The sequence below is a fragment of the Pirellulales bacterium genome (assembly GCA_035939775.1).
Lineage (GTDB): Bacteria > Planctomycetota > Planctomycetia > Pirellulales > DATAWG01 > DASZFO01.
Window position 1 is genome coordinate 1 of the sequence record DASZFO010000345.1, and the last position, 45,198, is coordinate 45,198.

Sequence of the window (45,198 nt, forward strand, 5' to 3'; positions counted from 1 at the left end):
TATCGCGCTTCTCGGCTTGACGATCTGGGGGCTGCACAAGAATCTCGCGGTCGGCTCTCTGGGGGCGTCGTTCTTCGTGATCCTCGCGCCGACATCGAGCTTCGTGCCGATTCGCGATGCCGCGTTCGACCATCGCATGTATCTGCCGCTCGCCGCAATCGCGGCCATCGTGGTCATTGGCGGATTCGCGATCTGGGACCGGCTCGTGCTCCGCTGGTCGCCGACGGAAGGCGAATCAACCATGCGGCGATGGGCCGTGCCGATATGCTTGCTCGTGGCGGCGCTTGTCGGCCTGGGGTGGGGTACGCTTCGGCGGAACGAAGATTACAGCACCGGCGCTGCCATTTGGCGGGACGTGCTGGAAAAGAATCCCGACAACGCCCGAGCCCATAACAATCTGGCCGTGCAGTTATTGGACCAGGGCAAGATCGACGAAGCGATGGAGCACTGCAAGCGGGCGCTGGAATTGGAGCGCGACTATGCCGATGCGGAAAGCAATCTCGGCTTGGCGCTCACCAAGCAGCACAAATTCGAAGAAGCGCTGCCCCATTACCGCCGCGCGCTGGAACTCAAGCCGGAACATAAGTACGCGCTTGACCTCCTGGCCGCCGCGTTGACCGAGCAAGGCAAATACTCCGAGGCCGTCGACCTTTACGATCGGCTCCTGAAAATCGATCCCGAGAACGCGAAAACGCATTTCGATCTGGCCAATTGCCTTCGCAAGAGCGGCCAGGCCGACGCCGCGATCGAGCAATTCAAGATTGCGCTCGCCGTCGAGCCCGACTATCCCGAAGCGCACAATAATCTGGCCGGCGTCTTGGCGCGACAGGGAAAGTATAACGAAGCGATCGTTCATTTCAACAAGGCGCTCGAACTCAAGCCCGACCATGCCGACGCGCACTACAACCTCGGCATGATCTTCTACAGCCGCGGGCAAATCGCCGAGGCGGAACGGCATTGGCGCGAGGCGAGCCGGCTCGAGCCGAAGCAAGTAGACTACCTTCGCGCGCTGGCCTGGGCACTCGCGACCAGTGATGACGCCGCGACTCGCAACGGCGCGGAGGCGGTGGACTTAGCGAAGCGGGCGGTCAAGCTGTCCGAGAAACCCGATCCAGCGGTGATTGGCACTCTGGCCGCGGCATATGCCGAAACGGGGCAATTCCCAAGAGCTGTCGAATCGGCCAAACAAGCGCTCGATATCGCCTCCAAACAAGAAAAAGGGGATTTGGCCACCGAACTGCGCGAGCGTGTCAAGCTCTACGAATCCGGCAAGCCGTATCACGAGGCTCGAGGCCGACGCTAGCAGCGTCGGCCACGACTTGCCGCGCGATGCTGGCCACTCGGCCTTCCGGCGCTTCGCCCGGATTGCTAGAATCCCCCGCTTTATCGTCGGCCATGGAGGGCTTTTGATGCGGGCATTGGCGTGGGGGCTGCTCGGCTTCGCGGTGACCTGTTGCGGCTGCGCCGCGTGGCGCAGTGCGCATCCAGAGCTGCCGGATCGCGCCAACATCCGGCTCGATCAACTTGTGATCCACAGCAATTTCGAGATTCCCAGCCAGCATCGCTTGCTGCAGGAGGTCAACGCCCTGCGGATGGACGTGAGCGGGAAGTTGGGGGTCCCCACATCCGACGAGCCGATCCATGTCTATTTGTTTGAAGACGGCGAGCGATATAGTGCATTCATACATAGCCGGTTTCCGCAATTTCCCGAGCGGCGGGCCTTCTTCGTCGAGACTGATACCAGGCTGAGCGTTTACGCGCATTGGGGCGAAAACGTCGCCGTCGATTTGCGCCACGAAGTGACCCACGGCTACCTGCACTCGATGCTGCCGAATCTGCCCCTCTGGCTCGACGAGGGGCTGGCCGAATTCTTCGAGGTGCCGCGCGGCCAGCACGGTTATCATCGCATCAATATCGACGACTTGATGTCTGGCTCCGCGGCCGGCCGATGGCATCCCGATATCCGTCGCCTGGAAGCCCTAAAATCGGTTGCCGAGATGAGCCGCACTGAATATGCCGAGTCCTGGGCCTGGGTCCATTTGCTGTTGGAAACCGATCCACCGCGGCAAGAGCTGCTCCATAATTACCTCGCCCGCCTTCGCCGCGACGCCGTTGCCGAACTCCTTTCGCTTCATCTTCAGCAAGCCCATCTCGACGACCCGCAAATGCTGTTGGATCACGTCCGCGAGTTGGCGGCCAAACCCGTGAATTGAAAAGACTTGACGTGCGCTGGCGATCCGGTCGGAGCCGTAGGGTGCATCAAGGCTCGGCGCAGACGCAGCGGAACCTGTCGCGGACTTAGAGCGCTCCCTGGTGCGTCTGCGCGGACTCGGCGCACCCTACTTTTTGTCATTCGACGCTCGTCGGTCCTAAATCGGCGGCTCCGTCTGGATTCTTTCGTTGCACGAGTATCTGGTCAATCCGCTGGCCGTCCATGTGGACTACTTCGAGGTGGAGGTCGTTCCAATCGGTGGAATCGCCGACCGACGGGATGCGGCCGAGTTGATCGAGAATCAGCCCGGAGATCGTGCTGAAGCCGCGCGACTCCGATCCCTCGGCATTGCGAATCTTGAGCCGCTCGATCAGATCGCTCACGCTCACCATGCCGTCGACGAGCCAGGTGTTCGCGGCCCGCTCGACGAACAGGTCGGTCTTTTCGCGGCGATGCTCGTCGCGGATTTCGCCGACCAGCTCTTCGAGCACGTCTTCGAGTGTGACCATCCCCTCGGTGCCGCCGTATTCATCGAGCACGACCGCCAGTTGATTGTGCTTCTCTTGAAACAGCTCAAGCAGCCGATCGAGCGGCATCGTCTCGGGCACGAACAGGGCCGGGTGCAATAGCCTTCGCAATTCGATCGGCCGGCCAAGATATTGCTGAAGAAATATGTCCTTGATGTGGACGAACCCGACGATGTGGTCGAGATCGCGCTCATAGACCGGCAGCCGCGAGAAGCCGGCCATGGCGACGGCTCCCATCACCTCGTCGGCCGGCGTGTCGGCGTCGAGAGCATCGAGGTCGATCCGCGGGCGCATGACGTCGCGCACCGTCCGCTCGCCGAGCCGCAAGGCCTCGACCGCCACTTTCTTCTCGACGGCCTCGAGCACTCCTTCGGCCGTTCCGGTGTCGATCATATGCTCGATGTCGGCGACCGAGACGGTCGGCTCCGCCTTCGCATCCGAGGCGGCCAACATCAGGACGGCGTTCGTCGCCGAACTCATCAGCCAAACCGCCGGCCGCCCGATCCGCGACAAGACGGTCAGAAGCGGTGCAGCGAAGCGGGCAAATTGCTCGGCGCGACGCAGCGCCAAGCGCTTGGGAACCAATTCGCCGAGCACCAGCGTCGCCAACGTGATTCCCAGCCCCACAATCACGATTGCAGCGCCGTGCGCGTTATTGGCGATGAGCGGCACGGGAACGTGCTCGAGATACGCGGCCAGCTCATGCACCAGGCTGGCGCCGCCAAATGTGGCTGTGAACGTGCCGATCAGCGTGATCCCGACTTGCACCGTCGGCAGGAACCGGCCCGGATCGTTGGCCAACTCCAGCGCTTGCCGAGCCCGCTTGTCTCCTTCTTCTGCCTGCCGTTGCAATCGGCCGCGGCGCGAGGCGATCACCGCGATTTCGGCCGCGCTAAAGAATCCGTTGGCCAAGATCAAGACCAGGATGATCAAGATTTCCCAAACGTACTCGGACACGACAAATCCGTTCTCGATCGACTAAATACTCGCCAGTGCGGAAAGAACGACGAATGTCTAATGACGAATCTCTAATGAATGACGAAGCTCGAATGACGAATGAGATTGACCAACGTCGTGCGACTCGTCATTCGCCATCCGTGCTTCTTCAGGCATTCGTCATTAGGCATTCGACATTCACCCTCCCTGGCCTCGGGTCCCGATCCCCGTCGCCAAATTGTCGCGATGGATCACCTCTTGATAAGGGCAGTGTCCGAGAGCGGCGGCGATTTGATCGGTCTTCAGTCCTTTGATTCGCGTCACATCGGCGACGGAGTAGTTGGTCAGCCCGCGGGCGAACTCTCGGCCGCCGCGATCGCATAGCGCCACGACATCCCCTTTTCGAAACGTTCCCTGGGCATCGACGATGCCGATTGCCAGCAGGCTGCTCCCCTTGGTCTCGACCGCTTGCCGCGCCCCGTCGTCGAGGAGCAGCTTGCCGCGCGGCTGGGCCGTGAAACCGATCCAGCGCTTCCACGAGGGGATCGATTCTGCTTGAGCGACGAAGAGCGTGCCGACCACGTCTCCGGCCAAGATTCGCATCAAGTTGCCCGGCTGCTTGCCGCTGGCGATGATCACGTTTTCTCCGGTGGAGGTGGCGACGCGGGCCGCTTCGAGCTTGCTCGCCATGCCCCCTTTGCTCACGCCGGTGGCCCGATCGCGGACGAGCGACCAGATCGATTCGTCGAGTTGAGTCACCGTCGGGACCACCCGCGCCGCCGGATCCGCCGGATCCCCGTCATATAGCCCTTCGACATCCGAGAGCAGCACCAAGAGCGGCGCGCGGATCAAGTTGGTGACCATCGCGGCCAGTCGATCGTTGTCGCCGAAAGTGGTTTGCAGCTCCTCCACGCTGACCGTGTCGTTCTCGTTGATGATCGGCACGGCGCCGAATTTCATCAGCGTGACGATCGTGTTGCGGATGTTGAGATAGCGGGTGCGATTGTCGAGATCGTCGGCGATCAAAAGGATTTGCGCGGCATGGCGGCCGTGGCTGCGCAGCGTCCGGTCGTAGGCCTCGACGAGGCTCGTTTGCCCAACCGCGGCCACCGCTTGCAATTCGGCCAAATCGGTCGGACGTTTTTTCAAGGCCAATCGCCCCATTCCCGCACCGACGGCGCCGGAGCTGACGAGCGCCACGCGCCGGCCGGCCTGCATGACCTGGTGCAATTCCTCGGCTAGCGTTGCGACGCGGGCTTGGTCCAATTGCCCTTCCGATGTGGTGAGGATGCGCGTTCCTACTTTCACCACGATCGTGTGGGCGGCGGCAGCGATTTCTTGGCGCAAGAGATCGGTCATGGTTGCGTGTTTAGGGCTTTCCGGCTGACTCAGTGCCCGCATATTGCTCGGCATCAGGCTAAAAATCTGACCTGCCTCCGCAATCGGCCGACGGGTGCTATAAGAATAGCGTCCGGCGGGGTAGTTCAAAACCCTCGGAGTCCTCGGTGCGTTAAGGCTCTCTCCCTAGCTGGCGGGATCGAATTCTCACGATTTGCCGGCAACAATAAGAATTCCCACAGATTTAGTAGAAACATCCGAAACCGAGACTAAAATCCGGGGTTAATACTGAATCATCCAGTTTTTGCGTGGACGATTGCGTCGGGAGTCGGAACACTCCCAGAATCGGGCCCACCATGTTGAAGAGGCAATCCACTGCGTTGCTGTTGGTCTGCGGAACTTTCCTCGCATCCGCCGGTTTTTTCGCCGGGATTCGGGTCGAGGGTTTCCGCGGCGCCCAGGCTGACTCGTCGAATCCCCCTTCGGATCGAGGCGTCTCGGAGCGCGTCTGGCCGATTGCCGACGTCAAGACCGAAGGGCGCATCCAGGGAGAGTTCGAGCATCAAGCAGCGCTGATTCTCGGCGTCAATGAATTGATCCAATTTCATCCGCAGACCCTGGCCCAGATCGTGGCGGCGATTCATGACCGAATCAAGATCATCGGCGTCGTGGCCGACGACGACCAACGGGCGAAGACTGTTTCACTGCTGAAGGACAATCGACTGCCCGAGGACGCCATCGACTTTTTCGAATGGCCGGTCGAGGCGATGTGGGTTCGCGATTACGCCCCGTTCTTCGTCGTCGGCGACCATACGACCGTCGTCGATTTCACCTATCCCGAGCAGAATCGGGACCTCGAGGACAGTTTCGCCGTGGCGTTTGCCGCGACCTTTCGGATGCACTATGACCATTGCCATTTGACTCTCGAAGGTGGCAATCTGACATCCAACGGCGGCGGCCTGTGCGTTTCCACCACGAAGCTCGGCTCGGGCAACGAACGCCGCGGCTATGACGCCAAGCGGATCGGCGAGTTGCTCTTCGAGCATTTTCACTTTACGCGGTGGGTCCATCTCAATCCGCTCGAAGACGAGCCGACCGGCCATGCCGATATGTTCGTCACTCTCTGCGCTCGCAACAAAGCGATTCTTGGCTTCTACCGCTCGGAAGATGACAAAGTCAACGCCGAGATCCTCGATCAAAACGCGGCCGTGCTGAAGGGCGAGCCGACGAAAGACGGCCCCATGGACCTGATTCGCATCCCGATGCCCAGCCATAAAGACGGCAATTGGCGCACTTACACCAACGTGATCTACGCCAACGGAGTCGTGCTCGTGCCGCAATACCCGGACACCGATCCCGACTTGGACAAGGTCGCGTTAAACGTGTTTCACGAGGCCCTGCCCGACTGGAAAATCGTCGGCATCGATTGCTCGAAGCTCATCACCAAGCGCGGCGCGCTGCACTGCATCTCGCGCAATGTTCCCGCGCTCGATGGCCTGGCGAGCGGTAAGTGACGAGTGGCAAGCTGGAGCGCAATCAGCGGCCCTTCATTCTCGCTCTCTCACTCTTCGATCTCGCAAATCGCCTCTTGGTTCGGCCATAATGCGAGCGTTTCATCGCTCCCATACGAGGCCCAGCCATGCTCGACACGATTCTGCATAATGTGTTTGTCCTCGATGTGCCGTTATTGGAGAAGATCATCCGGCCGATCCTCGTGTATTGCTTCTTGATTGTCGGCCTGCGGCTGGCCGGCAAGCGCGAGATGGCGCAACTCAACGCGTTCGATTTGGTGGTGCTGCTGACGATCTCGAACACCGTGCAGAACGCCATCATCGGCAACGACAATTCGCTTAGCGGCGGCGTGATCGGGGCGAGCGCGCTCTTGCTGACCAACGCCCTGGTCGTCCGCTTCCTCTACACGCACGACAAGCTCGACCGTCTGATCGAGGGTGAGCCGGACGTGCTCATCAAAGACGGCAAGGTCCGCATGGATCGTCTCCGAAGCGAGTTGATGACGCTCGCCGAGCTGCAAAGCGCCGCGCACAAGCAAGGCTTCGCCAGCCTAGGCGACGTCGAGCGGGCCGTGCTCGAGCCGAGCGGCGTCGTTTCCTTCATCGCCAAGCGGCCGCTACCCGAGGAAGCCCGCCAAGCCGAACTGCTCGCCCGGCTCGATCAAATCGACCAGCGCTTGGCGGCGCTCGCTGAGGATCGCGCTTAGGTGATCTTAGATTACCGCCGTCGTAGCTTGGAGCAAGGGCACGGGAACCGATGCCGGCAGCGTCGGCAACGGGCAAACTGGTCGGGAACTTTGATTGACGCCGAAGCCGGCCTCGAAGAATCGTTCGGAGAAGGTCGTGTAGCGCTTGAAGTGCTCCGTCCATTGGGACTTGAACGGGTATTGCTCCAAGCCGCCGATCGCGTTATACGGACGCTGGGCGTCGGAAACGACGACGTATTGCTGCGTGTAAAAAATCCCCGAGACCTTTCGATCGATCAAGTCGAAATAAGTCCGCACCTGCGCGAGCTTCATTTCCTGAAAGCTGGCCACGTTGATGAATACGTCGATCGCGCCGTCGGCGACTTTCAACAGGTCTTGGCTGCCGGCGAACCACAGCCCCTTTTGCAAGAGCATGGATTTCGTCAGGGCCGGCATCGCTCGAAATTCCGCGTAAAGGCTCGTCGATTCGGCCGGCAACAGCCGCGGCAAAACCGCCATCGAAATCATCAGGATTTCCGGCAGGTCAAGCAACAAATACGAGACGCGCGGATTGATTCGCTTGAGCACATAGCCGATCCGTCCCCAGCCGCTCCCCAAATCGGCCACGACGCGGCGGTCCGTCAGAATCCCAGGGTCGGCCTCGGCGATCGAAAGGATCGTGTCGAGCGAGATCAGCGTATCCCACGAATACCGGCGGCCGTCGATCGCGATTTCGTAACCCGTGTCGCTGCTCAAGTCGAATCGGCCCAGCAGATCGCTGGCATCGCGCTGCTTGATGAGGCGGTACAACATGTAGACGGCGTACCGGTGATAACGCGGATTGCCGGGGGGCGATTGCGAAAAGCTCTGATTGAAATACGCGATGTCCTCCCTGGGCACGCCATGCACGCGAAAATTCGCGTCGAAGTCGTGGCAGAGCTTCTCCCACACGCCCCGCGGAGCGAAGGGGAATCCGGCCCGAAGGTTGTCTTCCCGCATCAAGCGGAGAACCGATTCCTCTTCAGCATTCATGCTGTTGATTCTTCGTTGGATTGTTTGGTGGAATTCGACTCTTCGGTTTCTTCGGTTGCCGAACCCGGCAATCTCAAAACAATCGGCAAAGTCGCGGCGTTCAGCTTCCGAGCCACGATTCTCAAGCCATCGCCCCGGCGGTTTGGGAAAGCCGGAGCGTTTGCAGGTCTGATTAAAGCCACTGCACCAGAACTGCCGATAATAGCAATACGATGGGCTATTCTGGCCGCAGGAACGGCCAGAGCGGGAGTTGCAATTCTGTCGAATTCCGGCCACTTGAAGGACCAAGTGATGCAAGCAGCCGTGGTTTCCATGTTGTTGATGGCCGGAGCGTGCGCCAACTCGGGCGAACCGCTGCCGGCGCCGACTCCGGCCGCAGTCGCCGCCGCCCAACCGTGGCAGCCGGCGAGCTGCGAATATTCGACGATGTATCCTTCGCCGGCTGGCGGCATCTACTATCACGTCGGTCTGTTCGGCTGCCCGCAGTATACGCCCGTGTGGCTGCTGAAGGACTGCGCCGCATTCTATCCGGGCAACTACGCGGTGCCGTACGATTATCGCGAGGTCTTCAACTACCCCTGGCACGGCCCGCGGCCGATGGCGCCAATACAGGCGATCGAGTATTCAACCGCCACGAAACCCGCCGTCAAATCCGTGAAGACCGCTTCCCGGCCCGCGAAGAGCGCTTCCAATTCGCCTCTGACGACGCGCTGATTGCGGTCGTCCCGATCCAACACAGAGCGAATTGAACTGGAGCAAACTGAGAGAACAGAGCGACTAGTTCTCCGTTTCCTCCGTTATCTCCCGTTCAACGCTTCGATGTTTTCTGTCGTCACGTCCGGTGGTTGCGCACGGCATTCTTTGTTCTGCAATGTGCGTTCTTCGTTCGCGGCGCGCCGGAGTGCTAGCACTTTTGAGAACGCGTGTTCGGAAAAAAACAAGAGCGATTCGGCGCGCGAAAAAAACTTGCCTGAATTGTTGCTTGACAATTCGGCGACGCACAGCAAAATGTCGTTTTGAGTTTGCGCGTTGTTGACGAGCACTTTGATTTTGGCGATTCAACTTCACCGGTTTCACGGTGGCAGGGTAGTGGACAGCGATTAGTCCACGAACCCTCACGAGGAATTCCAGGCAACGGGAAAAGATCCAGGCGGATCGATTGGGGAGCGCGGCTGCGCGCCGAGCGAGGTTCTTGCGTTGCTGCCGATTGAAGTATCGCCCCGGACGCGCGGCGGCTTTGTTGGCGATGAGGGCCTCGACGGTTCGAGCGAATGGCAAGGCGTTGCGGTTGGGCAGCGTATTTTTGCGGCGATTTCGCTTGGGGGAGCGCGACCGAATGGATCGACTGTTAACGACGAAAGTCGGGAAATGGATGTCCCCCCCATGCTTTTTGCCAGTGTAGGGGTGGTCGAAGTGACGTGTGCTCGTCGCGCTCCGCGGTGAGGGATTTGCCTCGCGAGGAGCGCGACATGTACACTTGATTGATGGCCGCCGCGCTCATAGCTCTGGGCTCGAATCTGGGAGACCGAGAGCGAATTCTGAACGATGCCGTCGCGCAGTTGTCGCTCCAGCCTGGCATTCGGCTTGTTTCCAAGAGCCGCTGGCATGAGACGCGACCGGTCGGCGGCCCGAAGGGACAAGCCGATTTCCTCAACGGCGCCGTGCTCGTTGACACGTCGCTTTCTCCCGAGCAATTGGCCGAGGAGCTTGAGCGAATCGAAACGGCTGCGGGGCGAACTCGCGAGGGGCGATGGGCAGCGCGAACGCTCGATCTCGATCTCTTGCTATACGGTGAAGAAGTGATCGATACTCCGCGGCTCGTTGTGCCGCATCCTCGAATGACCTTTCGCAGGTTCGTTCTTGAGCCGGCGGCCGAAATTGCGCCTTCGATGCGACATCCAACGGTCGGCTGGACGCTTGCTGCACTTCGCGATCATATACAGTACCGTCGCCTGCGGAGAGTTCGGATCGCCGAATACGTTGCCGCAACCGCCGGACCGATTGCCGCCGGAAAGACAGCGCTGGCCAACACTGTTGCGGCCGCTGTTAATCACCAAGTGATGGCAGATCCAGTCGCCCTAGATTGGAATGCAAAATCGCCGCGCGAGAGCGCCAGTTTAGCTTTTGATCGCCAATTATTGAGACGACGTGCGGACCAGTTAGCCGAAGATCGCATCCGTCCACCTCCGGATTTGATTAGTGATTATTGGTTGGAACAGTCAATTTGCATGGCTGAATTGGCGCTGCCGCACGATTGGCTGGCCAAGTACCTCGACGAGTACCATGGGATTGTTGCCGAAGTCACAAAGCCGAAATTGCTTGTTTTGTTGGATGTGCCGCCGGAAGTGTCATTGCAGCGAATTAATGAACGGGGTGGCTGGTGTCCAAGCTGGCTGACGCTCGAGTGGTTGGCTCGATACCGCGAGTTGCTTCTAGTGCGCGTGGCCACGCCGAGACGAGGACCGGTGCTTCGGCTTGACGGGACGAAGCCGGATGAGGCGCGAGAGGAACTTGTCGCGGCGATTCAGGCGATGCAGTGAAACGAATTAGTTCGGCTTGCACTGTTGGTCGCATCGCCGCCTGAAGGCGGAACTCCAACGGCTGAGTGCGGCATCCGGCAGCGCGCCCCAATCCAAAATCGCAAATCCAAAATCCAAAATCGCATGCCCACCCTTCCCATCATCACGCGCGGCGACGACCTTCACCGGCAAGTCCTCGGCTGGCGGGCGGCCGGCGAGTCGGTCGGGCTCGTGCCGACGATGGGGGCGCTTCACGCTGGGCACATAAGCTTGGTCGTCCGTTCGGCCGAGGAGTGCCGGCGGACCGTGGTGACGATCTTCGTCAATCCGACGCAATTCGGCCCGAACGAGGACTTTTCGCGCTATCCGCGGCAACTCGAAAACGATCTCGCGCTGCTCGCGCCAACCGGGACCGATTTGGTCTTTGCCCCGACAACGGAGGAAATGTATCCGGCGGGGCACGCGACGTTCGTCGATGTCGGTGGAATTACGCGGCGATGGGAAGGGGCGATTCGACCGGGCCATTTTCGCGGCGTAGCCACGATCGTGCTCAAGCTATTCAATCTCGCGCCGGCCGATCGGGCTTATTTCGGCCAAAAGGACTATCAACAGTCAGTCGTCATCCGCCGGATGGTTGCCGATTTGAACGTGCCGATCGAGATTCGCATTTGCCCGACCATTCGCGAACCCGACGGATTGGCGCTCAGTTCGCGCAACGCCTATTTGAGTGCCGCCGACCGCCGCGGAGCACTGGTCCTCTCGCGGAGCCTGCGGTTGGCGGCCGATCGAGTGGGCCAGGGAGAGCGCGAGGCCCGGCCGATCGCCGCCGACATGCGAAAAATGATCGAATCCGAACCCTGCGTCGGCCTGGATTATGCAACGCTCGTCGATCCTGATACGCTAGAGGAGGTCAGCCACGTCGCGGGCACGGTCGTCGCTCTTGTCGCAGCCCGAGTCGGAACAACGAGACTGATCGACAACGAGATCATCAACTGGGAATGACGAATGACGAAATCCGAATGACGAAAGAATGACGAATGTCTAAATGACGAAGGCGCTCGATCTGAGCGTGCGATTCGTCCTGTCGCAGCGGATCTTCGACATTCGTGCTTCGTCATTCGTTAGACATTCGTCATTCGACATTAGTCATTTCGCTCCGCCAATCAATCACCCTTTCGCCCGCCCATCTCATGCTCCAAACCCTCTTCTACATCCCCGATCATCTGTTCGGCATTCCCCTGTTCGGTCCGCTCGGACTGCTATTCATCATTTGGGCGGTGATCGCCGTGATTGTTCTGGGCCGGCTCGTCTACCGGCAAGGCATCAGCGGCGACGTGCTGAGCGCGATGGGGATGCTTGCGCTCGTGGGCGCCGCGATTTGCTTTTATCTGCCGAGCCTGCTAATCAAAGACGCCGGTCTGCCGATCCGCGGCTACGGCGTGATGGTGCTGCTCGGCGTGGTGGCGGGCGTGTGGCTCGCCGTGCGCCGGGCGAGAAAGCGCGGTATCGACGTCGAACTCATCTTCAATCTGGCCCTCTGGCTGTTTATCGGCGGGATCATCGGCGCCCGGTTGTTTTACGTGTTCGAGTATTGGGGCCAACAGTTCTATCGCACGGATTCACATGGCCAATTCGATTTCGCCGGCACGCTCAAGGCCGCGCTCAACATCGCCCAAGGAGGCCTGGTGATCTACGGAGCGCTGATCGGCGGCGGCGTGGCCGGTCTGCTGTTCTGGCTCCGGCACCGCAATCAGCCGATGCTCCGAATTGCCGACGTCATCGCCCCCAGCATGGCGCTCGGCCTCGGCATCGGGCGGATCGGCTGCTTTCTGAACGGCTGCTGCTTCGGCAGCGTGGCCGAAGACTTGCCCTGGGCCGTGAAATTCCCCGAGCAATCGCCTCCGTACATGCGGCAGATCGAAAACGGTCAGCTCTATCTGCACGGACTGGCGTTTCGCGGCAAGCCGGACAAGGCCGGTGCGACAATCTCCGCCGTCGAGCCCGATTCCGACGCGGACAAGGCCGGACTGCAAGCCGATGAGAAGATCGTACAGATATACGAGCAGCCGACGAGCGACGCGAAATCGCAAGTCTTGCTCTATCCCAAAGCCGATCCTGAAAAGACCGGGCAAGCCGCCGACGCGGAGCCCGACGCCACGCTGGGCGCCGCCGAGCGAGCATTGATGGCGATCAAGGGAGAAGGGACCAAGATCGTCGTCTACACGGAAGACCGCGAGAAGCCGGTCGTGTGGGCGATTACGCGGCCCAACGATCTCCCGGCCAAGAGCCTGCCCGTGCATCCGACGCAGCTCTACAGCGCGCTGGACGCCGTGCTTCTTTGCCTATTGCTGTTGGCGTTTGACCCGTTCCGCCGGCGGGATGGGGAGGTGCTGGCGCTGATGCTCACGGTGCATCCGATCGCGCGTTTCTTGTTGGAATCCATCCGGACCGACGAACCGAAGATGATTCCATTGCCGTTCGGCACGGCGTCGCTGACCATATCGCAGTTTTTGAGCGTAATGATGTTTGTGGGGGCGATTGGGTTGTGGGCGTTCCTGATTCTCCGCCGGCCACGGCTGGACGGGAGCGATTTGCCGGAGGAGGGACTGGATTCGACGGGAGCCGACGGCGATATTCCCCCCGCCGTCGCCTGAACAATTCGCCCGCTAGCCGAGACCAACATAGGGGCAATTCGCCTTGGCCAGCCGCCGCAGGGAACTTTTCCAGCACCTTTCACGTCTCAAATCTGGAGCGGTTGTGAACGACGACGCTCAACTCATCGACGACGCCTTGGCTGGCCAATCGGTGGCGTTTGGGCAGTTGGTGACCAAGTATCAAGACCGCTTGTACAACGCGCTAGTCCACGTGATCGGTTCGGCTGATGAAGCCCGCGACGTGGCCCAAGACGCGTTTGTCCAGGCGTTCGTGAAACTGGCCTCGTTTCATCGCGCTTCAGCGTTTTATACGTGGCTCTATCGCATCGCATTTAACTTGGCGATCAGCCGGCGGCGCAGGTGGAAGCCGATGGTTTCGGTCGAACAGACGCGCGAAGCGTCGGGGCGGGAACCGATCGCCCGCGATGGGGCGCCCTCTGAGCGATTGGAACGGCAGGAGCGCGTCGGCCAGGTGCAAGCCGCTCTGGCCGCCATGAGCGAAGAACATCGGACCGTGTTGGTGCTGCGCGAGATGGACGGCCTGTGCTACGACACGATCGCCGAGGTCCTCGAGCTGCCGGTCGGCACCGTGCGGAGCCGGCTGCACAGGGCCCGATTGGAACTGCGCGAGCAGTTGAAGGAAGTCCTCCAGGAAGAAGAACTTTGAGGGCGACAAGCCGATTGGCGTAACGAGCCGAGTGGCCGAAGCCCCTCGGATCACCGCCGCCGACAAGCGATCGGCGCGAGATGCGAATCATGAACAACCCCTTGTACGACGACGAACGGATCAGCGCTTATCTCGACGGCGAGCTGTCGGCCGACGAGCAAGGCCGCTTCGAGGAGCGGCTGGCCGAAAGTGCCGAGTTGCGGCAGTTGGTTGAAGAGCTGCGCGCACTGCGCGGCAGCCTCGATCTCTTGCCCCGCCACAAGCTGGAAGCGGACTTCGCCGATCAGGTCTTGCGCCGAGCCGAGCGCGAAATGCTCGCGTCAGAGGACGCCGGACTATCGGGGTCGAACGGCGGCGCGCCGTCCGGCACGCAGTCGGTTCCGGCGACTCGACCGGCGAAATTGGCGCGCTCTCCGCGCGATTGGAAGCGCCGCGCTTTGCGTCCGCTGATCTATGCCGCCGTGGCGATCGCCGTGGCGATCTTGATCGTGGTCGGCGGCCCGGATCGTTCTAAGGAACGGAAACTTGCGGAAGTCACAAACCCTTCAAGTCACATCGCTCTGCCGGAAGGCAAGGTTTCGCCGCGAGGTTCGTCCGATTCACCGAAGAAAAGTCCGCTGGCGGTGAAAGATCAGGTCGAAGCCGAAAAAGAGCACGAAGTTGCGCTCGACCGCGAGTCGCTAGCGCGCGACGGCGCAGGTGCGCCGGTAGCGCCGTCGGACAAATCAAGATCGGAAGGCCTTGAATATCGAAGCGGCATCGGGCCTGAGCCCTCGAGCAGTAAGCCCGAGCCCGCGATCGGCTCGACTGCGGTCGGCGGTCTGGGAAGCCGCAGGGGCTTGGCGGGAGGCGTATCCAACGCCGGAGCGAAGCGCGAAGGCGGTCAGGCGGAGATAGACAATTTGAAGGTACAGATCGTTCCCGAGACGTTACCGAAATCACCAGCACTTCAGCATGCATCGGAACGACCTGCCACTGGGCCGTATTTGCCGGGGCAGAAAGTCACTGGCAAGGAAGACGAGTCTCTCGGGGGCGGCTTGCCGGCGACCCGTTCGATCGCAGCGAAAGAGTCGCTGCAGCGAAACGTGCCGATCGTTGGCGGCATGGTCGTCGCCCAATGCGTCTCGGCGCCGGAAGTGGCCGAGCGAACCTTCGAGCGTCTCCTATTGAAGAGCGACATCGAATGGAGAGACGCGGCAGATGTCTCGGACCTGTCCGCTGCTGACAGCTATGCGGCGACCGAAAAGCCGCGCGAGCAGTTAGACGAGTCGAACAAGAAGCTGACCAAATCGATCGAGCAGCGGCCGGTCGGGCTCGGGGTTGAACCATCCTCAGAACGGAAGCTTGCCAAGGGGGAGGAAAAGCGCGTGGAGGTCATCCTTGTCGAAGGGACGACGGATCAGATCAAGGAATTGGTGTACGGGCTCGAGGCCGACCCCAAGGTATTTGGTTCGGTGACAATCGTCGCCGCTCCGATCTCTTCGACGAATGCAATCTCGACATTTGGCTACGACGAACATGCAGCCCGAAGTGGCGGCGAGGCCGTGCGACCGCAGTTGGGCAACGGAGTCGAGTTCGAAGGGCGCGGCGCTGGGGCGGACAAGGGCGAATTGCGCGAGCTTGGACGCAACGATTCCGCTGGGCAGGCCGAATCGGCGCCTACGCCGCATGCGCCTGCTCGCAAGCAGTCGAGCGACTCGAAGCTGAGCGATCAGGATTCCGACGCATTGTCAACTAACGGACCTGCCAGGGGAGCATTTCGCGATTTCAAGCGAGTCGCTCCGGAAACGAGTAAGTCGGCTGCCACAGCGCCGCCTGCTGCCGCAGTACCGCCGGCGGCCGCAGTACCGATGGCTCCTGCCTCATCGCCGGCCGCTGCTGGTCGAACGCTGAATTCTCCGAAAGACGCTCGGGGATCGCCGCAGGCATTCGGCGAAACGTCCGCAGGGCGCGCGGCGGCCGCCGATTCGGGATTTGCCGAGAATCGCGCTGGTAAGCCGGCGGAACCCGCGATGCCCGCCGTCCCGACCGACGAGACGAAGGAGAAGCCGCAAACGCGCGGCTTCGCGCTGCGACTCCAGAGCTTGCCCACCGATGCCGAAGCCGCGATCGTGCAAGTGCCGGTGGAGGAAAAGCAGAAGACCATCGATGCTCCCCTGGCCACCGACGCTTCACTGAAGGCGGGCGCTGCGATCGGCGGCGGAGTGAATCTGCAGCAGCAGAATGCGGCCGGCGCGCGTGGCGGTTCGGAGAATGCAACCCTCGCAAAACCGGCGTTCGCCGCACCGCCGGAAGCCGATCACACATTTTATTTCAGCACCACGGATCCTGCGCGCTTCGGCGCGGGCCGGGGGGAATTCCCCGAGACAAGGATGCAGGCCTACTTCGTCTTCCGGCGTGCTCTGACCCCCTCGGCCCCCGCAGCGGCAACGCCCCCCTCGACACCGTCCGCGGCGAAAGAGCGGAAGTGAAAGTAACCGACGACTTGCATTGTAGCGGCGACTTGCTAAAAGAGAGCTTGATTCGGCAAGCTTCCAAATGGCAAGGCAGGTTTCGTGATGGCCGAGATAAGAATTCGCTTGCGACCCAACGGACCGATGGTGATCGAGGCCGTGGGACCGCTCGAGGGGATGCTGCAGATCACCGACCATCAAGGGAATCCGTTTCCGATTCCCGCCAATAAACCGGTGGTGGCGCTGTGCCGCTGCGGCCATTCGGCGAATAAGCCGTTCTGCGACGGCGCGCACAAGACCTGCGGATTCCTGGCGGAAGAACTGGCCCCAGCGCCCGCCCCGCCGGTCTGACGCTGCCATCGCGCCGCGTCCTCGTCAACAAGTTTTCCCCAACGCCGAGCGACGCGACGCTCGATCGCGCTCATTTCGAGGCACGGATTCCGCCGCGGTTTTTTCGCCTTTCAGGAATTTTTTCAGGGTGGGTGCCGCGCGGCCAGCTTCGCGTTTGTCGCCGCGGGGAAGAAGGCTGCTACAATCAATCCTCTCGTCGCGCTTCCACGTCTCGCGCGGCATGCAGATCGATTTTCTCCTTCGCACTTGCCCATGACTACTGCCGTCGCGGACGAAACCTCGGTGACGTATCTCGGCCAATGGAACCGCTTGGTAAGCACGACCAATTGGGAAAAAGGGCGGATTATCCACGAGTGGCGACAGGCCCTTGTCGCCGCCGCGGCGCCCGACTCCGAGTATTCCGATGAAGCCTGGAGCCAGTGGGTGGGCAACGTTACCGCCCAGCATGTCGGGCGGCTGCGGCGCGTTTACGAGCGGTTTGACGGCCTTCGCGGGCAAATAACGGCGCTCTATTGGAGCCATTTTCAAAGCGCCCTGGATTGGAGCGACGCCGAGATGTGGCTCGAAGGGGCAACTCAAAGCGGTTGGTCGGTTGCGGAGATGCGGCGCCAACGATGGGAAACGCTGGGGGCGATCGAAGCCGACCTCCCCGCGGCGGTAGAGCAAACGAGCGATCCAATCGACGAGGATTCCGATCCGGCCGACACCCGCGAATCGAAAACCGCGTCGACCGAACCGGGTCCCTCAACCGCGACCAGCAGCAGCGCCGTCGAGACCGACGTGGTCCCCTTACCAAGACACGCCGGAGCACCGGGCGAGGCATCTTATGACTCGGACGACGCGGCGGACTCGTCGGCCGACGAGCCGCATCGCCCTTTCGCTCATCTTGCGGAGATGCCGGACGATTTGGGCGAAGCCTTCGAGGCCTTCAAACTGGCGATCCTCCGCCACAAATTCGCCGGCTGGCAAGAAATCTCTCGCGACGATGTCTTAGCCGCCATCGACGCCCTGCGCGATTTCGCACTCGCGCCGACGGAGTAAATCAGCCTCGGCTTCCCGCGTAGAGTTCGGCGAATTCAGGGACCCAGAGGTCGACGAGTCCCTCGAACGGCTCCAATTGGAATTCCGCCAAGAGTTGATAGTGCGAGCGGTGATAAACTTCCTTGTTGTGGATGGTCCCGCGCGCGGCGAGTTCGAGCACGTGGGCCGAATTGAATGGGGCCACGACCAGTTCCAGACGGCTAAACGACGTGCTCCGCCGTCCACCGCGGGCCAATTGCAATTCATCGACGCTGACGGCGGCCCCCCAGCCGCGGTCGCTCACGACGGTCTCGAATTGAAAGCCGGGAAAGTATTGCGGGAGCTTCGCCAGGCAACGCTCGATATACTCCGACAGTTGCAGGCGGTATTGAGAGTGCAGCCGCTTGAGCTGCTCTTCGCTCAGGGCTTGCTCCGCCTCAACGCGCCGCTTGGCCTCGGCCGCGCGCGTGCCTCGCTCGACGGCCCGCTGAAGTCGTTGTTCGAAGTCCATAATTCAATCGCCAAAACGGCACTCACGGAGTGCCCAACTTGCCAGCAATAGCCGCTCGTCACTGCTCGCTTGCCGCTAGCTCGTCGCCGCTCGGCGGGCCGGTCTCTTGGTCGATTTCGGGTTCATCGGGTTTGATCTCGAGGAACTGCTTCAGATCGCCGAAGGTTCGCAGCGGCTCTTTCCCTTTTTTCATCGCGTCGGTAATGGGAATCAGCGGCGCGGGTTTTGGCTTGGGCCGGTAGTGTGGCTTAGCCTGCGCAGCGCCGTGCTGTGTTCGTGGCCCGCCGGGACGCTGGAATCGCGGGCGCTGCGGGGGTTGCCGAGGCGCCGCGGATTGGCCGCCAGACGCGATTGCCGCCGGATCGGACGGCGCGTTTTCGGCACCGGCGGGGGCTGCGTCGTGAGCGGCCGCAGCGGGCGTCGGGCGCGGCGGACGGCGCGGTCGCCGGGATCGCCCGTCGCCGCGCGGTTCACCCGCTTGCTCGGTCTGCTGACCTGATTGGCTTGCGGGATGCTTGCCCGCCACTGGGTCGCCGCGCCGGCTGCCGGGAGCGATCATGGTGAGCGAAACGCGCCGCCGGCCCTTATCGATCTCCAGGACCCAGACCTTGACGATATCGCCTACCGCCACGACCTCGTGCGGATCGCGCACGAAGCGGCTAGCCATTTGGCTGACGTGCACCAGGCCGCTATCGTGCAGCCCGATATCCACGAAAGCCCCGAAATCGACGACGTTCAGCACGGCGCCGAAGAGTTCCATGCCGGTGGTCAGATCTTCGAGCTTGAGAATGCCGCGCTTGAAAATCGGCGCGGGCAAGTCCTCTCGCGGATCGCGGCCGGGGCGCGTCAATTGGGCAACGATGTCTTTGAGCAACAGCGGGCCGACGCTCAACTCCGCCGCCAGAGAGTCGAGATTGAGGGCGGCGGCCTTCTGGGCCAATTCGGCGATCGCCTCTCTCTTGGTCAATTCGGCGGGTGAACAGCCCAATTTTTCGAGCACGCGGCGGGCAGCCTCGTAACTTTCCGGATGGATCCAGGTGCCATCGAGCGGATCTTCGCTATCGCCGATTCTCAAAAACCCTGCCGCCTGCACGAATGTCGCCTCGCCGAAGCCGGCAATCTCCTTGAGCTGCTCGCGGCGCTTGAAGGGCCCGTTGGCCGTGCGATGATCGTAAACGCGGCGAGCCGTCAATTGATTCAGCCCCGAGACGTATCTCAACAGGGCGGGACTGGCCGTATTCAAATCGACGCCAACGTAGTTGACGCACGATTCGACCACCGCATCGAGCGAGGTCCGCAAGTGCTTCGCCTTCACATCGTGCTGATACAGGCCAACACCGATGTTCGCCGGGTCGATCTTGACCAACTCGCTCAGCGGGTCCTGCATGCGGCGGCCGATCGAGATCGCGCCGCGGAGCGTCGCGTCGTAATTGGGAAACTCTTCGCGGCCGATGGGGCTGGTCGAATAGACGCTCGCCCCCGCCTCGTTGACGATCACATACGCCACGCCGCTGTCTTTCAATTCATCGGCCACCAGCTCGGCGATCACCTGCTCGGTCTCGCGGCAGGCCGTGCCATTGCCCAGCGCCGCGGCGGAGACGTTGTGCGTCTTGATCAGCTCGACCAACTTTGCGCGGGCCTCGGCTTTCTTCTCCGCCTTGCCGATCAGATGGACGACGCTGTGGTCCACCAGATTGCCGAATTCGTCTAGCACGGCCAGCTTGCAGCCGCTTTTGAAGCCCGGATCAACCGCCAGCACGCGCCGCCCGCGAACCGGCGGCTGAAGCAGCAGGTTGCGCAGGTTCTTGGCGAACACGCCGACCGCGTGCGTCTCCGCGCTCTCGGTCATCTCGCGGCGAATCTCGCGCTCGAGACTTGGCAGCACTAGCCGCGCGAGCGCGTCGCGGGCGCAACCTCGCAAAAAATCAGCATGGGGATGCTCGGCTGGCACGAGCAGCTCGTCGGCCGTGCGCTGGAGTTCCTCCGCGTCGGCGTCGATTCGCACGCGGAGCATCTTCGCCTTCTCGCCGCGATTGATGGCCAAAATGCGGTGAGGGGGAATCTTCGAGAGCTGCTCTTGATATTCGAAATAGTCGCGGAATTCCTTCCCCTGCTTGTCGGCAATTTCGGTCTTGGCGCTGAGGAGCTTTCCGCTGCGCTTGAGAATCCGCCGCAGCCGCTCGCGGAGTTCGGCCCGTTCGCTGAAATCCTCGGCCAAAATATGCCCGACGCCGAGCAGCGCGTCGGCGGCCGTGGCGACTTGATGATCCGGGTCGATGAAATCTTTGGCCCGATGGTCTAGATCGGCCGCGGCGAGAGAACCGCTCAGGATTTCGTGGGCGAGCGGCTCGAGCTTTCGCTCGCGCGCCACAGTGGCCAGCGATTGCTTCTTGGGCTTGAAAGGAAGATAGAGGTCCTCGAGCCGCTTCGTGCTGTTGGCCGCTGCAATTGCCGCGGCCAATTCAGGAGTCAGCTTGCCTTGCCCTTCGATCGAGCGGAGGATCGTCTGCTTGCGCTCGGCCAACAGCCGCAAGCGGCCGACGCGGGCCTCGATCTGGCGAATCTGCTCTTCGTCCAGCCCGCCGGTTTGGTCCTTGCGGTAACGCGTGATGAACGGAACGGTGTTCCCGGCGTCGAGCAAGCGCACCACGTGCTCGACACGTTCCAAGGGGAGAGTGAGGGCGTGGGCGACGGAAGCCAGATCGATGGTAGTCGTATAGCCCATGCCCAAGTGTTGAACCGCGTTTGCCCCGTCTTCAGCGTGGGGCCATGCCGTGCATACCAAAGGCTGCGTTGCGCGCCGCGACTGGCACGCCAAGCGTGCCCCACGGGTCCGCTGCCTGCACCTCGGTCTGCCAATACCCAAAAGCCGCCAGGGGACGTGAACTGCCGGAATCGGCTTCCGTGCATGGGAAGCGCGCTTGCCCCTCGACACTAAACCAAGAATCTAAGCTGGTTTAGAAGCTGCTGTCAAGAATCAACCGAGCGATGCTAGCAATTTCTCGCTTCGAAAAATCCGCAACCTTGACGGAATACGACCAAACTTGCGCGACCGCTCCAGCCGATATTAGGCGCACGTGAAAGAAGGGCGGGGCAACGGGCGCGCGAAAGGATTCCGCGCCACAACGGGTCGCGCCTGGGTGTGCCCCCGATGAAGCCAATGCATCTCTGACGTAAGGAAGCGTCTGCCATGGCACAACGCCGTCTGCGTGTTTACTACGGCCCTCAAACGGAACCGACCGCCTCGGTCACGGAAACCAGCGTCGCGCGCGAAACAGTGACAGTGCCGCTAGGCGACGTGTTGCGCCTTTTGGCCGACGCCGTCGAGAGCAATCGCACCTGGCTCCGCGACTTCGAGGACGATGAGATCACGATTTCTAGCGACCTCTACGAAGTCGTGCTCGCCTACCAGCACTTCCGCCGGCCATCGGCTTGACTTCACGCCGACGCATAAAAGTCGCACACCGCAGTGCAGTTTCGTATCTGCGGTTTCCAGCCGCAGGTTTCGGGAGCAAGATGCTCGCGCTACCACACGCCCAACGCGACGACCGACTCCGTAGTGCACGGTGTGCATGCCGATCGGTGGCACGCAGAGCGTGACCTCCGGCCAATTCCGCTACGCGCGATGCGCCCGAGTGGGCTATAATTAGGCTGAGTTTGCCGATTGGGCAGGCTCATGCGGCAATTAAGCCGCGGCGTCTTGAAAGGTCCTGCGCGTGAACGATAATCCATCGTCGTCGTTTTCACTATCCGATCCAACCCCCGATGCCGGATCGAACGGACTCCCCGCCCCGCTGCCGCGTCAGCGGATCGTCGATCTGATCGGCCAAATCAAAGAGTCGGCCGACAAGCTCGCGACCGACCAGACGACTCAAGGCGATTTGAAAATTTTGAGCCGCACGCTCCGCGAGCTGCGCTACGCCTTCAAGGTCTTCACCCCCTATCGCTCGCGGCGAAAAGTCACGATCTTCGGCTCCGCCCGGACGCGGCCGCACGACCCCAGCTATCAACAGGCAGTCGAGTTCGGTCGCAGCATGGCCCAGAATGGCTGGCTCGTCGTCACTGGGGCGGCCAGCGGGATTATGGAAGCCGGGCACGTTGGCGCGGGGCGCGAAAACTCGATGGGCCTGAACATCATGCTCCCCTTCGAGCAGCAGTCGAACGCGATCATCGCGGGCGACCCGAAGCTCGTGCACATGAAGTACTTCTTCACGCGCAAGCTGATGTTCGTCAAGGAGTGCGACGCAGTGTGCCTCTTGCCCGGCGGCTTCGGCACGCTCGATGAAGGCCTCGAAGTGTTGACGCTTCTGCAGACCGGCAAGCGGGAGTTGGTTCCCGTGGTGATGCTCGACGCGCCCGGCGGAGATTTCTGGCAGGAGTTCCAGCGATTTGTCGAGAAGCAGCTCCTGGCCCGCGAATTAATCTCGCCCGAAGACTTGCATCTCTACAAGCTCACGGATCGGCTGGACGTGGCGGTCGGTGAAATCCTTCAATTCTTCCGCGTCTATCACAGCATGCGGTACGTGAAGAACCGCCTCGTCTTCCGGCTCACCCAGCATCCCAGCGCCGAACTGGTCGAGTCGCTCAACCAACATTTCTCCGACATTCTGACCGACGGCCAATTCGAAGTGACGACCGCGCTGCGGGAAGAGCACGACGAACCGTCGGTCATCGCCCTGCCGCGGCTGGCCTTCCACTTCAACCGCCGCAACCTCGGCCGCCTCCGCCAGTTGATCGACTGCATCAACCGCGGGCGAGTGGAAACGCCGTAGAGTCAACAATTGACGGCCGCCGCGTGTTAAGATAGATGATTCCGACTGCAGTTCGATCGGCCTCATTCGACCGCGGCCAGAATGCCTCAACTCGACCCTGAAGCTGAAGCCCGCCAGCGGATCGACCGGCAGCTTGAACAATGCGGCTGGAGCGTGCAGGGTCGCCGCGAAATGAACATCTCGGCGGCGCCGGGCGTCGCGATCCGAGAGTTCTCGCTGACCACCGGCGAAGCGGATTACATGCTGTACGCCGACGGTCGAGCAATCGGCGTGGTCGAGGCCAAGCCCATCGGCCACACGCTCACCGGCGTCGAAACGCAGTCGGGCAAGTATCTCGACGGTCTGCCCGCCGGTCTGCCGAATTACCGCCTGCCGCTCCCCTTCGCCTACGAATCCACCGGCGAGGTCACGCAATTCACGAATGCCTTGGAGCCGAATGCCCGCAGCCGCGGCGTGTTCACATTCCATCGCCCCGAGGAACTGGTCCGGCTCGTCAAGCTCGATAAGCAGGTGCGGACTCGGCTTCGCGAAATGCCGCCGCTCGCGGCTGGTCATCTCTGGCGCGTGCAAATCGAGAGCATCCAGAACCTCGAAACGTCGCTGGCCGCCAACCGTCCCCGCGCCCTCATCCAAATGGCGACCGGCAGCGGCAAGACGTTCACGGCCGTCAACCGGCCGGGCAAGCGACACCTGCGCAAGCCGAAGTGGAATGCCGAGAAGAACCCCGAAGGCCGCTGGCGGTCGTTCGACTACGACGAATTGATGAAGCGCGACAAGGTGAACCTCGACATCTTCTGGCTCAAAGACACGAGCCTCGAAGACTCCGACGATCTCCCCGCCCCCGACGTACTAGCCCAAGAAATCGCCGACGATCTCCAGACGGCCCTGGAGCAATTCACCGCGATCGCGGAGAAAGTGAAGGGATAGCCCCGCTTGCGATCGGCGCGTATTGTAAGATCGCCTAAAAAATCCGGCTGGGAGAAGGGGACAGTCCCCGTTTTGCTCCGCGGACTCCGAAAAAGGGGGACAGTCCCCGTCGGATCTGTTAGGCGCTGCGAATCAAAAGATCCCCGCCCCAAACCCCTCGGTCTTCGGCGGGATATCGCTGGCCGCGCCATCGCGGCTCGCGGCCGCTGGCGCGGATGGAATCGATGGCGCCGGTTGCTGGGCGGCGACCTTGTGCGGCGGGCGGGGTTGTTGTTCGGCCGGCTGGATTTGGCTCGCCGGCTCGCTGCCGGGGCGCACGTAGACGTGCTGATGACCGTCGCGTTCCGGTGGGCGATGGCTTGGAGAATCGCGGCGCTGCGGCTTTGCGGCGCGCTGGGTTTGGGGGGTGCGGTGCGGTTGGGCGAAAGCTTCTTCGTGGTCGAAGTCGTCATACCGCGACATGTAGCCCGGCAACTTGGCCCGCTCCAACTCGTCGTGAAACTCGCGGATCACGCGGTCTTGGATCATTTCGCGGCAGGCCGAGTTGATTGGATGCGCGATGTCGGCATAAAGCTTGGTCCGGCCCTCCTCATCCTTGACGGCCCGATCTTCCTTGAGGCGGGCGCCGCATTGGTTGCAATGAGGGGCTTTGAGGTGGTTTTTGCAGCCGCACTGCGGGCAGTGCGCCGTCAGCTTGCGGCTCGGCATGGCCACGAACGGACCGTTCGCCCCTTCGATGATCTTCAGATCCCGGATGACAAAGCAATCGTCGAACGTGATCGAGCAAAACGCTTGCAGCCGCTCGCCCGTCTCTTCCATCAACTTGATCCGCACTTCGGTGATTTCCACGGCCATTCTCCTCGTGAAAGTGGCAACGTTTGGCCTCCCGAATCGCACTCCTCACAGTGACCGCACGGCAAACACGCGCTGGAATCCTCGGCTGCGCAGCCGTCTCGCCGCGCGGCGGGCGTGGCCGGCGTTGCGGCAGATGCCGAAATAGCTCGTCCCACTGCCGCTCATTTGCGCCGCGATGCAATCCAGCTTGGAAAACTCGGCGCGCATCGTTTCGATCCAAGGAGACAAGCGCCCGGCCGCCGTCTCCAGGCGGTTGAAAACCGCGCCGGCCAAGTGCCGTCGGTTGCCGCTGCGCAACGCCGTAAGCAGCCCGTCGGCTGTGCGCGGCGGATCGCCCGGCCGGCATTCCGCATAAACGGCCGCGGTCGAAAGCCCTTCGGGCGGCGCGGCCACGACGAAATCCAGCGATGGAAGGCCTGTCATCGGTTGAATCCTTTCCCCACGCCCCTGGCACAACGCCGGCCCGGCGCCGAGAAAGAACGGCACGTCGCTTCCGATTTCTCCAGCCAATTGGCTGACGCGGTCGATCGGCCAACCGAGCTTCCAGGCCAGGTTGGCTGCGATCAAAGCGGCAGCGGCATCGCTGGATCCGCCTCCTAGACCGGCGGCGGACGGAATCCGCTTGGTCAGTTGCAGCGAAGCGCCGGCAGAACTCCCTGAACGGCGCCGCAACAGATCCACGGCTCGCATCGCAACGTTGTCATATCCCTCCGGCAACTTTTCCCACTCAACGACCGGCGAACGTCCTGATTCGTCTGGCTCGACGTGCTTTTGCAAGCCGCAAGCCCATTGGCATTTGAGATTGAGCCGTCCCCGCGAGTCCTCTCGAAAAGACAGACTATCAAACAAGCCGACGGGAACCATGAGCGTTTCGATCTCATGAAACCCATCGTCGCGCCGATCGAGAACCTCCAGAAAGAGGTTCAGTTTCGCCGGCGCCAGAACTTCATATCCTCCTGCGATCTGGCGGACATGCACCCAAGCTGCTCCACAAAGCCAACCCGCCGTTTGTCCCCAGGCATCCCTGTCGCCCCCGAACTCCGCAGCGCCGGTCCTTGTCCCCAAACGAAATGGAAGAAATCGAAAAACTCAGCGACCGAACCTTCTACGGCAACTTAAATGTATCGCGGGCGAACAAGAACGTCAACGGAAGTTTCGATAGAATCACGACTTCGCTCACAACTCGTCATTTGCCGCTGGCACCTTTTCGCGGTCCCTTATCCCCAACCTCCGGTCCCTTCTTCCCGTATTCGATCCGCACCTCGGCCGATTCGATCTGGCGGAAAATGTGCTCCTGTGGAGTCTTGTCCCGCTCCAATTCGCCCGGTTTGGTCTTGAAATTCCGCTCGGTGATGATCCTCTCACTGCACGACACCAGTCCGGTGGAATTGTCGGCCGGAAGGCGGACCGTGCCGGAGATCTTCTGCGTGGCGCCGACGGGCATCATGTCGGGGGGCGCGCCGGCGGGAGCGTTGTCGGACTTGGCCGAGAAGGCGTATTTGACTTCGAGGAAGTCTTCAGCATGAGGCGGTTTGGTCAATTCGGCGATGCCCGAAACGGCTTTGGCCTCGAGCCTCGGATCGAATCCCTCCATCTTCTTGGCCCCGGCCGACGGGCTAACGTTCCAGTGGTCGCCGATTTTCTGCGGCTTGCCCGCATCGAGCAATCCGCGGTAATTCGCTTCGTTCTGCGGGCCGCCGAGCCAAGCCAAGGCGGTCAAGAGCTGTTGGGCGTCGTCAGACAGCTTAACCGACTCATCGGCCGGCACGACCGTGTCTTTTTCGTCCTTGCGTTCAACGATCAGGACGGTCTTGGGCTTGACCAACTCAATCGCCGCCGCGAGTTCGATCTTCGTCGTCGCCTTTTCGACCGTAATGGTCAGCTTGGAAGGAAAGCCATCCTCTCGGACTTCATTGACCTCATAGTCGCCCTGGAATTCCGTGCGCGAATTCTGCGCTTTGCGGGAGAGTTCCTTGTCTGCCTTCTTGACGACGTGCTCCAAGGTTCGATTCAGCACGATATGGGCGCGCTGACGGTCGCCGACCTGGCGCGGATGGAGCCATTGAATCTTGAATCCCGCATCCGGAGGGGAAGCGGCCAGAAGGCTCGCATAAGCCGCCAGCAGAATCGTGCCGATCCAGAGCCGCCGCAATACCCGCTTTCCTCGATTCCCGTTCATCGTTTTTCCTGGACTTTCGCACATTGCTAACGACCTTTCTCGTTCGCTTCGAGCTTCTTGACCGCCTCGGGCAGCGCCGGATCGACGATCCCCCGAGCACCGCGACCTTGATCCACGCGATCCTTGGCATCGTCGCTGATCGAAGTCACGTCGGCATCCCAAAACTTGCTCCGCTCGGCCTCAGGCGCCGGCTTGAGTGGCCGAATGATTCGAAATCCGACGCCGAGCGCCTCGGGCTGCGTGAACCACCAGGGGCTCTTGGGGCTATTCGGATCGGTGTCGCGCCAATCGTCGTCGCTCGACTCGCGCCGCGAGGCCGAGCGGCATTCCACGGCGTCAGCGTCCCACGAGCCGCCGCGCAGCACGCGCGGGAACAGTTTCGTGGGCCAGACGATCGCGTCTTTCCAGTTCGTCGCGCGGCCGGCGAATTTCTTGTATCCCTCCGGCAAACTCTGGTCGAGCACCCATTCCGAGGCGTTGCCGTAGATGTCGTAAAGACCCCAAGGATTCGGCAGCTTTTGGCCGACCTCGTGCGTGGTTTCGTTGGAATTGTCGAAATACCAGGCGTATTTGCCGAGCTGCGCCGGATCGTCGCCATAGAAATAGGGGGTCGTCGTGCCGGCACGGGCGGCGTATTCCCACTCGGCTTCCGTTGGTAGTCGATAGAAATCGCTGGTAAGTCGGCTGAGCCACTTAGTGTATTGCTTGGCGGCGAATTGCGACATGGTGACCGCCGGAAGCCGCGGTTTCTGACCATTGCGGAACGTGAACGTCGGGTCGTATAGGTTCGAGGGGGCGGTCACGGCGTCGGCTTGATTGTCCTTCGTCACGGGGCGCAGCGGCGGCTGCAATCCCTCAAAACCCTTGAAGACATCCGTGATCTTCATGAACTCCTTGTACTCGCCCCAAGTGAGTTCGAACTTGCCGATCCAAAACGGCTCGATCGTCACGTCGAACTGCGGTCCCTCGGCCGGCTTGCGCCCCTTTTCCGAATCCGGGCTTCCCATCTTGAATTGGCCGCCTGCGATCGGCACCATCTCGAACTGCACGTCGGTCCCAGGGATCTTGGCCGTGTAAGGGACCATGAAGCCGTGCCCGGCCTTGACGATCCGCCCGTCCTTCGGTTGCTCGTCAACCAGCCCGAGCACGGCCCCATGCGTCGCAGCGGCCTTTACGACTGGCTCCGTCTGCCGCGGCGGCGCGGTTCGAGCGGGTTCGGCAGTGGCAGCAAGGACGGCCAACATCGCGACGAACGGAAGTCGTCTTCGCAACCGCCGTCGTGGCGCTGAAGGCTCATTTGAAATGCCGCCATCCGAGTCGTGCGCAATGTTGTTCATCTTCGAGATCGTTCGTTGGGTTATGCTTTGTCGTCTGGGTCATCGTCCCATGATAAACCAAGCCGCGTCGCATTGGCAGCAGGTTGTTGAGTCATGCTCAGTGGATCGGCTCCGCGCCAACGGCTGCCCTGTAGCAATAGTCAAACAACAATTCGCACTCGCGCCGCTGAATCTGGCGGCAGAGCATCTCACTCGCGGATTGCCCCTGAGCCGCTGCGCACAGATCGACGAAGCGGAACGGATCCCAGGTCGTCTGTTCGGTGAGGAAGGTGGACGCTCGATCCAATTTCTCAGCCGCGGCCAATTCGCGGGCAGCGACCGCCAATGGTGCGAAAACTGGATGGACGCCGACGCGGCGAAACCAGTATTTGGCGTTGCCGTAATCCGGCTCGCGGCGGTGCAAAATGCCGTGCCAGTAGCTGCCGCTCGGGTTCTCGATCGACTGGCTGATCGTATGCGATTCGTCGAAGCAGTCGTACAGCAGAAACAACCCAGCCCGGCAGGCCTCGGCCATCTCTCGATCCGCGATCCGCTGCGGCGCGAACCCGTCTTCAAGCGGCAAAGTCTTGATCTTCGCCAGCGCGCGGTCAGGCTGGCCCGACCCCAGTTCGTTCAACGGCGCGGCAGCGAGAAGCGGCGTGAAGATGGGTCCGTAGTTCATGGCGGAGGTTCGGAAGTCGGAGGTCGTAGGTCGGACGGCGCGCCTGGGCGGTAGTTCCACCTCGGTCACTTCGCCGGCACTGCTCGCTCGATCCAGTTTATGGTACAAAACTACGATCGACGATGCAGCGCTTTCCATATTCAAACCTCTGACCTCCAACCTCGCTTGGTAGTGCCCTCCGGTTCGCAAGCGAACTGGCTAACGAGCGGTCTCAGTCCTTCGATTGACCTCCGACCCCAGTCTCGCATGTGGAAAACCGTCACCATTGTCGGAGTCGGCCTGATCGGTGGTTCGATCGGACTGGCGCTGCGCGAGCGGGAATTGGCCGAGCGCGTCATTGGCGTCGGGCGACGAGCGGCGTCGTTGCGAAAGGCGAAATCAATGGGAGCCGTCAGCGCGACGACGCTCAGCCTCGAACAAGGCGTTGCGGAGGCGGATGTCGTGGTCGTCTGCACTCCGATCGCACAGATCCCCGAGCAAATCCTTCAAGCCTCGTCAGCTTGCCGGCCAAGCGCGCTGATTACCGACGCGGGCAGCACCAAGGCCACGATCGTGCAGATCTTGAACGGCCAGCTTCCCGAGTCGGTTCGCTTCGTTGGCAGCCATCCGCTGGCGGGCAGCGAAAAATCCGGCCCAGAGGCCGCCAGCGCCGATCTATTCGAGGGGCGAATCGTGGTTGTCACCCCAGGTCCAACGACCCGCGAGGGAGTCGCTGCGGATGCGGCCGATTTTTGGTCGGCGCTTGGGGCCACGGTGTTCATGATGAACCCCAAGGACCACGACGCGGCTCTAGCCTCGACCAGTCATCTTCCGCATCTTCTGGCATCGCTATTGGCCGGAGTGACGCCGCGCGCCGATTTGCCATTAACCGCGACCGGCTGGCAAGATACGACGCGAATCGCGGCCGGCGACCCCGAGTTGTGGGCGCAAATTCTGCTGGATAACAAGCGAAACGTCTTGAAGTCGTTGGCCCGGTTTGAGAAAACGATGCAAAGAGCCAAGACGGCCCTGGAACGGAGCGATTCGAAAACTCTCCAGCGGCTCTTGGCGGAAGCCAAAGCGATCCGCGATGCTGTGGGAAGTTGACATCTATCCGGCCGAGGGACAGCCGGATCGCGCCGCGCGCGGGATTTCGGCCGATGCCGCCGACTTCGGGCTGGCCCAAGACCTTCGCGTGACGGCCGCCGTCGGCCATCTGATTCAAGGCGAACTGAGCCACGACGACGTTTCGCGGCTGGCTCGCGAACTGCTGGCCGACCCGGTCGTCGAACGAGCTATCGTGGCGCCCGTGGGCGACGCTTCCCTCGCAACACTCCCTCTCCCAAAGGGAGAGGGGACCGGACAGGTGGCATCCCCGCGGTTTCGTCTGGTCCATGTCCTGCCCAAACCGGGCGTGATGGACCCCGTAGCCCAAAGCACGCTTTCTGCGATCCGGGATTTCGGCCTTGAGGCCGAGGCGGTCCGCACGCTGCGAAAATACTGGCTCGGCGATTTGACCGAAGATCGGTTTCGCCTGCTGCTGACGAAGGTGCTTGCCAACGACGCGATCGAGCAAGTCATCGTCGGCCCGCTCAATTTCGAGCGATTGGAATTCGGCTCGGAGTATTGTTTCAAGTTGGTCCGCGTGCCGCTCTCGGGAATGGACGAGTCGGCCTTGATGCGGCTGAGTCGCGAGGGGCAGCTTTATCTATCGTTGGCGGAAATGCAGGCGATTCAAGAATACTTTCGTGCGTTGGGGCGCGAGCCGACCGACGCCGAATTGGAAACTCTCGCCCAAACCTGGAGCGAGCATTGCAGCCACAAGACGCTGGCGGGGCGGATCGCTTACCGCGGACCGGAGGGTCTTCGGCGTTTCGAGAACATGCTCAAGGAGACGATCTTCGCCGCCACGCAGGAGATTCGCAAAGCGCGGCGGGAGCGCGGCCAGGAGGATTGGTGCGTCAGCGTTTTTGAGGACAATGCCGGAGTGATTCGCTTCGACGAGCAAACCAACATCGTGTTCAAAGTCGAGACGCACAACCATCCATCGGCCCTAGAGCCCTACGGCGGCGCGAATACGGGCCTCGGCGGCGTGATTCGCGATTCTATCGGCACGGGGCTCGGCGCGAAACCCGTTTGCAACACCGACGTTTTCTGCTTCGCACCGCCGGAGACCTCTTCCGACACCGCGCCTGCCGGCGTCTTGCACCCGCGGCGGGTAATGAAAGGGGTCGTCTCGGGAGTGCGCGATTACGGCAACCGGATGGGTATCCCCACGGTAAATGGAGCGATCTATTTCGATCCTAGATATCTCGGCAATCCGCTCGTTTTCTGCGGCAGCGTCGGACTTTTACCCCGCGACAAATCGCACAAGGCTCCGCAGCCGGGAGACCAGATCGTCGTGGTCGGCGGCCGGACCGGTCGTGACGGCATCCACGGGGCGACTTTCAGCTCCGCCGAACTCACGAGCCAAAGTGAATCTCTTTCCGGCGGGGCGGTGCAAATCGGCAACGCAATCACCGAAAAGATGCTGCTCGACGTGCTGCTCGCCGCGCGCGACCGCGGGCTGTACAGCGCCGTCACCGATTGCGGCGCCGGAGGTTTTTCGAGCGCCGTCGGCGAGATGGGAGAGAAGATCGGCGCGGAGGTGTGGCTCGATCGCGCCCCGCTCAAGTATCAGGGCCTCTCGTATACCGAGATTTGGATATCTGAGGCCCAAGAGCGGATGGTGCTCGCGGTGCCGCCGCGGAATTGGCCGGAGTTATCGGCGCTTTGTGAATCGGAAGGGGTCGAAGCCACGGTGATCGGTCAGTTCGTGCCCACCGGCCGGCTGAAGCTAAAGTACGGCGACCAGGAAGCGGCCGATTTGGCAATGGAATTCCTGCACGGCGGGCGGCCGCCAGTGGTCCGCGACGCGGCCTACGCTCCCACCGAAACGGCGGCGCTGCACTGGCCCGCCGCACTCGCTCATTCGACGAACTTCTCCGATCAGCTTCTCAAGATTCTCGGCTCGCTGAATGTGTGCAGCAAGGAATGGGTGATCCGGCAATACGATCACGAGGTGCAAGGCGGAAGCGTCGTCAAGCCGTTGGTCGGCGCGAGCAACGACGGCCCGAGCGATGCGGCCGTCGTTCGGCCGGTGCTCTCGTCGCGGCGCGGGTTGGTCGTCGCCTGCGGGATGAATCCGCGCTACGGCGACTTTGACACGTATCACATGGCCGCCAACGCCATCGACGAGGCGATTCGCAACTGCGTCGCGGTCGGGGCCGATCCGGAGCGCATCGCGATTCTCGACAACTTCTGTTGGGGCGATTGCGAGCGCCCCGAAACGCTTGGCTCATTGGTGCGGGCGGCGCTTGCCTGCCACGATCTGGCCGTCGCGCTCGGCACCCCGTTCATCAGCGGCAAGGACAGCCTCAACAACGAATTCCGCTTCACCGACGCGGCGGGCGTCAAGCAAACGATCGTAATCCCGCCGTCGCTGTTGATTAGCGCGCTCGGCCAGATTGCGGACGTAAGCCTCGCGGTGACGATGGACTTGAAGCACGTGGGCAACGTGCTGTATCAAGTCGGCGCGACGAAAGACGAACTCGGCGGATCGCATCTGGCCCTCGTCGAGAAACTTGCGGGCGGGCATGTGCCGAAAGTGAACGCCCTATTGGCGAAAGCGACGTTCGCCGCGCTGCACAAGGCAATTGAATTGCGATTGGTTCGCTCTTGCCACGATCTCAGCGAAGGCGGACTGGCCGTCGCCGCGGCGGAAATGGCGTTTGCCGGCGGCCTGGGGGCGCGGATTTTCCTCGAACAAGTGCCCAATCAACTGGACCTAACCGCGCTGGAGAGCGCCGCGACCGCGAACAGTCCGTCGATCATCAACGCCCTTCTATTGTTCGCCGAATCGAATACGCGGTTCCTCTGCGAGGTCCCTCAAGATGCGGTGGGGCACTTCGAATCGATGCTCGGCGACGTGCCGCACGCCGCCGTGGGCGAGGTCATCGCCGAGCCGAAACTCCAAATCGTAAACGTTGACCCGGCCAATCCGTTCCATGTAATCGATGCCAGTTTAACGGACTTGAAGGAAGCCTGGCAGAAGCCGCTTCGCTGGTAACTGTAGTGGGCACACGCCGTATGGCGTAACCCGACGCGGCGGCGGACGGCACACGGAGTGTGCCTGCTACACTACGTCCGTCTCGACCCCTGACCTCAAATACGTTGCAATGGTTCAACCACGCGTTTTGATCCTGCGGGCGCCCGGCACGAACTGCGACGGCGAGACCGCGCACGCGTTTTCGCTCTCCGGCGGACGGACCGAGGTGCTCCACATTAATCGCCTGCTCGAACAGCCGAGCCTTTGCAACCAGCATCAAATCCTTTGCATTCCGGGCGGCTTCAGCTTCGGCGACGACATCGCCTCCGGCCGCATCTTCGCCAATTTGATCCGGCACCACCTGGCCGACGCCATGCGCGAATTCAGAGCGGCGGGCAAGCTGATCCTCGGCATCTGCAACGGCTTTCAAGTGCTCATCAACTCGGGCATCCTGCTCGAGGACGACCGGCGGCACGGCCCCCCGGCCACGCTGGCTTGGAACCGCTCCGGCCGGTTCGAGGATCGCTGGGTGCAGCTCAAGACCGACGGCTCCAAGTGCGTCTTTCTCGCCGGCATCGATTCGATGTATCTGCCGATAGCCCACGGTGAAGGCCGGTTCGCCGCCCGCTCCCCCGACGTGCTCGACGACCTAGACCACGCCGGACAACTCGTGCTCCGCTATACGGCAAGCGATCCTAGTAGGGTGCGTCAAGTCCGCGCAGACGCACCGCCACAAGACCCAGCCACATCCACTACATCAGTTTTGAAAGCTCCTCAAACCCTTGTCCCGTACCCCGAAAACCCCAACGGCGCCGAGCGCGACGTAGCGGGCGTTTGCGATCCCACCGGTCGCATCTTCGGCCTCATGCCGCACCCGGAGCGCCATGTCGATCCATCGCAACACCCGCGCTGGACCCGCGGCGAAGCTCGCACGCCCGGCGACGGTCTGCGAGTATTCGCCAATGCGGTGGCGTATTTCCGCTAACTTCACGGCGCCAGCAGAAGCCTTCCCGGCGATTGCAGATAGCCGATCACTTCATTCAGAAAGCGGGCGGCGGCGGCGCCGTCGACCAGGCGATGGTCGTACGAGAGGCTGAGCGGCATCATCAACCGCGGCTCGATGCGGTCTTCGACCACGACCGGCAGCTTCCGCGAGCGACCGAGGAGGAGAACCGCCACCTCGGGGAAGTTGATGATCGGCGTGGAGTAGGTGCCGCCGATGGCGCCGAGGTTGCTGATCGTGAACGACCCGCCGCGGAGGTCGTCGAGCGTGTATTGCGTGGCCTTCGCCTTCTCGGCAAGCGTGGTAAGCGATTGGGCGATGTGTGGGATGGTGAGCTTGTCGACGTCGCGCACGACCGGCACGACCAGCCCGCGCGGCGTGTCGACGGCGATCCCGAGGTTCACATAGTCCTTGTAAATGATCTGGCCGTTCTCCATGTCGAGCGAGGCATTCAACATGGGATGCTGCCGAAGCGACAAAGCCACGGCCTTCATCACGAACACGAGCGACGTGAGCTTGGCATTCGAGCCAGCGTAATCGGCAACGCTCCCTTTGCGGATTCGCTCCAATTCGGTGATGTCGGCGTCGTCGAAATTAGTGAGGTGCGGGATCGTGAAGGCGGACCGCACCATGTTGGCCGCGATCGTCTTGCGAATCTTCGGCATTGCCTCGCGGCGGATGGGTCCCCAGGCGTCACGGTCCTGAGTGCCGGTGGGAGGAGCGGCGGGCGCGGAGCTGGTGGCGTGCCGGACTGCGGCGATCACGTCCTCGCGCAAGATACGGCCGTCCGGCCCCGTGCCGCGAACGCGCGACAGTTCGACGCCCAGTTCGCGCGCCAAGCGGCGCACGGCGGGACCGGCCGGCGATGGAGGGCCCTCCGCTGGGGTCTCGTCTTCGGGCTCCTGCGGCGCGGCCAAGGGAGCGGCGCGAGGCGGCATCGGCGCTGCGGAACGACCGTTGTCTCCCTTCGCCGTTGGGGCCGGAGTGGGCCGTTCGGCCGCCGGCGCCGCAGTGCGCGGCTTCTCCCTCGGCGCTTCGGCCTTGCTGGGCGCCGGTTTCGCGGGAGCGGGCTTGGGCGCCGCCTTGGCTGGCGACTCGGCTTTAGCCGCTGGCTTACTCGGCGCCGCTTGCGGCTTAGCCGTGGCCGCGAGTGCCGCCTCTTCGAGCGAGAGGAGCACTTGTCCGACCTTCACCGTATCCCCCGGCTTGATGTGAATCTTCGTGACCCGCCCGCCGAGCGGCGTGGGGACCGGAATGACCGCCTTCTCGGTCTCGACCTCGATCACCTCCTGCTGAGGTTTGACAACGTCCCCTTCTTTGACCAGCAGGCTCACCACGTCGCCCGAGGCAATGTTTTCACCGAGGTCCGGCAGCTTGAAATCAGGCATGGCAATTAAGTACGAAGTACGAAGTGCGAAGTACGAATGTCGTTGGGCACGCTGTGCCTGCCAGACTGATGGTTGGCTACGAGGCGAAGGGGTCGGATTTTTCCGGGTCGATGCCGAGGTCGTGGATGGCTGTGGCGATTTTGGCACGGTCGAATAGGTCATGGTCGGCCAAGCGAGTCAGCGCAGCGATCGTCACGCATTCTGCATCGACCTCGAAGAACCGACGCAGGGCAGGGCGGGACTCGCTGCGGCCGAAGCCGTCGGTTCCCAGCACGAACAAGCCGCCGGGAACCCAGGGATCAAGCTGCTCGGGCACTGCTCGCACGTAGTCGGAGGCGGCGATGAACGGGCCTTTCGCCCCCGCGATCGCTTTTTCGAAATACGATTGCCGCGGCGGCTCGGTCGGATGGAGCATGTTCCAGCGGCGGCAGGCATTGGCGTCGCGGCGGAGTTCCTTGTAGCTCGTGACGCTCCACACGTCGCTCGACACGCCATACTTCTCGGCCAGAATTGCCTGCGCCCGCTGCACTTCGCGCAGGATCGCCCCGCTGCCGAAGAGCTGCACGCGCGGCCCCTGCCCCCCGACCTCCAAGCTCGACAGCCGGTAAATTCCGCGGACGATCCCTTCTTCAACCCCCTCGGGCATCGGCGGCATCTTGTAGTTTTCGTTGCCGATGGTGATGTAGTAGATCGCGTCTTCGCACTTTTCATACATCCGGTGCATGCCGTCGAGAATGATTACGGTCGATTCGTAGACGAACGCCGGATCGTAGCTGCGAATGTTCGGATAGGCGATCGCGAACAGGTGGCTATTGCCATCCTGATGCTGCAAGCCCTCGCCGGCGAGCGTCGTGCGGCCAGCCGTGCCGCCGAGCAGGAAACCCTTGGCCCGCGAATCGAGCGCTGCCCAAATCTGATCGCCGATCCGTTGGAAGCCGAACATCGAATAGTAGATGAACATCGGGATCATCGTCACTCCGTGCGTGGCATACGACGTGCCGGCGGCGACGAACGAAGCCATCGAACCGGCCTCGGTGATCCCTTCCTCGAGAATCTGGCCGTCGGTCGCTTCGCGGTAATAGACCAATTGGCCCGAGTCGACCGGTTCATATAACTGGCCGGCATGGCTATAGATCCCGCATTGCGTGATGAGCGCCTCCATGCCGAAGGTGCGCGATTCGTCGGGCACGATCGGCACGATGAACTTGCCGATCTTCTTGTCTCGCAGGAGCGTTCCCATCAAGGAGACGACGCCGGTCGTAGTGGAGATCTCGCGACCGACACTCTTGTCGATGAACGCCTTGTACTCGGCGAGCTTCGGCGTCTTGAGCGGCAGCGGCACCATCGGCCGGCCCGGCACGTAGCCCCCCAGCGATTGGCGGCGCTCGTGGAGATACTTCATCTCCGGTGAATCGTCGGCCGGGCGATAGAACGGGGCCTTCGCCACTTCGTCGTCGGAGATCGGGATGCCGAACCGCGAGCGGAATTCGCGCAGCTCATCTTCGTTGAGCTTTTTCTGCTGGTGCGTGGCGTTGCGACCCTCGCCGACTTCGCCCAGGCCATAGCCCTTGATCGTCTTGGCGAGGATCACCGTCGGCTTGCCTTTGCATTCGACGGCCGCCTTGTAGGCGGCGTAGACCTTCTCCGGATCGTGCCCGCCGCGGCGGAGTTTTTTCAGCTTCTCGTCGGACAGATGGCTAACCATCTCCAGCAGCTCGGGATACTTTCCGAAGAACTGCTCGCGGATATAGGAGCCGGGCATGACATTGTACTTTTGATACTCGCCGTCCACGACCTCACCCATCCGCTTGACTAACAGTCCGCTCTCGTCTTTTGCCAGCAGCTCTTCCCAATCGTCGCCCCACAGCACCTTGATCGCGTTCCAGCCGGCGCCGCGGAAGATGCCTTCGAGTTCCTGAATGATCTTGCCATTGCCGCGCACGGGGCCATCGAGGCGCTGGAGATTGCAGTTGATGACGAAGATCAGGTTATCGAGATTCTCCCGCGAGGCGAGCGTGATCGCGCCGAGCGTCTCCGGCTCGTCGCATTCGCCGTCGCCGAGGAAAGCCCACACGTGCGCGCCGCTAGTGTCCTTCAGCCCGCGATCTTGCAGATACTTATTGAACCTCGCGTGGTAGATGGCCTGGATCGGTCCCAGACCCATCGAGACAGTCGGGTATTCCCAAAACTCGGGCATGAGCCAAGGGTGCGGATACGACGATAACCCGCCCCCCTTGGCCAACTCGCGGCGGAAGTTCTTGAGTTGCGTTTCCGTGAGCCGGCCTTCCAGAAAGGCCCGAGCATAGATCCCGGGGGATGCGTGCCCTTGGAAATAGATCTGGTCGCCGGAGAAGTTTTCTCCCTTGCCGTGGAAGAAATGGTTGAAGGCGACTTCATACAGCGTGGCGGCGGAGGCGTAAGTCGAAATATGGCCGCCGATACCCAAAGAAGCATCCTTGTTCGCCCGGACGACCATGGCCATCGCGTTCCAGCGAATGATGCTCTTGATGCGGCGCTCGATCTCGCGGTTGCCAGGATACGGGGGCTGCTTATCGGCGGAGATGGTGTTGATGTAAGGAGTGGTCGCCGCAAACGGCAACTCGACCCCTGAGCGGTGCGCCAATTCGTCCAACGCGGAGAGCAAGTAGTTAACCCGCTCCGGCCCTTTGCTCTCCAGGACATAGCGGAGCGATTCGAGCCATTCCTGCGTTTCGGCCGGATCGGAGTCTTCGATCGCTGCCGAGGGGACTTCCCCGGCTGGGATCGCCTCGACCTCGCCGGGCTGAGTCGCCGCGGCATCGGCATCGGGATCCAGCAATTCAGCTTCCATGACCTCCGGCTCGATTATTTCGTTGCCATCGACCACCGGTTCGACGTGCTTGCCGTTCGCCGGCGCACCGTTGGTGGCCTTTTCGCCGGCCCCATGGCTGATTTCACCTCTGGCCATAACTTATTACCTCGACTTGTCTTAAAACCGGCATCGCCGGCCGCCTGTTCCCTTGTACCTAGGCATCGCTTGGTATGCCTCACCGCGAGATCAGCCTCGCGATAAGCCATGCGACCGATGCCAATCTGCTCGGCCGGCATTGCTGCGCAACGTGTAATTGTATGGCGAACGTGCAGTCAACAATACCGCCCCGATCCATCGCAGCGACGGCAACCTGCTTTTTTGGCCTCAATCGCGATCCAATCTCTCCATCATGATTTAAGTTACGGCATTATCCTTAACCGCGCAACGTCCGTAAAGGGGAATGCGCGGGGGGCGCGGCAGTTGCGTCGTTTGAGCCATTGTCACGCGGCGGTAACATCCCATCTCGTCGAATTGCGGCCTCTCCAGCGATTCGCTAACCTCAAGTCGTCGTTGGGACAACTCGATCATTCGGAGGCACAACCATGAAACGCTTCAGATTCGCGGACATGTCACGGATGCTCAGTGGGAGCGTGTCGCGGCGCGCAAGGAATTCAGTGCTGCTGGCGACGGCGGTTTGCCTGGCCCTGGCTTGCGCGGCGCGCGGAGCCGAGCAACAGGACGCCGACTCCCTTGAACGGCTGCAATCGGAGATTCAGCGCAATCTACCTGCTGGCTGGACCGCGACCATCGATCCCGCGTTTCGCGAGTCGCCGCGAGCCGACGTTGAGAAACCAGCCTTGGTAATCAGCAGCGCCGACAAGCTGAGCATTGAGACGCAGTTTCCCGGCGCCGCGCCCGGGCAAGAGCCATTCAAGGAGTCACGTCAGGTCGAAATCGTGCTTGCCGTATGCCCTTTCCTAACGCCTGAGCAATACGCGGCCGCGCGGCAGAAGAACGAAGAAGGCACGAAATCGCGAACCGACTTCGAGCGCAAGCTGCGCGACATCCCCTGGGCGCACAAAGGCGGGTCGCCGATTCCGCCCTCGGCCTTTCGCGCCAGGGACGAGCGCGATCGGCGGTTGATCTTGGAATACGCGTTGCTCTGGAATCGCGCCGAGCTGCGGTCGCTACCGACGCATTATCTCGGGAGCTTGTCATTTGACATAACCCTGCCGCCGGAAAACTCTCTAATCGTTGACCGGTCGAAGGCAACGGAGTATGACGAAATCGTCAAGGCGCTCAAACGGTTGCTAACGCCATACGAGAAAGAGGATCGCGCTCGCTGACGGCTGACTTGCCCGGGAGATTGGGTGGATCGACGCGACATGCCGAAATTGACTCGTCCCATTGATCGATCGATTGGCAGTCGATTGCAGTTCGCGGCCAAATCCGCTAGTCTCGATTTTTAATTGTCGGGCAAGCGTCACTTCGGTGGGCGGCCTCATGAAAGATAATCTGCTCGCGCTGGCCGGGGCGATCGTGGGTGGAACGATCGGCTTTTTCGGTTTCGGCTGGTTGCTTGGTCAAGGGTTTTATGCGCTCGTGCTGCCTGGCGGATTGATGGGGATCGGCGCGGGCTGGGTTTTCAATCGCTCGATCTTTGTAGCAATCATCTGTGGCGTGACGGCTACCGCGCTCGGACTCGTCGCCGAGTGGAACTTTCGACCGTTCAACGCTGATGACAGCCTCGGGTTCTATTTCAGACATTTGGGAGATCTCCAACCGATTACATTCCTAATGATCGTGCTGGGCGGCGCGATTGGGTTCTGGGTTCCCTACCGCCGACTTAAGCGAGCCACAGAATAGGAGTCGCCTCCAATGAAGATCGAGCAACTGATTTTCGTCGGCCTCAACGGCTATGCCGTGGCTTTGGACCGAGAGACGGGGGAAATCGTCTGGTCGAACAATCAGATGAAGAGGGGTTACGTCACGCTGCTGCTCGACGGCGACCGGCTGATCGTTTCCACCAATGGCTATATTTATTGTCTTGATCCGCTCAGCGGCGAGATTCTCTGGAACAATCCGCTGAAGGGCTATGGCGCGGGGTCGCCGGCCTCGCTGCTCTCCGTCCGCGGACAGAGTTCGCAAACCATGATCGAGCAAGCCGCCGCCGCGGCGGCGGCAGCTCAAGCGGCAGCGAATGCCGGGTAGCTTCGGACGACCGACGCAAAGTCTTTGTCAGGAAACACGACCATCACCACTAAAAGGAGATCATCACCATGTCCGTCAAGCCAATTCCCGACGGTTATCACACCGCGACGCCGTATTTGATCGTCAGCGACGCAGCCGGAGCGATCGATTTCTACAAGCGGGCGTTCGGCGCCACCGAGCTGTTTCGGATGCCAATGCCAAACGGAAAGATCGGCCATGCCGAGATCAAGATCGGCAACTCGATTCTCATGCTTGCCGACGAATTCCCCGAGATGGGCGCTCGCAGCCCGAAAACGATCGGGGGCACGGCGACCAGCATATTGCTATACGTCGAAGATGTCGATGCACGGTTCAATAAGGCTATCGCCGCCGGCGGAAAAGTCATGCGACCGCTCAAGAACCAGTTCTACGGCGATCGCTCGGGGACGCTGGAAGACCCCTTCGGCCACACCTGGCACATCGGCACGCACATCGAAGACGTGCCGCCCGAGGAGATGCACAACCGCATGGCGGCGGAAATGCAAGCGAAAGGCGGCTAAGAGCCTATCCGAGAACCGCCTGGGCAAAGGGGACAGTCCCCGTTTTGCTCCGCGGACTGCGCAAAAGGGGGACAGTCCCCGGCGGTTCTCGGATAGGCTCTGAGTCCGTCTTAATCCGAAGGAAACGGGATCGCTTCGCCGCTCAGCTCGCTCAGTGCATTTCGGGCGGCGCGCTGCTCGGCTTCCTTTTTGTTGCGGCCCCAGGCGGGGCGATAGCGCTGCTGGCCGATTTGGGCCGAGATCTTGAAGCATTTGCTGTGATCGGGGCCCTTCTCGTCGAGCAGTTGATAGATCGGCGTCGTGCCGTGTTCGCGCTGGGCCACTTGCTGCAACAGCGATTTGTAGTTGCCCCCGAGTTCGCCGCTGACCGCCAACTCGATCTCCGGGCCGATGTGTCTGGTGATGAAACTTCGCACGGCCGCATCGCCGCCATCGAGGTAAATTGCCGCGACGAGCGACTCGAACACGTCCGCCAGCACCGACGGCGGCACGCGCGCGTGCGTGGACATCCCCTTGCCAAGAATCAAGAACTCTTCCAGCCCCAGCGCCTCGCTCATCTTGGTGCAGGTCGTGCGACTCACGACCACCGACTTGATCTTCGTCAAGTCCCCCTCCAGGTATTCGGGATACTGGTGGAAGAGATTCTCGCAGACAACTGCTCCCATGATCGCGTCGCCGAGAAACTCGAGCCGCTCGTTGGAGCCGAGGCGGTGCACGGCGCCGGAGGCGTGCGTGAGCGCGGCCCGCAACAAGAGCTTGTCGCGGAAGACGTATTCAATTCGTCGCTCGCATTCAGCCAAATCGAGCGGAGCAACTTCAGCCGCATCGGGCGGCGAGTAACGGACCATCGGAGATCTTCATCAGGCAAGGCGGGTGGCCAGCCGGCGATAGCCGAATCAAGCCAACAACTCGTTGCCGCGATACCGCGGGCCTTTCCGCGGCCGCTCACGTTGACCAAAGAGTCCGTTGAGAAAGGGGCTTGGCTGCTAACGATCCTAGTCGTCGCCGTGGAGCGCGATTTCGCCACGGTTGGCGTCCTCGCGATCGGCCCATCCCCGTTTTCAACGCCCTCCCACAAAAACACCCAACAACGAGCCTTCCTAACCCTAGTCCAGGCCGAGTGTTTTGTCAATGGAGCCGCTTTCCTGCCAACAGGCTCAGATTTTGCAGATTAAATCCGGAGGAAAAATGGATCGCTCGGTTCCCGTAATGCAACGAGATTTGGCGACGTGCTTTCGCTGTGAAGTGCCCCAGTTCGCTTGTCGCGAACACCCATCTGGCGAGGCACCAGCGGAAAAGTAAGGAGGAATGACTATGTCACGCATAATTACAGCGGGTCTATTCGGACTCGCACTGGCTGCTGTTGCAGCATTTAGTATCGTCCCAGCCTGGGGACGCGGCCCCGGCGGGGGCGGCGGTGGTGGAGGAGGTGGCGGGCGCGGCATGAGCGCGCCAAGCGGCGGGGCTCGCGCGTTTAGCGCGCCCAGCGGTGGCGCTCGGGCTTTCAGTGCACCGAGTGCGGGCACTCGCGCCTTTACGAATGGCGGCGGCCAAACGTTTAACGGTACTGGAGGCGTCCGGAACTTCAATAGCGGGAATTGGGCGTTCGAAAATCGCGGTTGGAACAACGGGAGTTGGAACCGTGGTTGGAACGGCGGTTGGAACGGCCGCAATAATGGTTGGTGGTGGTGGGGCGTTGCGCCTTTGCTCGGCGCGTATTGGGGAAATTGGTATCCGGGCTATTGGAACGGCTACTCCGGCTACCCGGCCTACTATGGCTACGATTACGCCCAGCCCGATTATTACGCCATGAATCAGCCATCCGGCGGCGTTGAAGGGAGCCAATCGACGACGGCAGCGGCGGGGGACAATCAGTATCTTGACGAGGCCATTACCAATTTCCAAAACGGCAACTATCGCGAGGCGCAGCGATTAGCAGGCCATGCGATCGTTGACGATCCGCAGAACGCCGAAGCTCACGCCTTGATCTGCTTGTCCGCATTCGCCACCGGCAACTATCAAGCGGCAGCCGCCGAGGCGCATGCGGTGGCGAGCATTCGCGGAGTCCCTGGCTGGGGACATATCTATGGGCTCTATAACGATGTCGATCGTTTCACCTCTCAGTTTCGTCCGCTAGAGAAGTTCGTCCGCGAACATCCCAAGGACGCGAGCGGGCAGTTCCTCGTCGGCTTCCTCTACATGGCGATGGGGCATCGCGCCGAGGCCCAGGAGCATTTGGCCCAAGTGGTCGACCAGATGCCGAAAGATCGCGTCGCTCAGAATCTATTAGGCGACGCGGGGGGGCAAGTGCCGACGACGGCCACGCGTCCCAGCGGGCCGGAAAGTTTTGAGGGATCCGGGGCCAATCCGGTAAATCCGAATCAGCCTAGCGCCCCCAATCCGCCGACCGAAGATCGTGGCACATCGTCCGGCCATACGCCATCGGGTCCGCCAACTGGCGAACCATTGCCGGCGCCTGCCCGGCCTCGTGCGTACTAGCGCTGACGTTAATTGTCACCGCACAAACCTGAGACTCGCTCTCTCGCGGAGCGAGTCTCTTGCTATTGGCGAACGACGACCGTCACGCGCCACTTATCTCTTCGCCGCCACCAGCTTTCCCGCCGGGCTGAGGCCGGCGGATTTCCAGGCTTGATCCACGCGCTCGCCCGCCAGCTTGACGATCTGCTCGCGCCGCATGCCGGCCAGCCGATCGCGATGGGCACGCGGCGAGATCGGGCCGTCGAAGCCGAGTTCCGCCAGCATCGTCAGCAGCGCCGCGCAATCGATCTTGCCGGTCTCGCCCGGCAGCAGGCGATCGGCCTCCGTGAGCGCGGCCGAATCTGCGACTGCGGGAGCGTCCGAGAGATAAGCCGCGACGATCCGATCCGCCGATAACTTGCGAATGTCATCGAGGCTGCTTCCGGCCGCGTGAATCTGCCAGGGGTCGACGACCGCGCCGACGTTCGGCGCACGGATCATGTTTACGAGCGTCACTATGGCGTCGAACGTATGAATGAACTGGAACGCTCGATTCTTTCGCGCCGCAGCCGGGGCGACAAACTCGATCCCCAAGCGCATCCCCGCTGGGGCCAACAGTCCGCCAATCTCCGCCAGCCGGCGGCGATGGAATTCAAAGTTTTCGTGGTAGGGCCGGGTGTCGTTGGCGGGAGCGAGCGTAGTCACCGCCCGCTTGGCCCCGAGGTCGGCGGCCAACTGAAGAAGTTCCGGCAGTTCGCGCACGCCTTGCTGGTACGTTTCGTCGCTGTCGTCCCAAACGAGCGGCAAGCGAAACGCGCCGACCTTCAATCGAGCGCTATCGAGCAGCCGGCGCGAATGCGGTAAGCCATGCGCCTTCACCTGCTGCTGAAAATCGATGAGATCGAGGTCGATCCCTTTGAAGCCGAACGACAACGCCAATTCGATGATTTCGCTTTGGCGCCCTGAGACGCCGATCCCCTCGGTGCTGAGATTCTTGAACATCCCCTCCCCTTCGTCGCAATGCCCTCAAACAACCGAATTATGACAAAACCGCGATGGACCGAACAGGGGCAAGCCGTGGAAGTGGTGAATGGCGAAAAGCCAAGCGGCATTGCTGTTCCACCGCGTCGCCCGGTGAAGCTATATTTTCCTGTGCGCACAAGCGAATCAGCCCGGTTTAACCACCAAGGGCACGCAGGGCGCGTTATTTATCAACGGGAGCGATCGATGGATTTCGGGCATGTCTGGAAAATCCTGGTTTTGGCAATTGTCCAAGGCGCGGCCGAATTGCTCCCGGTCTCCAGTTCGGCTCATGTGGCGATCGCCGCGAAGCTGATCGGGTTCGATCTGGGCACGGATGCCAAGGCCGACGTGCAATGGGCCTTCCTGCTGATCATGCTTCACACCGGGACGATGTTCTCCGTGCTCGTCTACTTTTGGTCCCGCTGGAAACCGCTCCTCAAGCAGGTCCCCGCGCTGATCCTGGCGACGATCGCAACGGGTGTCGTTGGATTTGGCCTGAAGAAGTTGATCGAGCGCGTCGTGCTGCACGACTCGGCCGGCAATCCGCAAGA

Annotated in this window: 40 protein-coding genes; 24 read left to right on the top strand and 16 right to left on the bottom strand. The window is 61.7% G+C overall.

The window, feature by feature from the left end; genetic code table 11:
- The coding region (locus tag VGY55_21980; GenBank protein HEV2972652.1) for a tetratricopeptide repeat protein at window positions 1-1,303 on the top strand (1,303 nt) is incomplete at its 5' end.
- 106 nt (window positions 1,304-1,409) lie between these two features.
- Window positions 1,410-2,213, top strand: coding sequence for a DUF1570 domain-containing protein (locus VGY55_21985; GenBank protein HEV2972653.1), 804 nt, complete (start codon window positions 1,410-1,412; stop codon window positions 2,211-2,213).
- A 136-nt stretch (window positions 2,214-2,349) separates the two neighbouring features.
- Here VGY55_21985 and VGY55_21990 read toward each other — a convergent pair whose 3' ends face one another.
- Window positions 2,350-3,696 carry a hemolysin family protein gene (locus VGY55_21990; GenBank protein ID HEV2972654.1) on the bottom strand — a complete coding sequence of 449 codons (1,347 nt, stop codon included), beginning with the start codon at window positions 3,694-3,696 and terminating at the stop codon, window positions 2,350-2,352.
- Window positions 3,697-3,873: 177 nt separating this feature from the next.
- Window positions 3,874-5,034, bottom strand: coding sequence for a glutamate 5-kinase (gene proB, locus VGY55_21995; GenBank protein ID HEV2972655.1), 1,161 nt, complete (start codon window positions 5,032-5,034; stop codon window positions 3,874-3,876).
- Window positions 5,035-5,369: 335 nt separating this feature from the next.
- On the opposite strand from proB, the gene VGY55_22000 reads away from it, so the two are divergent.
- Together VGY55_22000 and VGY55_22005 are read left to right on the top strand one after the other, a co-directional pair.
- Window positions 5,370-6,527: an agmatine deiminase family protein gene (locus VGY55_22000; protein ID HEV2972656.1), complete on the top strand. Its 1,158-nt coding sequence runs from the start codon at window positions 5,370-5,372 to the stop codon at window positions 6,525-6,527.
- A gap of 125 nt (window positions 6,528-6,652) precedes the next feature.
- Complete coding sequence (locus VGY55_22005) at window positions 6,653-7,231, top strand: YetF domain-containing protein (GenBank protein ID HEV2972657.1); 579 nt, start codon at window positions 6,653-6,655, stop codon at window positions 7,229-7,231.
- Window positions 7,232-7,237: 6 nt separating this feature from the next.
- On the opposite strand, the gene VGY55_22010 is transcribed toward VGY55_22005, so the two are convergent.
- On the bottom strand, window positions 7,238-8,242 hold the full coding sequence (locus VGY55_22010; GenBank protein ID HEV2972658.1) for a putative sugar O-methyltransferase: 1,005 nt from the start codon (window positions 8,240-8,242) through the stop codon (window positions 7,238-7,240).
- The gene (locus VGY55_22015; GenBank protein ID HEV2972659.1) at window positions 8,239-8,556 is read right to left on the bottom strand and encodes a hypothetical protein; all 318 of its coding nucleotides are present in this window, start codon (window positions 8,554-8,556) and stop codon (window positions 8,239-8,241) included. Before VGY55_22015 ends, VGY55_22010 begins: the two co-directional genes overlap by 4 nt.
- Between VGY55_22015 and VGY55_22020 the strand changes: the two genes are divergently transcribed.
- The gene (locus VGY55_22020) at window positions 8,534-8,956 is read left to right on the top strand and encodes a hypothetical protein (protein ID HEV2972660.1); all 423 of its coding nucleotides are present in this window, start codon (window positions 8,534-8,536) and stop codon (window positions 8,954-8,956) included. The genes VGY55_22015 and VGY55_22020 overlap by 23 nt on opposite strands.
- 83 nt (window positions 8,957-9,039) lie before the next feature.
- Here VGY55_22020 and VGY55_22025 read toward each other — a convergent pair whose 3' ends face one another.
- A complete protein-coding gene (locus tag VGY55_22025; protein ID HEV2972661.1) occupies window positions 9,040-9,285 on the bottom strand; it encodes a hypothetical protein in 246 nt (81 codons plus the stop codon).
- 441 nt (window positions 9,286-9,726) lie between these two features.
- Between VGY55_22025 and folK the strand changes: the two genes are divergently transcribed.
- From folK to VGY55_22060, 7 genes are all read left to right on the top strand, one after another.
- The gene (folK, locus tag VGY55_22030) at window positions 9,727-10,782 is read left to right on the top strand and encodes a 2-amino-4-hydroxy-6-hydroxymethyldihydropteridine diphosphokinase (protein HEV2972662.1); all 1,056 of its coding nucleotides are present in this window, start codon (window positions 9,727-9,729) and stop codon (window positions 10,780-10,782) included.
- 123 nt (window positions 10,783-10,905) lie between these two features.
- The gene (gene panC / locus VGY55_22035; GenBank protein HEV2972663.1) at window positions 10,906-11,763 is read left to right on the top strand and encodes a pantoate--beta-alanine ligase; all 858 of its coding nucleotides are present in this window, start codon (window positions 10,906-10,908) and stop codon (window positions 11,761-11,763) included.
- Window positions 11,764-11,951: 188 nt separating this feature from the next.
- The gene (locus VGY55_22040) at window positions 11,952-13,415 is read left to right on the top strand and encodes a prolipoprotein diacylglyceryl transferase family protein (protein HEV2972664.1); all 1,464 of its coding nucleotides are present in this window, start codon (window positions 11,952-11,954) and stop codon (window positions 13,413-13,415) included.
- Between the two features lie 103 nt (window positions 13,416-13,518).
- Window positions 13,519-14,082, top strand: a complete 564-nt coding sequence (locus tag VGY55_22045; protein HEV2972665.1) for a sigma-70 family RNA polymerase sigma factor — start codon at window positions 13,519-13,521, stop codon at window positions 14,080-14,082.
- A gap of 89 nt (window positions 14,083-14,171) precedes the next feature.
- Window positions 14,172-16,553 carry a hypothetical protein gene (locus VGY55_22050; GenBank protein ID HEV2972666.1) on the top strand — a complete coding sequence of 794 codons (2,382 nt, stop codon included), beginning with the start codon at window positions 14,172-14,174 and terminating at the stop codon, window positions 16,551-16,553.
- Between the two features lie 87 nt (window positions 16,554-16,640).
- Complete coding sequence (locus VGY55_22055) at window positions 16,641-16,886, top strand: CDGSH iron-sulfur domain-containing protein (protein HEV2972667.1); 246 nt, start codon at window positions 16,641-16,643, stop codon at window positions 16,884-16,886.
- A gap of 252 nt (window positions 16,887-17,138) precedes the next feature.
- A complete protein-coding gene (locus tag VGY55_22060) occupies window positions 17,139-17,927 on the top strand; it encodes a hypothetical protein (protein ID HEV2972668.1) in 789 nt (262 codons plus the stop codon).
- Between the two features lies 1 nt (window position 17,928).
- Here VGY55_22060 and VGY55_22065 read toward each other — a convergent pair whose 3' ends face one another.
- Together VGY55_22065 and VGY55_22070 are read right to left on the bottom strand one after the other, a co-directional pair.
- Complete coding sequence (locus VGY55_22065; GenBank protein ID HEV2972669.1) at window positions 17,929-18,417, bottom strand: hypothetical protein; 489 nt, start codon at window positions 18,415-18,417, stop codon at window positions 17,929-17,931.
- A 58-nt stretch (window positions 18,418-18,475) separates the two neighbouring features.
- Window positions 18,476-21,142 carry a Tex-like N-terminal domain-containing protein gene (locus tag VGY55_22070; protein ID HEV2972670.1) on the bottom strand — a complete coding sequence of 889 codons (2,667 nt, stop codon included), beginning with the start codon at window positions 21,140-21,142 and terminating at the stop codon, window positions 18,476-18,478.
- A 465-nt stretch (window positions 21,143-21,607) separates the two neighbouring features.
- On the opposite strand from VGY55_22070, the gene VGY55_22075 reads away from it, so the two are divergent.
- The 3 genes from VGY55_22075 (at window position 21,608) to VGY55_22085 (ending at window position 24,116) form a co-directional block, all read left to right on the top strand.
- Complete coding sequence (locus tag VGY55_22075) at window positions 21,608-21,853, top strand: hypothetical protein (GenBank protein HEV2972671.1); 246 nt, start codon at window positions 21,608-21,610, stop codon at window positions 21,851-21,853.
- A 280-nt stretch (window positions 21,854-22,133) separates the two neighbouring features.
- The gene (locus tag VGY55_22080; protein HEV2972672.1) at window positions 22,134-23,189 is read left to right on the top strand and encodes an LOG family protein; all 1,056 of its coding nucleotides are present in this window, start codon (window positions 22,134-22,136) and stop codon (window positions 23,187-23,189) included.
- An 81-nt stretch (window positions 23,190-23,270) separates the two neighbouring features.
- Complete coding sequence (locus VGY55_22085; GenBank protein ID HEV2972673.1) at window positions 23,271-24,116, top strand: DEAD/DEAH box helicase family protein; 846 nt, start codon at window positions 23,271-23,273, stop codon at window positions 24,114-24,116.
- A 132-nt stretch (window positions 24,117-24,248) separates the two neighbouring features.
- On the opposite strand, the gene VGY55_22090 is transcribed toward VGY55_22085, so the two are convergent.
- From VGY55_22090 to VGY55_22110, 5 genes are all read right to left on the bottom strand, one after another.
- On the bottom strand, window positions 24,249-24,965 hold the full coding sequence (locus tag VGY55_22090; protein ID HEV2972674.1) for a septation protein SpoVG family protein: 717 nt from the start codon (window positions 24,963-24,965) through the stop codon (window positions 24,249-24,251).
- 51 nt (window positions 24,966-25,016) lie between these two features.
- Window positions 25,017-25,949: a 4-(cytidine 5'-diphospho)-2-C-methyl-D-erythritol kinase gene (gene ispE, locus VGY55_22095; GenBank protein ID HEV2972675.1), complete on the bottom strand. Its 933-nt coding sequence runs from the start codon at window positions 25,947-25,949 to the stop codon at window positions 25,017-25,019.
- Window positions 25,950-26,157: 208 nt separating this feature from the next.
- Entirely contained in the window at window positions 26,158-27,150 is a 993-nt protein-coding gene (locus VGY55_22100) for a hypothetical protein (protein HEV2972676.1), read from the bottom strand.
- A 26-nt stretch (window positions 27,151-27,176) separates the two neighbouring features.
- Window positions 27,177-28,394 (bottom strand): formylglycine-generating enzyme family protein, encoded by a 1,218-nt coding sequence (locus tag VGY55_22105; GenBank protein ID HEV2972677.1) that lies wholly within the window; start codon window positions 28,392-28,394, stop codon window positions 27,177-27,179.
- 190 nt (window positions 28,395-28,584) lie between these two features.
- Entirely contained in the window at window positions 28,585-29,148 is a 564-nt protein-coding gene (locus VGY55_22110; GenBank protein HEV2972678.1) for a hypothetical protein, read from the bottom strand.
- A 246-nt stretch (window positions 29,149-29,394) separates the two neighbouring features.
- Between VGY55_22110 and VGY55_22115 the strand changes: the two genes are divergently transcribed.
- The 3 genes from VGY55_22115 to VGY55_22125 all read left to right on the top strand — a co-directional run bounded on the left by VGY55_22115 (window position 29,395) and on the right by VGY55_22125 (window position 34,199).
- Window positions 29,395-30,234 carry a prephenate dehydrogenase/arogenate dehydrogenase family protein gene (locus VGY55_22115; protein ID HEV2972679.1) on the top strand — a complete coding sequence of 280 codons (840 nt, stop codon included), beginning with the start codon at window positions 29,395-29,397 and terminating at the stop codon, window positions 30,232-30,234.
- Window positions 30,218-33,235 (top strand): phosphoribosylformylglycinamidine synthase subunit PurL, encoded by a 3,018-nt coding sequence (gene purL / locus VGY55_22120; GenBank protein HEV2972680.1) that lies wholly within the window; start codon window positions 30,218-30,220, stop codon window positions 33,233-33,235. Before VGY55_22115 ends, purL begins: the two co-directional genes overlap by 17 nt.
- Window positions 33,236-33,344: 109 nt before the next feature.
- Window positions 33,345-34,199 (top strand): phosphoribosylformylglycinamidine synthase subunit PurQ, encoded by an 855-nt coding sequence (locus VGY55_22125; GenBank protein ID HEV2972681.1) that lies wholly within the window; start codon window positions 33,345-33,347, stop codon window positions 34,197-34,199.
- Window positions 34,200-34,201: 2 nt separating this feature from the next.
- On the opposite strand, the gene VGY55_22130 is transcribed toward VGY55_22125, so the two are convergent.
- Together VGY55_22130 and aceE are read right to left on the bottom strand one after the other, a co-directional pair.
- Window positions 34,202-35,605, bottom strand: a complete 1,404-nt coding sequence (locus VGY55_22130) for a 2-oxo acid dehydrogenase subunit E2 (GenBank protein ID HEV2972682.1) — start codon at window positions 35,603-35,605, stop codon at window positions 34,202-34,204.
- Between the two features lie 76 nt (window positions 35,606-35,681).
- Window positions 35,682-38,552, bottom strand: coding sequence for a pyruvate dehydrogenase (acetyl-transferring), homodimeric type (gene aceE / locus VGY55_22135; GenBank protein HEV2972683.1), 2,871 nt, complete (start codon window positions 38,550-38,552; stop codon window positions 35,682-35,684).
- A gap of 446 nt (window positions 38,553-38,998) precedes the next feature.
- Here aceE and VGY55_22140 point away from each other — a divergent pair, with 446 nt between their 5' ends.
- The 4 genes from VGY55_22140 (at window position 38,999) to VGY55_22155 (ending at window position 41,146) form a co-directional block, all read left to right on the top strand.
- Complete coding sequence (locus VGY55_22140; GenBank protein HEV2972684.1) at window positions 38,999-39,742, top strand: hypothetical protein; 744 nt, start codon at window positions 38,999-39,001, stop codon at window positions 39,740-39,742.
- A gap of 157 nt (window positions 39,743-39,899) precedes the next feature.
- The gene (locus VGY55_22145) at window positions 39,900-40,262 is read left to right on the top strand and encodes a hypothetical protein (GenBank protein HEV2972685.1); all 363 of its coding nucleotides are present in this window, start codon (window positions 39,900-39,902) and stop codon (window positions 40,260-40,262) included.
- A 12-nt stretch (window positions 40,263-40,274) separates the two neighbouring features.
- Window positions 40,275-40,607 (top strand): PQQ-binding-like beta-propeller repeat protein, encoded by a 333-nt coding sequence (locus VGY55_22150; GenBank protein HEV2972686.1) that lies wholly within the window; start codon window positions 40,275-40,277, stop codon window positions 40,605-40,607.
- A 68-nt stretch (window positions 40,608-40,675) separates the two neighbouring features.
- Window positions 40,676-41,146: a VOC family protein gene (locus VGY55_22155; GenBank protein HEV2972687.1), complete on the top strand. Its 471-nt coding sequence runs from the start codon at window positions 40,676-40,678 to the stop codon at window positions 41,144-41,146.
- Window positions 41,147-41,256: 110 nt separating this feature from the next.
- On the opposite strand, the gene rnc is transcribed toward VGY55_22155, so the two are convergent.
- Entirely contained in the window at window positions 41,257-41,994 is a 738-nt protein-coding gene (rnc, locus tag VGY55_22160; protein HEV2972688.1) for a ribonuclease III, read from the bottom strand.
- A gap of 466 nt (window positions 41,995-42,460) precedes the next feature.
- On the opposite strand from rnc, the gene VGY55_22165 reads away from it, so the two are divergent.
- Window positions 42,461-43,645, top strand: coding sequence for a hypothetical protein (locus VGY55_22165; GenBank protein HEV2972689.1), 1,185 nt, complete (start codon window positions 42,461-42,463; stop codon window positions 43,643-43,645).
- A gap of 93 nt (window positions 43,646-43,738) precedes the next feature.
- Here the strand turns inward: VGY55_22165 and VGY55_22170 are convergent, their stop codons facing one another.
- Window positions 43,739-44,626, bottom strand: coding sequence for a sugar phosphate isomerase/epimerase family protein (locus tag VGY55_22170; GenBank protein ID HEV2972690.1), 888 nt, complete (start codon window positions 44,624-44,626; stop codon window positions 43,739-43,741).
- Window positions 44,627-44,851: 225 nt separating this feature from the next.
- Between VGY55_22170 and VGY55_22175 the strand changes: the two genes are divergently transcribed.
- A partial coding sequence (locus tag VGY55_22175) for an undecaprenyl-diphosphate phosphatase (protein ID HEV2972691.1) occupies window positions 44,852-45,198 on the top strand: 347 nt, incomplete at its 3' end.

Bases quoted from the DNA above. Each gene is read 5' to 3' on its own strand.
- VGY55_22165 (HEV2972689.1), top strand. From the start codon at position 42,461: ATGTCACGCATAATTACAGCGGGTCTATTCGGACTCGCACTGGCTGCT.
- VGY55_22170 (HEV2972690.1), bottom strand. From the start codon at position 44,626: ATGTTCAAGAATCTCAGCACCGAGGGGATCGGCGTCTCAGGGCGCCAA.
- VGY55_22075 (HEV2972671.1), top strand. From the start codon at position 21,608: ATGGCACAACGCCGTCTGCGTGTTTACTACGGCCCTCAAACGGAACCG.
- aceE (HEV2972683.1), bottom strand. From the start codon at position 38,552: ATGGCCAGAGGTGAAATCAGCCATGGGGCCGGCGAAAAGGCCACCAAC.
- VGY55_22060 (HEV2972668.1), top strand. From the start codon at position 17,139: ATGACTACTGCCGTCGCGGACGAAACCTCGGTGACGTATCTCGGCCAA.
- VGY55_22140 (HEV2972684.1), top strand. From the start codon at position 38,999: ATGAAACGCTTCAGATTCGCGGACATGTCACGGATGCTCAGTGGGAGC.
- purL (HEV2972680.1), top strand. From the start codon at position 30,218: ATGCTGTGGGAAGTTGACATCTATCCGGCCGAGGGACAGCCGGATCGC.
- VGY55_22070 (HEV2972670.1), bottom strand. From the start codon at position 21,142: ATGGGCTATACGACTACCATCGATCTGGCTTCCGTCGCCCACGCCCTC.
- proB (HEV2972655.1), bottom strand. From the start codon at position 5,034: ATGACCGATCTCTTGCGCCAAGAAATCGCTGCCGCCGCCCACACGATC.
- panC (HEV2972663.1), top strand. From the start codon at position 10,906: ATGCCCACCCTTCCCATCATCACGCGCGGCGACGACCTTCACCGGCAA.
- VGY55_22085 (HEV2972673.1), top strand. From the start codon at position 23,271: ATGCCTCAACTCGACCCTGAAGCTGAAGCCCGCCAGCGGATCGACCGG.
- VGY55_22100 (HEV2972676.1), bottom strand. From the start codon at position 27,150: ATGAACGGGAATCGAGGAAAGCGGGTATTGCGGCGGCTCTGGATCGGC.
- VGY55_22155 (HEV2972687.1), top strand. From the start codon at position 40,676: ATGTCCGTCAAGCCAATTCCCGACGGTTATCACACCGCGACGCCGTAT.
- VGY55_22145 (HEV2972685.1), top strand. From the start codon at position 39,900: ATGAAAGATAATCTGCTCGCGCTGGCCGGGGCGATCGTGGGTGGAACG.
- VGY55_22130 (HEV2972682.1), bottom strand. From the start codon at position 35,605: ATGCCTGATTTCAAGCTGCCGGACCTCGGTGAAAACATTGCCTCGGGC.
- VGY55_22150 (HEV2972686.1), top strand. From the start codon at position 40,275: ATGAAGATCGAGCAACTGATTTTCGTCGGCCTCAACGGCTATGCCGTG.
- VGY55_22105 (HEV2972677.1), bottom strand. From the start codon at position 28,394: ATGTTGGCCGTCCTTGCTGCCACTGCCGAACCCGCTCGAACCGCGCCG.
- VGY55_22055 (HEV2972667.1), top strand. From the start codon at position 16,641: ATGGCCGAGATAAGAATTCGCTTGCGACCCAACGGACCGATGGTGATC.
- VGY55_22125 (HEV2972681.1), top strand. From the start codon at position 33,345: ATGGTTCAACCACGCGTTTTGATCCTGCGGGCGCCCGGCACGAACTGC.
- VGY55_22115 (HEV2972679.1), top strand. From the start codon at position 29,395: ATGTGGAAAACCGTCACCATTGTCGGAGTCGGCCTGATCGGTGGTTCG.
- VGY55_22020 (HEV2972660.1), top strand. From the start codon at position 8,534: ATGCAAGCAGCCGTGGTTTCCATGTTGTTGATGGCCGGAGCGTGCGCC.
- VGY55_22065 (HEV2972669.1), bottom strand. From the start codon at position 18,417: ATGGACTTCGAACAACGACTTCAGCGGGCCGTCGAGCGAGGCACGCGC.
- rnc (HEV2972688.1), bottom strand. From the start codon at position 41,994: ATGGTCCGTTACTCGCCGCCCGATGCGGCTGAAGTTGCTCCGCTCGAT.
- VGY55_22040 (HEV2972664.1), top strand. From the start codon at position 11,952: ATGCTCCAAACCCTCTTCTACATCCCCGATCATCTGTTCGGCATTCCC.
- folK (HEV2972662.1), top strand. From the start codon at position 9,727: ATGGCCGCCGCGCTCATAGCTCTGGGCTCGAATCTGGGAGACCGAGAG.
- VGY55_22050 (HEV2972666.1), top strand. From the start codon at position 14,172: ATGAACAACCCCTTGTACGACGACGAACGGATCAGCGCTTATCTCGAC.
- VGY55_22005 (HEV2972657.1), top strand. From the start codon at position 6,653: ATGCTCGACACGATTCTGCATAATGTGTTTGTCCTCGATGTGCCGTTA.
- VGY55_22010 (HEV2972658.1), bottom strand. From the start codon at position 8,242: ATGAATGCTGAAGAGGAATCGGTTCTCCGCTTGATGCGGGAAGACAAC.
- VGY55_22015 (HEV2972659.1), bottom strand. From the start codon at position 8,556: ATGGAAACCACGGCTGCTTGCATCACTTGGTCCTTCAAGTGGCCGGAA.
- VGY55_22000 (HEV2972656.1), top strand. From the start codon at position 5,370: ATGTTGAAGAGGCAATCCACTGCGTTGCTGTTGGTCTGCGGAACTTTC.
- VGY55_21985 (HEV2972653.1), top strand. From the start codon at position 1,410: ATGCGGGCATTGGCGTGGGGGCTGCTCGGCTTCGCGGTGACCTGTTGC.
- VGY55_22110 (HEV2972678.1), bottom strand. From the start codon at position 29,148: ATGAACTACGGACCCATCTTCACGCCGCTTCTCGCTGCCGCGCCGTTG.